Origin of the sequence: Streptomyces flavofungini (genome assembly GCF_030388665.1) — a bacterium.
In the GTDB taxonomy this organism is placed as follows: Bacteria; Actinomycetota; Actinomycetes; order Streptomycetales; family Streptomycetaceae; genus Streptomyces; species Streptomyces flavofungini_A.
On the sequence record NZ_CP128846.1, the window covers coordinates 4155597 to 4212452 of the forward strand.

General features: G+C 69.5%; 48 protein-coding genes and 3 pseudogenes (2 of these 51 running past the window's edge). 24 read left to right on the plus strand and 27 right to left on the minus strand.

Annotated features, from left to right (window positions below):
- The 3 genes from QUY26_RS17140 to QUY26_RS17150 form a co-directional block, all read right to left on the minus strand.
- Positions 1 to 1555, minus strand: the 5' end (the start) of a protein-coding gene (locus QUY26_RS17140; protein ID WP_289947556.1) for a BTAD domain-containing putative transcriptional regulator. 1901 nt of this gene lie to the left of the window's left edge; only the first 1555 of its 3456 coding nucleotides appear in the window; its start codon is at positions 1553 to 1555; its stop codon lies beyond the left edge, outside the window.
- 509 nt (positions 1556 to 2064) lie between these two features.
- Positions 2065 to 4254: a sensor histidine kinase gene (locus tag QUY26_RS17145; RefSeq protein ID WP_289947557.1), complete on the minus strand. Its 2190-nt coding sequence runs from the start codon at positions 4252 to 4254 to the stop codon at positions 2065 to 2067.
- Positions 4244 to 5017 carry a response regulator transcription factor gene (locus QUY26_RS17150; protein ID WP_289947558.1) on the minus strand — a complete coding sequence of 258 codons (774 nt, stop codon included), beginning with the start codon at positions 5015 to 5017 and terminating at the stop codon, positions 4244 to 4246. The genes QUY26_RS17145 and QUY26_RS17150 overlap by 11 nt, the downstream gene beginning before the upstream one ends.
- A gap of 190 nt (positions 5018 to 5207) precedes the next feature.
- On the opposite strand from QUY26_RS17150, the gene QUY26_RS17155 reads away from it, so the two are divergent.
- Both QUY26_RS17155 and QUY26_RS17160 read left to right on the plus strand, forming a co-directional pair.
- A complete protein-coding gene (locus QUY26_RS17155; protein ID WP_289947561.1) occupies positions 5208 to 8048 on the plus strand; it encodes an AfsR/SARP family transcriptional regulator in 2841 nt (946 codons plus the stop codon).
- 159 nt (positions 8049 to 8207) lie between these two features.
- Positions 8208 to 8972: a DUF4232 domain-containing protein gene (locus tag QUY26_RS17160; RefSeq protein WP_289947563.1), complete on the plus strand. Its 765-nt coding sequence runs from the start codon at positions 8208 to 8210 to the stop codon at positions 8970 to 8972.
- 117 nt (positions 8973 to 9089) lie between these two features.
- Here QUY26_RS17160 and QUY26_RS17165 read toward each other — a convergent pair whose 3' ends face one another.
- The 3 genes and pseudogenes from QUY26_RS17165 to QUY26_RS41180 all read right to left on the minus strand — a co-directional run.
- A complete protein-coding gene (locus tag QUY26_RS17165; RefSeq protein ID WP_289947565.1) occupies positions 9090 to 9503 on the minus strand; it encodes a hypothetical protein in 414 nt (137 codons plus the stop codon).
- Positions 9500 to 12484 carry an ATP-binding protein gene (locus QUY26_RS17170; RefSeq protein WP_436840513.1) on the minus strand — a complete coding sequence of 995 codons (2985 nt, stop codon included), beginning with the start codon at positions 12482 to 12484 and terminating at the stop codon, positions 9500 to 9502. The genes QUY26_RS17165 and QUY26_RS17170 overlap by 4 nt, the downstream gene beginning before the upstream one ends.
- Positions 12485 to 12550: 66 nt before the next feature.
- Positions 12551 to 13351: pseudogene (locus QUY26_RS41180) on the minus strand (AfsR/SARP family transcriptional regulator); the annotation flags it as partial.
- Between the two features lie 116 nt (positions 13352 to 13467).
- Here QUY26_RS41180 and QUY26_RS17175 point away from each other — a divergent pair.
- From QUY26_RS17175 to QUY26_RS17195, 5 genes are all read left to right on the plus strand, one after another.
- Positions 13468 to 14388 (plus strand): alpha/beta fold hydrolase, encoded by a 921-nt coding sequence (locus QUY26_RS17175; RefSeq protein ID WP_289947567.1) that lies wholly within the window; start codon positions 13468 to 13470, stop codon positions 14386 to 14388.
- 74 nt (positions 14389 to 14462) lie between these two features.
- Positions 14463 to 15287 (plus strand): alpha/beta fold hydrolase, encoded by an 825-nt coding sequence (locus QUY26_RS17180; RefSeq protein ID WP_289947569.1) that lies wholly within the window; start codon positions 14463 to 14465, stop codon positions 15285 to 15287.
- Positions 15288 to 15569: 282 nt separating this feature from the next.
- Entirely contained in the window at positions 15570 to 16886 is a 1317-nt protein-coding gene (locus QUY26_RS17185; protein ID WP_289947571.1) for a sensor histidine kinase, read from the plus strand.
- On the plus strand, positions 16850 to 17494 hold the full coding sequence (locus tag QUY26_RS17190) for a LuxR C-terminal-related transcriptional regulator (RefSeq protein WP_289947573.1): 645 nt from the start codon (positions 16850 to 16852) through the stop codon (positions 17492 to 17494). The genes QUY26_RS17185 and QUY26_RS17190 overlap by 37 nt, the downstream gene beginning before the upstream one ends.
- 360 nt (positions 17495 to 17854) lie before the next feature.
- Positions 17855 to 18736, plus strand: coding sequence for an IS5 family transposase (locus QUY26_RS17195; protein ID WP_289947575.1), 882 nt, complete (start codon positions 17855 to 17857; stop codon positions 18734 to 18736).
- Between the two features lie 65 nt (positions 18737 to 18801).
- Here the strand turns inward: QUY26_RS17195 and QUY26_RS17200 are convergent, their stop codons facing one another.
- Both QUY26_RS17200 and QUY26_RS17205 read right to left on the minus strand, forming a co-directional pair.
- Positions 18802 to 19047: a hypothetical protein gene (locus tag QUY26_RS17200; RefSeq protein WP_289947577.1), complete on the minus strand. Its 246-nt coding sequence runs from the start codon at positions 19045 to 19047 to the stop codon at positions 18802 to 18804.
- Positions 19048 to 19102: 55 nt separating this feature from the next.
- Positions 19103 to 19564, minus strand: coding sequence for a nuclear transport factor 2 family protein (locus QUY26_RS17205; RefSeq protein WP_289947579.1), 462 nt, complete (start codon positions 19562 to 19564; stop codon positions 19103 to 19105).
- Positions 19565 to 19897: 333 nt separating this feature from the next.
- Here QUY26_RS17205 and QUY26_RS17210 point away from each other — a divergent pair, with 333 nt between their 5' ends.
- From QUY26_RS17210 to QUY26_RS17225, 4 genes and pseudogenes are all read left to right on the plus strand, one after another.
- Positions 19898 to 20662, plus strand: coding sequence for an SDR family oxidoreductase (locus QUY26_RS17210; protein WP_289947582.1), 765 nt, complete (start codon positions 19898 to 19900; stop codon positions 20660 to 20662).
- 79 nt (positions 20663 to 20741) lie between these two features.
- The gene (locus tag QUY26_RS17215) at positions 20742 to 21056 is read left to right on the plus strand and encodes a nuclear transport factor 2 family protein (protein WP_289947584.1); all 315 of its coding nucleotides are present in this window, start codon (positions 20742 to 20744) and stop codon (positions 21054 to 21056) included.
- A gap of 157 nt (positions 21057 to 21213) precedes the next feature.
- Positions 21214 to 22116: an SDR family oxidoreductase gene (locus tag QUY26_RS17220; protein WP_289947587.1), complete on the plus strand. Its 903-nt coding sequence runs from the start codon at positions 21214 to 21216 to the stop codon at positions 22114 to 22116.
- Between the two features lie 216 nt (positions 22117 to 22332).
- Positions 22333 to 22575: pseudogene (locus QUY26_RS17225) on the plus strand (zinc-binding dehydrogenase); the annotation flags it as partial.
- Position 22576: 1 nt separating this feature from the next.
- On the opposite strand, the gene QUY26_RS17230 reads toward QUY26_RS17225, so the two are convergent.
- The gene (locus QUY26_RS17230) at positions 22577 to 22759 is read right to left on the minus strand and encodes a DUF397 domain-containing protein (RefSeq protein WP_289947588.1); all 183 of its coding nucleotides are present in this window, start codon (positions 22757 to 22759) and stop codon (positions 22577 to 22579) included.
- A complete protein-coding gene (locus QUY26_RS17235) occupies positions 22743 to 23570 on the minus strand; it encodes a helix-turn-helix domain-containing protein (protein WP_289947590.1) in 828 nt (275 codons plus the stop codon). Before QUY26_RS17235 ends, QUY26_RS17230 begins: the two co-directional genes overlap by 17 nt.
- A gap of 110 nt (positions 23571 to 23680) precedes the next feature.
- On the opposite strand from QUY26_RS17235, the gene QUY26_RS17240 reads away from it, so the two are divergent.
- The 4 genes from QUY26_RS17240 to QUY26_RS17255 all read left to right on the plus strand — a co-directional run bounded on the left by QUY26_RS17240 (position 23681) and on the right by QUY26_RS17255 (position 25841).
- Positions 23681 to 23914 (plus strand): hypothetical protein, encoded by a 234-nt coding sequence (locus tag QUY26_RS17240; protein WP_289947593.1) that lies wholly within the window; start codon positions 23681 to 23683, stop codon positions 23912 to 23914.
- Between the two features lie 113 nt (positions 23915 to 24027).
- A complete protein-coding gene (locus tag QUY26_RS17245; protein WP_289947594.1) occupies positions 24028 to 24300 on the plus strand; it encodes a hypothetical protein in 273 nt (90 codons plus the stop codon).
- A 38-nt stretch (positions 24301 to 24338) separates the two neighbouring features.
- On the plus strand, positions 24339 to 24503 hold the full coding sequence (locus QUY26_RS17250; protein ID WP_289947596.1) for a hypothetical protein: 165 nt from the start codon (positions 24339 to 24341) through the stop codon (positions 24501 to 24503).
- A gap of 111 nt (positions 24504 to 24614) precedes the next feature.
- Positions 24615 to 25841, plus strand: a complete 1227-nt coding sequence (locus tag QUY26_RS17255; protein WP_289947598.1) for an RICIN domain-containing protein — start codon at positions 24615 to 24617, stop codon at positions 25839 to 25841.
- Between the two features lie 12 nt (positions 25842 to 25853).
- Here the strand turns inward: QUY26_RS17255 and QUY26_RS17260 are convergent, their stop codons facing one another.
- From QUY26_RS17260 to QUY26_RS17270, 3 genes are all read right to left on the minus strand, one after another.
- Positions 25854 to 26843, minus strand: a complete 990-nt coding sequence (locus QUY26_RS17260) for an alpha/beta fold hydrolase (protein ID WP_436840348.1) — start codon at positions 26841 to 26843, stop codon at positions 25854 to 25856.
- A gap of 150 nt (positions 26844 to 26993) precedes the next feature.
- Positions 26994 to 27644 carry a class I SAM-dependent DNA methyltransferase gene (locus tag QUY26_RS17265; RefSeq protein WP_289947600.1) on the minus strand — a complete coding sequence of 217 codons (651 nt, stop codon included), beginning with the start codon at positions 27642 to 27644 and terminating at the stop codon, positions 26994 to 26996.
- A 45-nt stretch (positions 27645 to 27689) separates the two neighbouring features.
- Positions 27690 to 28472 (minus strand): hypothetical protein, encoded by a 783-nt coding sequence (locus QUY26_RS17270; RefSeq protein ID WP_289947602.1) that lies wholly within the window; start codon positions 28470 to 28472, stop codon positions 27690 to 27692.
- Between the two features lie 107 nt (positions 28473 to 28579).
- Between QUY26_RS17270 and QUY26_RS17275 the strand changes: the two genes are divergently transcribed.
- On the plus strand, positions 28580 to 29311 hold the full coding sequence (locus QUY26_RS17275) for a TetR/AcrR family transcriptional regulator (protein ID WP_289947604.1): 732 nt from the start codon (positions 28580 to 28582) through the stop codon (positions 29309 to 29311).
- Between the two features lie 50 nt (positions 29312 to 29361).
- Here QUY26_RS17275 and QUY26_RS17280 read toward each other — a convergent pair whose 3' ends face one another.
- The 5 genes from QUY26_RS17280 to QUY26_RS17305 form a co-directional block, all read right to left on the minus strand.
- On the minus strand, positions 29362 to 30582 hold the full coding sequence (locus QUY26_RS17280; protein ID WP_289947606.1) for a glycosyltransferase: 1221 nt from the start codon (positions 30580 to 30582) through the stop codon (positions 29362 to 29364).
- Positions 30583 to 30861: 279 nt separating this feature from the next.
- Positions 30862 to 32463: an AMP-binding protein gene (locus QUY26_RS17285; protein ID WP_289947610.1), complete on the minus strand. Its 1602-nt coding sequence runs from the start codon at positions 32461 to 32463 to the stop codon at positions 30862 to 30864.
- Between the two features lie 493 nt (positions 32464 to 32956).
- On the minus strand, positions 32957 to 34435 hold the full coding sequence (locus tag QUY26_RS17295) for an MFS transporter (protein ID WP_436840349.1): 1479 nt from the start codon (positions 34433 to 34435) through the stop codon (positions 32957 to 32959).
- A gap of 857 nt (positions 34436 to 35292) precedes the next feature.
- Positions 35293 to 35439 carry a hypothetical protein gene (locus QUY26_RS17300; protein ID WP_289947612.1) on the minus strand — a complete coding sequence of 49 codons (147 nt, stop codon included), beginning with the start codon at positions 35437 to 35439 and terminating at the stop codon, positions 35293 to 35295.
- A gap of 91 nt (positions 35440 to 35530) precedes the next feature.
- Positions 35531 to 35863 (minus strand): hypothetical protein, encoded by a 333-nt coding sequence (locus QUY26_RS17305; protein WP_289956427.1) that lies wholly within the window; start codon positions 35861 to 35863, stop codon positions 35531 to 35533.
- A gap of 105 nt (positions 35864 to 35968) precedes the next feature.
- Here QUY26_RS17305 and QUY26_RS17310 point away from each other — a divergent pair.
- A pseudogene (locus QUY26_RS17310) lies at positions 35969 to 36304 on the plus strand (transposase); the annotation flags it as partial.
- Between the two features lie 137 nt (positions 36305 to 36441).
- Here QUY26_RS17310 and QUY26_RS17315 read toward each other — a convergent pair.
- Positions 36442 to 38175, minus strand: coding sequence for an ATP-binding protein (locus tag QUY26_RS17315; protein ID WP_289947615.1), 1734 nt, complete (start codon positions 38173 to 38175; stop codon positions 36442 to 36444).
- A gap of 1322 nt (positions 38176 to 39497) precedes the next feature.
- Here QUY26_RS17315 and QUY26_RS17320 point away from each other — a divergent pair.
- Both QUY26_RS17320 and QUY26_RS40935 read left to right on the plus strand, forming a co-directional pair.
- Positions 39498 to 41207: a hypothetical protein gene (locus tag QUY26_RS17320; protein ID WP_289947618.1), complete on the plus strand. Its 1710-nt coding sequence runs from the start codon at positions 39498 to 39500 to the stop codon at positions 41205 to 41207.
- 335 nt (positions 41208 to 41542) lie between these two features.
- Complete coding sequence (locus tag QUY26_RS40935) at positions 41543 to 42163, plus strand: HNH endonuclease (RefSeq protein WP_354670761.1); 621 nt, start codon at positions 41543 to 41545, stop codon at positions 42161 to 42163.
- A gap of 54 nt (positions 42164 to 42217) precedes the next feature.
- Here QUY26_RS40935 and dndE read toward each other — a convergent pair whose 3' ends face one another.
- The 4 genes from dndE to dndB are packed head-to-tail and all read right to left on the minus strand — an operon-like array spanning position 42218 to position 47327.
- Positions 42218 to 42598 carry a DNA sulfur modification protein DndE gene (dndE, locus tag QUY26_RS17325; protein ID WP_289947621.1) on the minus strand — a complete coding sequence of 127 codons (381 nt, stop codon included), beginning with the start codon at positions 42596 to 42598 and terminating at the stop codon, positions 42218 to 42220.
- Positions 42585 to 44606 (minus strand): DNA sulfur modification protein DndD, encoded by a 2022-nt coding sequence (gene dndD / locus QUY26_RS17330; protein ID WP_289947625.1) that lies wholly within the window; start codon positions 44604 to 44606, stop codon positions 42585 to 42587. Before dndD ends, dndE begins: the two co-directional genes overlap by 14 nt.
- Positions 44593 to 46191, minus strand: coding sequence for a DNA phosphorothioation system sulfurtransferase DndC (gene dndC / locus QUY26_RS17335; RefSeq protein WP_289947627.1), 1599 nt, complete (start codon positions 46189 to 46191; stop codon positions 44593 to 44595). The genes dndD and dndC overlap by 14 nt, the downstream gene beginning before the upstream one ends.
- On the minus strand, positions 46188 to 47327 hold the full coding sequence (gene dndB, locus QUY26_RS17340; RefSeq protein WP_289947630.1) for a DNA sulfur modification protein DndB: 1140 nt from the start codon (positions 47325 to 47327) through the stop codon (positions 46188 to 46190). The genes dndC and dndB overlap by 4 nt, the downstream gene beginning before the upstream one ends.
- 263 nt (positions 47328 to 47590) lie before the next feature.
- Here dndB and dndA point away from each other — a divergent pair, with 263 nt between their 5' ends.
- Entirely contained in the window at positions 47591 to 48742 is a 1152-nt protein-coding gene (dndA, locus tag QUY26_RS17345) for a cysteine desulfurase DndA (protein ID WP_289947632.1), read from the plus strand.
- Positions 48743 to 48757: 15 nt separating this feature from the next.
- Here dndA and QUY26_RS17350 read toward each other — a convergent pair whose 3' ends face one another.
- From QUY26_RS17350 to QUY26_RS17365, 4 genes are all read right to left on the minus strand, one after another.
- Complete coding sequence (locus QUY26_RS17350; RefSeq protein WP_289947634.1) at positions 48758 to 50197, minus strand: DNA phosphorothioation-associated putative methyltransferase; 1440 nt, start codon at positions 50195 to 50197, stop codon at positions 48758 to 48760.
- A gap of 244 nt (positions 50198 to 50441) precedes the next feature.
- On the minus strand, positions 50442 to 51092 hold the full coding sequence (locus QUY26_RS17355; RefSeq protein ID WP_289947636.1) for a type I restriction-modification system subunit M N-terminal domain-containing protein: 651 nt from the start codon (positions 51090 to 51092) through the stop codon (positions 50442 to 50444).
- 111 nt (positions 51093 to 51203) lie between these two features.
- Positions 51204 to 51686 carry an NUDIX domain-containing protein gene (locus tag QUY26_RS17360; RefSeq protein WP_289947638.1) on the minus strand — a complete coding sequence of 161 codons (483 nt, stop codon included), beginning with the start codon at positions 51684 to 51686 and terminating at the stop codon, positions 51204 to 51206.
- Between the two features lie 10 nt (positions 51687 to 51696).
- Entirely contained in the window at positions 51697 to 52917 is a 1221-nt protein-coding gene (locus QUY26_RS17365; RefSeq protein ID WP_354670693.1) for a helix-turn-helix domain-containing protein, read from the minus strand.
- Between the two features lie 191 nt (positions 52918 to 53108).
- On the opposite strand from QUY26_RS17365, the gene QUY26_RS17370 reads away from it, so the two are divergent.
- The 4 genes from QUY26_RS17370 to QUY26_RS17385 form a co-directional block, all read left to right on the plus strand.
- Positions 53109 to 54002, plus strand: coding sequence for an aminoglycoside phosphotransferase family protein (locus QUY26_RS17370; protein WP_289947644.1), 894 nt, complete (start codon positions 53109 to 53111; stop codon positions 54000 to 54002).
- Positions 54003 to 54080: 78 nt separating this feature from the next.
- Entirely contained in the window at positions 54081 to 55331 is a 1251-nt protein-coding gene (locus tag QUY26_RS17375) for a methionine adenosyltransferase (RefSeq protein WP_289947647.1), read from the plus strand.
- On the plus strand, positions 55331 to 56263 hold the full coding sequence (locus QUY26_RS17380; RefSeq protein WP_289947648.1) for an aminoglycoside phosphotransferase family protein: 933 nt from the start codon (positions 55331 to 55333) through the stop codon (positions 56261 to 56263). Before QUY26_RS17375 ends, QUY26_RS17380 begins: the two co-directional genes overlap by 1 nt.
- A protein-coding gene (locus QUY26_RS17385; protein WP_289947650.1) for a histidine phosphatase family protein crosses the window boundary here: on the plus strand, positions 56260 to 56856 show its 5' portion. The gene runs 120 nt beyond the window's last position; 597 of the gene's 717 nt are visible here — the first part of the coding sequence; the start codon lies at positions 56260 to 56262; its stop codon lies beyond the right edge, outside the window. Before QUY26_RS17380 ends, QUY26_RS17385 begins: the two co-directional genes overlap by 4 nt.

Here is a 56856-nt window from a genome sequence, read left to right on the forward strand (position 1 = left end):
GGGTCATGCCGGGGGTGGCGCCGTGCAGGTTCAGGTAGAGCTGGCCGTCGGGGAAGGCGGCGCGCAGTTCGTGCGCGGTGTGGACGGCGAGCGCGCTCTTGCCCACGCCGGCCATCCCGGCGAGTACCGCCACCCGGGGGCGGCCTTCGCGCACCTCGGGCCGCGAGGGCGCCTCGGGTGCGCCCCCTCCTCCGGTGAGCAGCTCCCGAAGCCGTCGGGACTGGGCCGCGCGCCCGGTGAAGTGGGGTGGCTTGGGAGGGAGTTGGGCGGGGCGGGGCAGTCGGGTGGGCGCGGAGGCGGTCTGCCGGCCACCGGCCAGGAGGGCCCGGGGCGGACCGGGAAGCTGTTCTGCCCCTGGGGGCTGAGGCGCTGGCGGGGGCTGATGAGCCACCGAGGACTGATCCGCCGCCGAGAGCTGATGCGCCACCGAGGGCTGGTCCGCCACCGAGGACTGATCCGCCACCGAGGGCTGACGAGCTACCGAGGGCTGGTCCGCCACCGAGGACTGACGAGCCAGCGAGGGCTGGTCCGCCACCGAGGGCTGGTCCGCCGAGGAAAGCTGTTCCACAGCCGGGGACGGTTCCGCCGACGAGGGCTGTTTCGATGTCCGGGACGGCGAAGGCTCCTGGGGCGGCGTCCCCGGTCGGGACGGCGGCCGTCGCTCGGGGGCGTTCCGCTTCGGGGGCTCGGGGTGCGGGTGCGGGTGCGGTCGGACGGGAGGCGGAGCGGTGCCGGTACGCGGCGGGTCCGCGTCGGCCGCCGGAGCGCCCCGGCCCCCACCCGCGCCCCCGCGCAGAATCTCGCCGTGCGCCTCCCGCACCGCCTCCCCGGGCTCCACGCCCAGCTCGTCGACGAGGCGGCGGCGGAGCGCGCGGTGGACGGCGAGGGCCTCCGCCTGGCGCCCGGTGCGGTGCAGCAGGAGCATCAGCTGGCGGTGGAAGGTCTCGCGGAGCGGGTGCTCGGCGACGAGCGAGGACAGCTCCGGGGTGCGGAAGGCGAGTTCGGCGAGACGGCGGCCGGGCGCGATGGCGGCGGCTTCGAGGAGCGCGTCGTAACGGCACTCCAGGAGCAGGAGCCGGGACTCTTCGAGGCGTTGGACGAGGGCGTGGCCCGCGGTGGCCGTCGGCAGGCCGGACAGCGGCGTGCCGCGCCAGAGGGCGAGGGCCGCGCGGGCGGACTCCTCGACGGCGGCCCAGTCGCGGTCGGCGTGCGCGGCGCGGGCCTGCGCGAAGCGGCGTTCGAAGAGGCGTACGTCGAGTTCGCCGTCGTCGACGCGGAGGCGGTAGCCGGGCGGTACGGCCCGCAGCCGGTCGGGGTCGTCCAGGAGGCGGCGCAGCCGGGTCACGTGGTTCTGCAGGGAGGCGCGCGCGGACGCGGGCGGGCCCTCGGCCCACAGCGCCTCCTTCAGCGCGTCGGCGGAGACCACGCGGTCGGGTTCCAGGAGCAGCGCGGCGAGCAGGGCGCGGGCCTTGGGGCTGCGTACGGGATGCGGTTCGCCTGCGGCGTCGTACACGGCGGGCACGCCGAGGAGCCCGAACCGCAGCTCGTCCGCCATGCTCGCCCAACTCCCCGTCACCGCCGGTCCGGACGTCCGGCCGGGTTCGGCCGGCGCTCCTTCCGAACGGCCGTTGGGCACATGTTAGCGATCTGTTGGCGGGGCCTGATGGGATCACTACATCGGACCTGGCCCCGCCGGTGCGTGCGCTAAGCGCGTGGCTCGGGGGAGTGTCGCCGCCGCGGCCGGGTCCGCCCAAGCTGGCCTCTGGCCCTGAGCAGGTGCCCCGTTGCGGTGGGACGGGGGCGCCGTCGATCGGCCTGCGGCCTCGTCCTCAAACGCCGGACGGGCTGGGACCGGCTGGTCGTCGCCCTCGGGTGGCACAGCCTCCACCCAATCGCGCTCCGCGCCCGTCCTCAAACGCCGGACAGGCTGGGACCGGCTGGTCGTCGCCCTCGGGTGGCACAGCCTCCACCCAATCGCGCTCCGCGCCCGTCCTCAAACGCCGGACAGGCTGAATGTCTCCCGGGCGGCCGGGATGCCGCCGCCCGAGCGAGGCGGAAGCACGCTCACGTCACCGGCAGTCGCACCGTGAACACGGAGCCCTTGCCCCGCTCGCTCTCCACCCCCACCGTCCCCCCGTGCGCCTGCACGAGGTTGCGGACGATGGCCAGACCCAGGCCGCTGCCGCCGGTTGCCCGGGTGCGGGACTTGTCGGCTCGCCAGAAGCGGTCGAAGACGTGGGGGAGGTCGCCGGGGGCGATGCCGGTGCCGGTGTCGGAGACCTCGATCAGCACGCCCGCGTCCGCGCCGACGCCCGCGTTCCGGCAGCTCACCGTCACCTCTCCGCCCGCCGGGGTGTGGCGGATCGCGTTGGAGACGAGGTTGCCGATGGCCTGGCGCAGGCGCAGGGGGTCGGCGGTGAGCCAGGGGTCACCGGTGGCGCGGGCGGTGAGGCGGACGCCGGCCGCGTCCGCGCGGGCCTGGTGGGCGGCCACGACCTGGTCGGCGAGTTCCACGGCCCGGACGGGCTCGCGGTGCAGACGCAGGGTGCCCGCGTCGGCGGCGGCGAGGTCCTGGAGGTCGTTGACGATGTGCTGGAGGAGCAGGGCCTCCTCAAGGAGCGAGGTGACGAGTTCCGGGTCGGTCGCGACGACGCCGTCCTCCGCGGCCTCCAGCCAGCCGCGGATGTTGGACAGCGGTGTCCGCAGCTCGTGCGCGACGTCGCTGACCATCGCCTTGCGCTGCTCCTCCAGGGCCTTGCGGTGCGCGGCCATGTCGTTGAACGCGGCGGCGAGCTGGCTGATCTCCCCGGCCGAGCGGGCGGGCACGGGCTCGGTGGCCTCGCCGGTCTTCATGCGCTGCGTCGCCGTGGTGAGGGCGCGCAGCGGCCGGGTGAGACGGGTCGCGGCGAACGCGGTGGCGGCCACGGTCACGGCGAGGATCGCGGCGGCGAGCCCGACCAGGCGGGTGGTGTTGGCGCCGGACAGCTGGAAGCCGCTGTCGGAGGGGCGGGAGCCGTCCGGGCTGGTGATGAACAGGAGCGCGGGCGACGACACGTACGGGCCGAGCTGTTCGCGGCGGGCGCTGTCGATGCAGCTCGCGGCGAGCGCCTCCTCGGCCTGCTCGGCCTCGCTGCGGGCGGCCTTGGCCTTGCGCGCCGCGTCCGCCTCCTGGCGCGGGGTCTGAGCGGGCGCGTCCCTGGACGGGGGCGGTGTGCCGCCGGGGGTGGACGGCGTCGGCTCCGGGGCGACCTGCGGGATGCTCGCCAGGTAGAGGCGCGGGGTGCCGCCGCGGCCGATGGTGAGGCCGAACTTCACGGGCTCGGAGCCCTTGCGGCGCATGCAGGCCCAGGCCAGCTTGTTGACCTTGTCGAGGGCCTTGCGCTCGGTCGCGGTGATGTTGATCAGGTCGCCGGAGCCGCAGCTGTAGTCCGTCACGCGGCTGTCGGCGTCCTCGGGCACCTGGACGTGCGGGCGCCCGCTCGGGCCGACGACGAGCTTGGCGTCGACGCCCCGGTCCCGCAGGCAGGCCACGTTCCTCTCGGCGATCGCCCGCAGCGTGCGGCGCTCGCTCTCGGGCAGCCGGAAGGGGCCGACGGCCCGCGGGTCGATGCGGTCGACGGCGCCGGTCCCGGTGCCGAGGCCCGCGCCGGTGCCGAGGCCGGTGCCGCCGGGGTCGCCGCCGCTGCCGCCGGGATCACCGCCGACGCCGCCGAAGCCGCCGTCGGCTTCGGGCGCCCGCGACTCCTTCGTCGGCGCCTCGCCCGGGACGGGCGCGGGGTCGGGTCCGACGGTGGCGCCGGCCCCCGTGTCCGACAGCCCGTCCTTCCGGCCCGCCGCCAGCGTCGAGTCGACGGCGAGCGGGTCCACGACGGCGGACGCGCGCGCGGGCAGCCGCGCCCCGCGCTCCCCACCCGGCCCGGCGGAGTCGGCGATGACCTTGCGGTTCTCGGTGGTGAGCGCGATGCGGCGGCCGGTGTCGGCGGCGAGCCTGCGGACCGTGCGGTCGGCTTCGCGCCAGTTGGGGCGGGTGGCCGCGAGGCCGAGGAGCTTGTCGTAGATCCGGGCGTCGTCGGCGAGCACCTGCCCCTGCTCCTGCCGGATCGCGCCGGACGTGGTCTGCGCGGCGAGCCAGGCGGTGGCGGCGATCGACATGACGGAGACGAGCACGGAGACGGCGAGCAGCCGGGTCAGCAGGCTCTTGCGTACGGGGACGCGGGTGCGGGCGGCGCCGTCGGCCTCCCGCCTACGCCTCATGGGAAGCCGCCGCCCCGTAGTGCGCGACGAGTTTGTACCCGACGCCGAACACCGTCACGAGCCGCTGCGGCGACCGCGGGTTCGCCTCGATCTTCTTGCGCAGATTCAGTACGTGGACGTCGACGGTCCGCGCGGATATGTACCCCGACGAGCCGTGGATCCGATCCAGGAGCTGCGGCCGCGTGAACACCCGCTCCGGTTCGGCGGCGAGCGCGGCGAGCAGCTCGAACTCGCCGGGCGTGCACTCGACCCGGCGTTCGTCCACGGTCACCTCGTGCCGCCGCTCGTCCACGACGAGGCCCCCGGCCCGCAGCACCCGGGCGTCCGGGTCGGGCGGCGGCAGATGCGCGGTGCCTCCGGCGCGCCGCAGCAGGGTGCGGACGCGGGCCATCAGCTCGCGGGGGCTGTAGGGCTTGGTGAGGTAGTCGTCGGCGCCCAGGTCGAGGCCGAGGAGCAGGTCGTCCTCGGTGGAGCGGGCGGTCAGCATGAGGATCGGCAGCGTGCTGGCGCCGGGGGCCGCGCCGGGCCCCGGGTGCTCCCCGGGCCGGGGCCCCGCGCGCAGCACGCGGGTCACGCCGAGGCCGTCGACCTCCGGCATCATCACGTCGAGGATGAGCAGGTCGGGCGCGTGCCGCCGGACCTGTTCGAGCGCGGCCCGGCCGTCGTGGACGACGCCGACCGTGTGACCCTCGCGCTCCAGATAGCGGCGGATGAGGTCGGCCTGTTTCTCGTCGTCCTCCGCGACCAGGACAAAAGCGCACATGCGCCCGAGCATAAGTGGACCTCCGCGGTCCACGACCGTCCCGGGAACGCCCTGACAGGAATCAAACAACTCCCCGCACCGGCCGCGGGCCGAGGGCTCCCGGCCCGCCGATCCGTCGGCGAAAGGGCCCTCCGCCCGCTCCCCGCCCCCCGGTTATCCTGGGATCTTTCCGTCAGAAGAGGTCGTACCCGTGGAGTTCCGGCTGCTCGGAGCGGTGTCCGTCGCCACCGAGGCCGGTGAGGTGCCGCTGGGTCCCGCGAAGCGCCGCAGTCTGCTCGCGACCCTGCTCCTGCGCCCCAACTACCCCGTGTCCGTGCAGCGTCTGACCGAGGCCCTGTGGGACGACGAGCCACCGGCCCGCGCCCGCGGTGTCATCCAGGGCCATGTGTCGCGGCTGCGCACCCTGCTGGTCGCCGCCGACGCGCAGATGTACGGCGTGGAGCTGGTCACCCAGGGCACGGCGTACCTGCTGCGGATGCCGGAGACCCTGATCGACTCGCACCGCTTCGAGGAACTGGTGACGCTGGCCCGCGGCCAGCGCGCGGTGGCCGACGCGGTGACGATGTACGAGGAGGCGCTCGCGCTGTGGCAGGGCCCGGCGCTGACCGGGGTGCATCCGAGCCCGTCCCTGCAGGCGGCGGCGCAGGCCCTGGAGGAGACCCGGCTCGCGTCGGTGGAACAGCTCGCCGCCGGGTACGGGCAGGTGGGCGAGCACGCGCGCGCCGCCGCCCTGCTGCGCGCCGAGGCGACCGCCCACCCGCTGCGGGAGTCCCTGTCGGCGGCGCTGGTCACCGCGCTGCGGCGGGCGGGCCGCCGCTCGGAGGCCCTGGACTGGTTCCACCGCGCGCGACGGCTGCTCGCGGACGAGCTCGGCCTCGACCCGGGCCCGGAGCTGGCGGACGCGTACGCGCTCGCGCTGCGGGGCGAGAGCGAGGAGCCGACACCCCCGCGACCGCAGCCACACCCGCACCCGCACCCGCACCCGCACCCGCACCCAGTGCCACACCCGGCCCCGGCCTCCGCCGCACCCACCCCGGCTCCCGCTCCCCCCTCCACGCCCGCGCCCGCGCTCACCCCCACTAACGCGCCCACCCCCACCCCCACCCCCGCCCCCGCGGACCTCCTCCCCCGCGCCCCCCGCGGCTTCCACGGGCGCGCCGCCGAGTTCACGGCGCTGTCCCGCGCGGCCGCGGGCGAGGCCCCGGTGTGCCTGGTCACGGGCCCCGCGGGCGTCGGCAAGACCGCGATCGCGGTGCAGTGGGCGCACCGCAACCGCACGGCCTTCCCCGACGGCCGCCTCTACGCCGACCTGCGCGGCTTCGCCGACACCGGTGAACCGTCCGTCCTCGACGTGCTGCGGGAGTTCCTGCCGGCCCTCGGCGTGCCGCCGCGCCGGATACCGGAGTCGGCGAACGGCGCGGCCGCGCTGTTCCGCGCCCTCGCCGCCGAGCGTCAACTCCTCGTCGTACTCGACAACGTACGGGATTCCGAGCAGGTCAGACCGCTGCTGCCGGGTGGCGCCCGGTGCGTCACCGTCGTCACGAGCCGGAACCGGCTGCGCGGCCTGATCGCCAGTGACGCGGCCCGGCCGCTGCCCGTGGACGTCCTCGGACCGGAGGACGGCACGGCGCTGCTCGCCGGGGTGCTCGGTCCTGAGCGGGTGCTCGCGGAGCCGGTGGCCGCACGCCGGCTCGCGGAGCTGTGCGGCGGGCTGCCGCTGGCGCTGCGGGTGGTGGCCGCGCGGCTCGCCGACCGCCCGCAGGGGACGCTGGCCGCGATGGCCGCCGAACTGTCCGACGAGTCGCGGCGCTCGGTGCTCCTCGACGTGGAGGACACCGGTGTGCGGGCGGCGCTGCGGCTGACGCTGCGGCAGCTCCCGGAGTCCGTCGGGCACCACTTCGCGCAGCTGGGCCGCCATCCGGGCACGCACGTCGACCGGTACACGGCGGCGGCCCTCGCGGGCACCGACCCGGACACCGCCGAGGCCGCCCTGGAGCGGATGGCGGCCGCGCACCTCCTGACCCCGGTGGCGCCGGACCGCTGGGCCCCGCACGACCTGGTGCGGCTGTACGCCCGTGGCCTCCCCGGGGACCCCGAGGCGCTGCCGCGCGCCCTGGACCACTGTGTCGCCACGGCGCTCGCGGCGGCCCGGGCGGCCGAGCCCGGCGACGAGCCGTGCTTCACGCTGCCGGACGGCTTCCGGGAGCCGCGCGCGGTACGGGAGTTCGCGGACCGGGCCGCCGCCATGGACTGGTACGCCGCCGAACGCGAGGACCTGGCCCTCGCGGCGGGCGCGGCGGACGCGGCCGGACTGCACGACCGGACCTGGCGGATCGTGCTCGCGCTGTGGCCGCTCGTGGTGTGGCGGGTGCGGGACGGCTGGACGCCGCTCCTGGAGACGGCGCTGCGGGCGGCCCGCGCCGCCGACGACCCGTACGCGCAGGCGCGGGTCCTCGCGCTGCTCGGCTGGGTCATGACGGAGGAGGGCCGCACGGCCGAGGCGCTGCCCTTCCTGGAGGCGGCACCGCGGCTCGCGGCGCGGGCGGGCGACCCGGGGGGAGAGGCGACCGCGCTGATCAACCTGTCCCTCGCGCAGGCGGAGCTCGGCGGCACGGACGAGGCCGCGCACGGCTGCGTGCGGGCCGCGGAACTGGCCCGCTCGGCCGGTGACGGCAACACCGAACGCCTCGCCCTGCACCACCTGGCCCGCCACCGACTGGCCGCGCGCGACTGGCAGTCGGCCCTGGACACGGCGCACGCCGCGCTGGCCCTCACACCCCAGGAAGAAGCCGCGAGCGCGGGCCGGGTGCTCCTCGTCACGACCGTCGGCGAGGCGCTGCTCGGCCTCGGCGACGAGGCGGAGGGCATCCGCCGCCTGGACGCGGCGGCGCGCGAGGCGGAGTCGAGCGGCTTCGACGAGGGCGCGGTGCGGGCCCTGGAGGCGCTGCTGCGGGTGTCGGCGCAGGACGGCTTCCGGGAGCGGCACGCGGCGGCGGCGCGGCGGCTCGCGGCGGGCGCGGAAACAGGCTGACCTGCCGGGTCTCCCCCCGCCCGCCGGTTCTCCGTCCTCGCTCCCCGACGTGAGCGGGACGGCAGCGGCGCGTGAGCGGAACGACAGCGGGTGGGCCCAGTCTGGTGTCAACGGCGGGAACGACCGCCAGGACCGCACCACCCCAGGGGGAGCACCATCATGCGTACGTCTCGGATCCGCGCCGCCGCACTCGCCGCCACCACCGCCGCACTGGCCCTGGCCACGCTGACCGCCTGCGGCAGCTCGGACGGCGGCGACACGAAGGGCACCGGCAAGAGCGGGGGCGCCATCGTTTCGGAGACGACGGAGACTCCGGGGAAGACGGAGGAGACGGACAAGACGGAGAGGGCCGGGCAGGCGGAGAAGGCGAGCGGCGGGGCGTCCGGCGCGGCCGGGGGCGCGACCGTCGACGCGGCCAAGGGTCCGGGCGCCGGGTCGGCCTCGGGCGCGACGGTCAACGCGAGCAAGGGCTCCGGGGCGAAGGCCTCCGCCGGGATGCGGGCGTGCGACGGCCAGGAGATGTCGTACTCCGTGACGCACCGCTTCGCCGGACAGCGCGGCGAGCACCTGCTGATCACCGCCACGAACGCGGACTCCAAGCCGTGCTACGTCACGTCGTTCCCGTCGGTGATGCTCGGCGACGCGGTGAACGTGCTGCGCCACTCCGCCAAGGACACCCCCGGCGGCGGCAAGGCCCTCACGGTCAAGCCCGGCGGCAAGGTCTACGCGGCCGTGAACCTGTTCACCGACGGCGCGCGGACGCACACGTCGACCAGCCTCAGCATCGCCATGCAGGACCACACCGGCGACACCGGCCCCGGCGTCGGCCAGGAGGCCTTCGACGCCAAGGGCGTGCCGTCGAAGTTCACGTGGTCCACGGCCGACGTCACGAACTGGAACCCGGCGAAGCCCTACAACTTCTGATCCCGGTACTTCTGATCTGCCGACTCCCCCAGAAGGCGATCAGTTGCAGGAGCGCCCCCCTGCGCGCGCGTGCGCGGAGGGGGGCGCTCTGGTCTCCGGCGGCGCGGGCGACGGGGGCTACGCGTCCTCGTACGGTACGACGACGACCTGCACGTCGTCCTCGTACACGATGCGGCCGGGGTCGGCGGAGCGGACCGTGCGGCACGGGACGCCGTGGGCGGCGAGGATGTCCAGGTAGCCGGGTACGCGCTCGATGAGGTGGGTGGCGGTCGACTTGAACCAGGCGACGGCGCCGGGGTTCGCCTCGCGGTCGTAGGCGGCGGACGGCGTCGTGTACGCGGCGTCGTACCAGTCGTTGGTGGCACGCCAGAAGCCGTGCTGCTCGGGAGTGAGCTTCCCTTCCCGAGCGAGGGTGTTCACCAGGAAGAAGACGCCCGGGTGGACCCCGCGTTCGTGCGGGGTCGGGGACTCGAAGCGTATGTACGCCGTCTCTGGGGAGGCCGTCGCGGCCGTGCTCGTCTCGTCGGTCACCGGCGCATCCTCGCATCGGCGGCGGCCACCCAGTGCGGCGCCCCGGCGCGCTCGGCGACGGCACGCGCCTGCCGGTGGTGCCGGGCGGCGGCGCCCGGCCGGCCGAGGGCGGCGGCGAGGTCACCGACGTACAGGGCGACGGGCTCCAGGGTCAGGACGCCGCTCCCCGCTCCGGCCAACTCGTCGCAGGCGGGGAGCAGTTCGCGGTACAGCCCGTCGAGGACATCCTGCGGGGCGGTCGGGGAGCGGAGGGCGGCGCGGGCGCGGAGGCAGAGGTGGGCTTCGAGGAGTTGGTCGTGGGGGAGGGGGCGGGGGCTGGGGCCAGGACCAGGGCCGGGGCCGGGGCCGGGGTGGTTGGGGGCGGAGGCGGTGTCGGCACTTCCGTCCGCGTCCGCCCCCGCGTCCGCGTCGGCCCCTGCGTCCGCGTCTGCCCCTGCGTCTGCCCCTGCGTCCGCGTCGGCCTCAGCGCTCGCGCCTCCGCTCTGCACCCGCAGGCACAGCAACGCCAGCTCCAGCAGCCCCGCGGTGCCGGCTCCGCCCGTTCCTCCCTCCCCTTCTGCCCTGCCCGCCCTTCTCAGCTCCTCCAGCTCCTCCAGCTCTTCCAGTCCTTCCACCCCGTCCAGCCTCTCCATCCCGCTCAGCCCCTCCATCCCCTCCATCCCCCCGCCCCGCATCCGCGCCGCAGCCGCCCTGCACCCCGCCTCCGCCTCCCGCACCCGTCCGGCGACGGCGGCCCGCAGCGCCGCGTACCACCCGGTGAACACCCCGGCCAGCGGCAGCCCGTGCCGTTCGGCGAGCCGGTCGACGGCGGCGGCGTGGCCGTCGGCGCGGTCGAAGTCGGCGAGCGCGGAGTGGGCCTGGAGCAGCATGAGGTGGCCGAGGACTTCGAAGGCGACGAGCCCGTGGTGGGCGGCGAGTGCGGTCAGCTCCTCGCCGATGCGGGCGCGTTCGGGGGCGAGTCCGGGGCGGTGGAAGGTGTGGAGATAGCGGGCGTTCAGGGCGAAGGCCAGGAGTGCGGCGGAGTCGGCGGGGCCGCCGCCCGGGACCACCCCGACCTCCCCGCCCGCGCCAGCCTCCGCCTCCGCATCCGCAACCGCATCCGCAACCGCCCGCGCCAGCCTCTCCGCCTCCCGCGCCGCCTCCGCGCCGCGTTCCGTGCGGGCGCCCCGCGTCTCCATGCCGACGGTGCTGAGCAGGCGGCTCCGGGTGGCGCGGCGGCCCGGGCTGCCGTCGTCCGGCAGGGCGGCGAGGGCGCGCAGGGCGGCGGTGACGATGCGGCGGGAGAGGGCTTCGTCGTCGTTGCGGGCCCAGATGCCCGGGACGTCGAAGGCGCCGATGACGCGGGCGGTCAGCTCGGGGTCGCCGGTCGCCTCGGCGGCGGTGAGGGCGTCGGAGCGGTAGCGGCGGGCCTCGGCGAGGGCGCCGGTGACGGCGAGGTTCCGCACGAGCCCCATGACGATCCCCAGGCGCTCCCGCCCTCCGGGCACCCTCCGCCCCCCGGCGGACTCCTTGCCCCCGCCCCGGTCATACGCCTCCAGCGCCGCCCCCCACAGCCGTACCGCCTCGTGCGGCGCGAACGCGGCCTCGGCGCGCCGGGCCGCCCGGGCGGCGAAGTCGGCTGCGCGGGCGGCGACCGCGCCGGTGCCCGCGCTCAGGTAGTGGTGGGCGATGGCTTCGACGGAGTCGGGCCGCAGGCGTTCGAGGAGTTCCGCGACGGCGGTGTGCAGCCGGGCGCGGCGGGGCGCGGACAGGTCCCCGTACAGGGTCTCCCGCACCAGTGCGTGCGCGAACTCGACCCGCTCCCCCGCCCTTTGCCCTCCCGGCCCTCCCGGTCCTCCCAGCCCTCCCAGCCCTCCCAGCCCTCCCAGCCCTCCCGGTCCTCCCAGCCCTCCCGGACCTCCCGGTCCTCCCAGCCCTCCCGGACCTCCAGCGACGAGGAACCCCGCCGCCAGCCCGGCCTCGACCCCCTCCAGAACGGCGTCCTCGTCCCCGGTGAGCGCGCTCAGCACCTCCAGGTCGACGGTCGCTCCGACCAGTGCGGCGCGCAGCAGCACCGCGCGCGCCCCGGTCGGCAGCGTGCCGAGCCTGCGCCGCACGATGTCCCGTACGCCGTCGGGGACTTGGGAGAGCGCGGCGGCCCCTTCGGTGGCGTACAGGCGGACGATCTCCCGTACGAAGAAGGGGTTGCCGCCGCTGCGGCGGTGCACGGTACGGACGGCGGCGGGGTCGAGGGGGCGGGGCGAGACGGCCCGCGCGAGGGCGCCCACGGCGGTCTCGGTCAGCGCGCCGAGCCGCACCCGCACGGGCTCGGCGCGGGCCACTCGCCCCAGCAACTCCCGTACGTCGTCGGACACTTCACCGTCCCGGTACGTTCCCACGAGCAGCACGGCCCGTGCCATCGGCCGCTCCACCAGCGAGGCGAGCAGTTCCAGCGTGCCGCTGTCGGCCCAGTGCAGGTCGTCGAGCACGAGCAGCAGGGGGTGCCCCCGGTCGGCGACCCCCGAGATCAGCTCGCCCACCCGCCGGTACCACCAGAAGCGATCACCGCCCCCGCCTCCGCCCGCGACGTCCCCCTCCGCAACCCCCAGCTCCTCCAGCACCTCGGTCCAGGGCCACCCGGCAGGAACCCCGCCCTGCTCCGAGGCCCGCCCCCAAGCGGTGGCCCACCCCTCCCCCTTCAGCCGTCCCGCCAGCTCCCGCACCAGAGCGGTCTTCCCCGCCCCGGCGTCCCCGGAGATCAGGCCCAGGGCCAACTGCCCCTCCCGCACGACACCGTGAGCCGCGGCCGTCAGGTCGGCCAACTCCGACTCCCGCCCGACAAGCCCGCTCCCCCTCTCCCCAGGGGCTCCGTCGAACTCCCCCGGGGCTCCGTCGAACTCCCCAAGGGCTCCGTCGAACTCCTCCGGGGCTCCGGCGAACGGGGCAGTGCCCACCCTCCCCCGGACTCCCGGCTCCGCTCGGGCAGGGGACCAGTTGCCCACAGCAGGTGACGGCTCGGGCGGGCACGGCCTCGCGGCGGCTTCCGCCCCGAGAGCACCGCCACCCCGCTGAGCCAGGATCTCCCCTTCCAGCCTCCGCAGTCCCTCCCCCGGATCCACGCCCAGCTCCCCGGCCAACCGCTCCCGGGCCCGCCGCAGGACCCCGAGGGCGTCCCCTTGCCTCCCCGCCCGGTAAAGGGCGACAGCGAGCAGTTCCCAGGCCTCCTCCCGCCACGGGTGCCCCTCGACATGCGCCTCCAGGTCGAGCACCGCCTCCGCCGCCCGCCCGAGGGCAAGCGCGGCGGAAGCCCGGCGTTCCACGGCGAGCAACCGCAGCCCCTCCAGCCGAGCGGCCTCCCCGCGAGCCCACTCCGCGGCGGCCCACTCCGCGTACGCGGGCCCCCGCCAGCCCGAAAGCGCGTCATCGAGCACCCCCAAGGCCAGCCGGGCGTCTCCGCCAGAAACCGCGCCCCCGCCAGAACCGGCGCCCCCTCCGGCAACCGCGTCCCCGCCGGAGAGAAGCCGGCCCGCCTCCCCCACCGCCCCCTCGAACCGCCAGGCATCCACCGCCCCGCCCCCGGCGAGCAGCGCGTACCCGGGCCCGGACGTCACGAGCAGCCGCGCGGGCGCCCGCCGGGCCCGCCCCGGCTCAAGCACCTTCCGCAGGTCGCCGACGAACGTCCGGATCGCCCCGACGGCCCGTGGCGGCGGGTCCGCCCAGAAGTCGTCGACCATCCGGTCCACCGGAACGGTCCGGCGCCGGGCGACGAGGAGCCGGGCGAGGACGGCGCGGTGCCGGGGCCCCTTGAGGTCGAGGGAGCGCCCGTCCGCGTCCCGGGCGGCGAGGGGCCCGAGGACCTGGAACGTCACGTCACCGGCCCCCGGCCCGGCGTTCTCCTCCTGCGGCACCCTCTCAACGTACCGCTCGTCACCTGCGCGGACCCGCTGCTGATCGGTTGCTGATCCGGGCCGCGCACGCTGGATCCATGACACCCCGGACACCGCACCCGTCCCAGCCCGAGCCCCGCATCGAGGGCTTCACCCACCACCGGATCCGCGTCAGCGACGACGGCGTCCACCTGAACGCCGCCGTGGGCGGCGACCCCGGCAACACCCCTGTGGTCCTCCTGCACGGCTTCCCCCAGACCCACCTCATGTGGCGCCACGTGGCCGCGGACCTCGCGGCGGACCACCACGTGATCTGCCCGGACCTGCGCGGGTACGGCGCGAGCGACAAACCGGCGGAGGCGGCGGACGGCCGGACGTACGCCAAGCGGACGATGGCGGCGGACGTGGTGGCGCTGGCACGGGCCCTCGGGCACGAGCGGTTCGCGCTCGCGGGGCACGACCGGGGCGCGCTGGTGGCGATCCGCGCGGGGCTCGACCACCCGGACGCGGTCACGCACCTCGCGTCCCTCGACGTCCTGCCGACGCTGGACATGTGGGACGTCATGCGCGGCACGTCCGCCGCGATCGGCTTCCACCTGTACTTGATGGCGCAGCCGCCGGGGCTCCCGGAGCGGATGATCTCGGCGGACCCGGACGCGTTCTTCGGCCACTTCCTGGACGTGTGGTCGGCCTCGCCGGGCGCCGTGCCGCCGGACGTGCGGGCCGCGTATCTGCGGGCGTGCCGCGAGGCCGTCCCGTCGATCGTCGCGGACTACCGCGCGTCGGCGTTCGCGGACGTCGAGGACGACACGGCGGACCGGCTCGCGGGCAACGTGCTGCGGATGCCGGTCACGGTGCTCCAGCAGGACTGGGGCGCGGCGCTCGGCTTCGACGCGGCGGAGCTGTGGCGGGCGTGGGCCCCGGACCTCGCGCACCGGACGGTGTCGTGCGGCCACTTCATGGCGGAGGAGGCCCCGAAGGAGGTCACGGCGGCCCTCCGGGACCTCTTCGCCCGCTGAGGAGGCTCCCCTCTCCGCTGCGGCCGGGGGCTCCGTCCGCCCAGAAGTGGACCTGGTGGACCTAGCCTGGCCTCATGCCAACGACCCTGCTCAGCAACGGAATCCGCCTCTCCTACGACGATCACGGAGGCCACGAGGGCCACGAGGGCCGGGACAGCACCCCCTTGGTCCTGGTCCACGGCCACCCCTTCGACCGCTCCCTCTGGGACCCCCAGGTCAGGGCCCTCTCCGGCACGCACCGCGTGCTCACCTTCGACCTGCGCGGCTACGGCGCCTCCGTGGCACCGGAGGGCGAGGCCAACGCCCCCGTCACCGACTTCGGCGACTTCGCCCGCGACCTCCTGGCCCTCCTGGACCACCTGGGCGTGGCGCGCTGCGCCCTCGGCGGGGTGTCGATGGGCGGGCAGATCGTGATGGACGCGTACGACCGCTTCCCGGAGCGGATCGCGGGGGTGCTGCTCGCCGACACGTCCCCGGCGACGGACACGGAGGCCGCGAAGGCGTTCCGCCGCGAGACGGCGGAGCGGCTGCTGGCCGAGGGGATGAAGGGGTACGCGGAGGAGGTGCTGCACAAGATGGCGGCGCCGTACAACGAGGAGGCCGCCGCGCACGTGCTGCGCATGATGCTGGCGGCCTCGCCGGAGGGCGCGGCGGCGGCCCTGCGCGCCCGCGCCGAACGCCCCGACTACCGGCCGGTGCTGCCGCGCGTCACGGTCCCGGCCCTGGTGGTCGTGGGCCGGGACGACACGTACACGCCGGTCGCGGACGCGGAGGCGATGCACGCGGCGCTGCCCGACGCGCGGCTGTGCGTGATCGAGCGGGCGGCGCATCTGCCGAACCTGGAGCGGCCCGAGGAGTTCAACGCGGCGGTACGGGACTGGCTGGCGCGCCTCTCCTAGGCGGGCTTTGCCGAGGCGAGGGCGTCGGCAGCACCGGCGCCACCACGGGCCCCGTCGGCCCTGTCCGCCGCCCCGTCCGCAGCAGTAGTGGGTGAGGGTGCCCGTGACGACGGCGGTGTCGCGGCCGAGGTCGCGGAGCATCGGGCCGCGCGGGCCCGGCTGCGCGAGGTGCTCGGCGACTGACGCGCGGCGGCGCCCCCGGAGAACGGCGCACGACGTCGTGGCCGAAGAGGGGAGTTTTTACCACTGCCTTCCGGCCACGCCGCTTTCAATAATGCGTACATGAAGAGCACACGACAGCACATCGACGCGGCGGCCCCGGGCGGCTCCGGGGCCGCGGGCGGTCTCAAGGCCTTCCGCCGCTCCCTGACCCTGTGGTTCCTGGCCCACCGCGCGATGTGGCTTTCGCTGTGGCTCGGCATCGTGTGGTCGGCGCTGCGCGGCCCGGTGGGCCTGAAGCTCCTGCCGGGCACGGTGCGCATGGTGCGGGCGCTCGCGGACCGGGAGCGGGCGTACGCGGCGCGCTGGTCGGGCGTCGACATCCCCGCGGTCTACCCGGAGCTGCCCGCGTCCGGCGCGGAGCGGGCGAAGGCGCTGCGCTCCCAACTGCTCGACAGGGGCAACCAGGTGCGCAGGGACTGGCGCTGGGTGCATCTGCACGCGTTCGTGGGCGGCGCGATCGCCCTCGGTCCGCTGGCCCTCGCCCTCACCGGCGTGTGGGGCCTGTGGACGGCGGCGATGGGCACGGAGCTGCCCGCCGAGTGGGGCAGCCTGTGGTTCCTGTTCATCCCGGTCGGCGACCCGGCGACGGCGGCGCTCGCGGGCGTGCTCGGCGCCGCGTTCCTTCCCCTGTCGGTGTTCTGGGCGGCCCCGCTGTCCCTGCGCCTGCACGCCCGCTACCTGAACCTGCTGCTCGCGCCCAGCGAGTCCGAGCTCCTGGCCGCCCGGGTGGAGCACCTGAAGTCGACCCGGTCCGACGCCGTGGACAGCCAGATGTCCGAGATCCGCCGCATCGAGCGGGACCTGCACGACGGCGCGCAGGCACGCCTCGTCGCGATGGGCATGACCCTGAACGCCGCCGAGCACCTCCTGGAGACCAACCCGGACGCCGTCCGCGAACTCCTCGTCGAGGCCCGTCAGTCCTCCACGGCCGCCCTGAAGGAACTCCGCGACCTGGTCAAGGGCATCCACCCGCCGATCCTCGCGGACCGGGGTCTCGCCGATGCCGTACGCTCCCTCGCGATGATCTGCCCGCTGCGGACCGAGGTCGTGATCGACCTGCCGTCCCGTCCCGAACCGCCCGTCGAGTCGGCGATGTACTTCGCGATGTCGGAGATCCTCACCAACGCGGCCAAGCACTCCGGTGCCGAGCGCTGCTGGATCGACCTGCGGTACGAGGCCGGGGCGCTGCGGGCGTCGGTCGTGGACGACGGGCAGGGCGGCGCGGACGTGTCCGCGGGCACCGGACTGCGCGGCGTCGAGCGGCGCCTCGCCCACTTCGACGGCGTCCTCGCCGTGAGCAGCCCGCCGGGCGGCCCGACCCAGATGACGATGGAGCTGCCGTGCGAGTTGTCCTCGCCGAAGACCACTTCCTCCTGAGGGACGGCGTCACCCGTCTCCTCCAGGCCTTCGGCCACGAGGTCCTGGCCGCAGTCGACAACGGCCCCCTCCTCCACGAGGCCCTGACGTCGCTGCGCCCCGACGTGGCCGTGGTCGACGTCCGCCTGCCGCCGACGTTCAGCGACGAGGGGCTGCGCGCGGCGGTCTCGGCGCGGACGGAGGTGCCGGGACTTCCGGTCCTCCTCCTCTCCCAGTACGTCGAGCCGCTGTACGCCCACGAGTTGCTGGCCACGGGCTCCGAGGGCGTCGGCTACGTCCTCAAGGAGCGCGTCTCCAACGGCGCCGAGTTCATCGCGACGATCGAGCGGGTCGCGGGCGGCGGCACGGCGATGGACCCCGAGGTGGTGTCCAAGCTCGTCACCGGCAAGTCCCGGGACGAACCCCTGAACTCCCTCACGCCGCGCGAGCGCGAGGTCCTGGAGTGCCTGGCGCAGGGCCTGTCGAACGCGGGCATCGCGGAGGCCCTGTTCGTCACCGAGAAGGCGGTGGCCAAGCACGTCAGCAACATCTTCATGAAGCTGGAGCTGCCGCCGACGGAGTCGGCGAACCGGCGAGTGCTCGCGGTCCTCGCGTACTTGGACCGCTAGGACGTTTCCCTGGATCACCTCGGAGTCGCCTCTCGATCGCCTCTGGACCAGCTCAGGATCACCTTCGGGCGTCCCGGCCCAGCGTTCCATCCGTGCCCCGTTTCACCTGGTCAGCGGGGGACAACGCGTTCCAGCTTCCCGTCCTTCCGGCTCTTCGTAGCGGCGGGGACAGGTCGGCTCGCAGACTCAAGTCGTCCCACACACGAAGCCGTTGACCAGGGAGTCTTCCTATGACCCGTTCCACCTTCAGCTCGCGCCGCCGCATGGCCGGGGTGGTTACAGCCGCTCTCCTGTCCCTGGGGCTCTAGGACGTGTCTGATGGGTCGGTGACAAGCTGGGCCGTGGATCGTTGAGGACAGGGTGGGGCGGGGAGATCTCACTGACAGCGAATGGGCCCGGCTGGAGCCGCACTTGCCCAGGAACGTCGGGCGGGGCGGACGTTGGAAGGATCACCGGCTGGTCATCAACGGGATCTTGTTCCGGCAGCGGACCGGCACCCCCTGGCGGGACCTGCCGGCGCGGTTCGGTAGCTGGCAGACCTGTTACGACCGCCACCGTCGATGGTCAGCGGACGGCACATGGGAGAGGGTCTTGCGGGCTGTCCAGGCCGATGCCGACCATGAGGGGCGTATCGACTGGTCGCTGGTGAGCGTGGACTCCACTGTGTGCCGCGCCCATCAGAACGCCGCCGGTGCCCGCAGACGGCCACCCCGCACCTCAGGCAAGCGGACTCGTCCTGCTTGGCACCGGGATGATGAGGCCCTGGGGCGTTCGCGTGGTGGCTTCACTTCGAAGATCCACGTGGCGAGTGAGGGCGGACGGCGCCCCCTGGCGTTCGTCATCACACCAGGACAGTGGGGTGACGCGCCGCAGATGATCGAACTCCTGGGGCAGATTCGCGTTCCTCGACCGAGCGGCGGACACCCGCGAACCCGGCCGGACCACCTATGCGCCGACAGGGCCTACAGCTCCCGCCGCAACCGCCGCTATCTGCGCCGTCGGCAGATCAAGCACACCATCCCCGAGCCGGCCAACCAGCGGGCCAACCGCCAGCACCGGGGGAGCGCGGGCGGACGACCCACTGGCTTCGACCGGCAGATCTACCGGCGCAGGAACGAAGCCGAACGGACCATCAACGGGCTCAAGGGCTTCCGGGCCGTGGCCACACGATTCGAGAAGCGGGCATATGTTTTCCACGGCACGGTGACCGTGGCCGCTCTACGCCTCTGGTTGCGGTCGTGACACCTGACGAAGCGCGCCCAGACGATCAAGGTGGACCGCTCCCGCCCTCGGCCCTGGGACGGGCTCTAAGAAGGGGGTTCCCTGTCGGTGTTGCCGCTGCTGTTGTTGCCGTTGCCGATGTTGGTGTGGTCCTTGCCGCCGTTGTGGCTGTAGGCGTTGTTGCCGTTGCCGACGATGATGTGGTGTCCCACGAGGTTGCCGTCGCCGTAGATGTTGTAGACGACCGTGGTGGGACAGCAGTCGTGCCGGTTTTCGGGGGTGTCGGCCTGCGCGGCGGACGACAGGCCGCCCCAGAGGGCGGCAGCGGTCACGAGGGCCAGGACAGGGCGGCTCAGGGGCATCCGTAGGGTCTTCTCTCTGGTGGTGTCAGTCGGTGATCCGCATTTCGCGGACCTTGTCTCCGTCGAGGGTGAAGGCGAAGTCCGAGGGCCCGTTGAAGCCGCTGCTCTTCACCTGCGCCGTCACGGTGACGGTGTCGCCCTCTGGCTGGACACGGTCCACGGTGAGCCGCGCATCCGCGCCGATGAACTCCTTGTCGCTCCAGCCCTTGATGGCTTCACGCCCCCGGAACTCACGGCCCCAGTCATTGACCACGCCACTGTCGGTGAACGCGTCGAGGAAGCCTGACGTGTCGCCTCGGTTGACTGCGCTGATCGCACGCTCAACAGGCGCGGGGAGAGCAGGGCTGCTCATGGCCGAGGACTCCTTGACGGCGGAGCGGCTCGGCTCCGCGGTGGCGGACGTTGCCGGTGTGGATGACGCAGGGTCGGTGGGGTCGTCCGACGTGCCGCATCCGGCGGCCACACATCCCAGCAGCACCAGCCCCACAGCCGCATGCCCTCTACGTCGCATACGCCAACTTTCGACCACGTGAAACCGCCCTAGATCAGCAGAAGGGAACGTCCCGAACTCTCCCCCCGCCCCTGCCGGGGCGCAAACGCACACGGTGACGCGCATCCCGCACGGCGAGGCTGCCCCGGATCGGGTTCCGGCCCGGTCACCCGCCGCTCCAGGCTGTTTACGTACGGTCACGACTGGTCTGTTACGCGGATCACCCGAGATGCGCACATTTGGTTGTGGTGTTTTCGTGGTGGGTGGCATGGCTGCCGGTGTCTGCCGGGGCCGTGCAGTCCCCCGTTCGGCACACTCTAGGAGTCCGTCATGGTCAAGACCCCGGACAAGACGCTCAACGGCAAGGTCGCTTTCGTTGGTGGCGCGTCCCGCAACCTCGGTGGGCTGATCAGTACCACCCTCGGCGCCGAAGGCGCGAAGGTGGCGGTGCACTACAACAGCGACTCTTCCAAGGCCAAGGCCGAGGACGTCGTCGCGCAGATTAACGCCGGTCCGGGCGAGGCGTTCGCGATCCAGGGCGACCTGACGAAGGTCTCCGAGGTGGAGCGGGTCTTCGACGAGACCGTGAGCCGGTTCGGGAAGCTGGACTACAGCGTCAACACCGCCGGCATGGTGCTGAAGAAGCCGCTCACCGAGATCTCCGAGGAGGAGTACGACCGCATGTTCGCGGTCAACTCCAAGGCCGCGTTCTTCGTCATGCGCGAGGCCGCCCGCCGCATCGAGGACGGCGGGAAGATCATCACGATCGTCACCTCGCTCCTCGCCGCCTACACGGGCCTGTACTCCACCTACGCGGGCAGCAAGGCCCCGGTCGAGCACTTCACCCGCGCGCTGTCGAAGGAGCTGTTCGGCCGGAACATCGCGGTCAACAACATCGCCCCGGGGCCGATGGACACGGGGTTCTTCTACCCCGCGGAGGACGACGAGTCCATCGCCTACCACAAGTCCTCGGCGATGAACGGCGACCTCACCAAGATCGAGGACATCGTCCCCTGGGTCCGGCACCTGCTCACCGACGGCTGGTGGGCCAACGGCCAGACCCTCTTCCTCAACGGCGGCTACACCACCCGCTGACCACCATCGGCCCGGCGGATGTGCCATTCGCCGGGCCGCCCCAGGCCCTGTTCATGCCCGTCCCTCCGGAGGCAACCCTGTGAACGCCCAGCTCACCAACCCTGCCGTGGCCGCGTTCGTCACTGCCGTCAACGCCGGCGACCGCGATGCCTTCTTCGCCGCCCTCACCCCGGACGCGACCATGTCCGACGACGGCACCGACCGCGACCTGAACAACTGGGCCGAGAAGGAGATCTTCTCCTCGAACGGCCGCATGGACATCGAGAGCGCCTCTCCCGACGGACTCACCCTGACCGTGAACTACACCAACTCCACCTGGGGCAGCATGCGCACCCGGTGGGCCTTCACCGTCACCGACGGCAAGATCAGCCGCTTCGAGACCGGCCAAGCCTGAACCACGCCACTCGGCCCGGCCCGTGACGTCCCTCTACGCACCGCAGGGACCACCCGCCCAGGAGTCAGTCACCTCTCGCCGCAAGGCCCCGAGCCTGAAACGGCCCGGTCCGCGCGGGCCGACCGCTCCGAGCCTCGGCCCCGAAGGGACATGCCCCATGACCCGCCTCACCGTCCTGGTCACCGGAGCCGGAACCGGCATCGGGAACCAGACCGTCCGCGCCCTCGCCGAAGCCGGCCACACCGTCTACGCCAGCATGCGCGACACCACCGGCCGCAACGCCGAGCGCGCCCAGGACCTGCGCGCCTACGCCACCACCACAGGCGTCGACGTCCGTGTCGTCGAACTCGACGTCGGCTCGCAGCAGTCCGCCGACACCGCCGTCCGCACCGTCCTGTCCGAGCAGGACCACCTGGACGTCGTCGTCCACAACGCGGCCCACCTGGGCATCGGCATCAACGAAGCCTTCACCGACACACAGATCGCCGCCATCCTCGACACCAACACCATCGGCCCCCACCGCCTCAACCGGGCCGTTCTCCCCCACATGCGCGCCCGCGAACAGGGCCTGCTTCTCTACGTCGGCTCCACCACCAGCCGCATGGTCTACCCCTTCCAGGGCCCCTACGAAGCCAGCAAGGCCGCCATGGACTCGCTCGCCGAGGTGACCCGCTACGAAGTCGCCCGGTACGGCATCGACGTCGCCATCGTCACGCCCGGCGCCATCACCACCGGCACCGCCCACTTCAGCGAAGGGACCCGCCCCGCCGACCAGCACGTCGCCGACGCCTACGAGCGGCTCGCCGGTGTCGAGCAGCACATCATGGACCGCCTCGCCGAACTCAGCCCACCCGACGCCGACCCGCGGGCCGTGGGCGACGAGATCGCCCGCGTCGTCGCACTCCCACCCGGCCAGCGGCCGTTGCGGACCACCATCGACTTCCTGAGCGACGGCGCCGAACAGGTCAACAACACCGCCCAACAACTCCAAGCCGCCCTCATGGACCGCCTCGGCATCGCCGACCTCCTTCACCCCACCAACGCCACAACGAACCGATGACCACAAGCACCCGCCGCCCTACAACCTTGCCGGAATCCCGCATCCCGTTCACCAGCACAGCCCCCGTCCAGATCGGCCTCCTCGATCGAGCGCGTCCGGGGCCAACCGGGGACGCAGGCCCTGGCCCAGCCCGCTGGCCGCAAAGCTGAATCAGCAGCGCCCCACGAAGCCGAGTAAGGGGACTCTCGGGCGATTCATCAGACAGAACCTAGGGCGGTGCCGGGGCCCGCGCCACGGGTCGGGGTCCGCGAGCGCGTCCAGCTCGCGGCCCGGGGCGGCGCGGGCGCGGTGGCGGTCACCACGTCATCGCCGGAGCGGGGTGCGCGGCCCAGTTCACCGAAGGCGCGCGGCGAGCTGCGCGCGGTCGTGCACGAGGTGCTGCCCCTGGGCGAGGCGGCGGAGGCCCATCGGGGGATGGACAAGGGCCGGGTGTTCGGGAGGGTGGTGCTGGTGCCCTGAACTAGAGGGAGGCGATGAACGCCTTCCAGGCGGGGGCGCCGAAGAGGACGGCGGGGCCGTGGGGGTTCTTGCTGTCGCGGACGGGGACGCCCGCCTGGCGGTGGGCGTCGTTCACTTCGAGGCAGTCGGCGCTGTCGGCAGCGCTGTAGCTCGACTTACGCCACTGGTCATCGGTGCTGTTCATGCTCGAATTCCTCCGCTACGGACCTGATCAATGCCAGGGACTGAGAGGACGACATGGCGTCACCCACGCTCCGATCGTAGGCGACCTGGCAGTTGAGCACCGCTGACGGAAGTTCCAGCACCTTCCCCGTCTTCAAGGCTTCCACGTAGGCGATGGGCGGGAGGTCGTCGAACCACATCAGGGACACGAACCCCTCCAGCAACGGGTAATAACCCACAGAGAACGGCATCACATGCACGCGGATGCGGCGGCTGAGCGCCAACTGCTCGATGTGACGCAGCTGCTCGCACATCACGGCCGCGCCGCCCACCGGGCGTCGGATCACCGCCTCGTCGAACACGAACCAGACTTCGGGAGCATGGAAGTTCTCCAGAACTCGGGCACGCGCCAGCCGCGTCTCGACAACCTTGTCGACTTCCTCGTCCGTCCTGGGGATACATCCGTCCAGGAACACGCTCCGCGCGTAAGCCCTCGTCTGCAACATGCCGGGGATGAGCTGCGACGAAAACGTACGGATCATCGTCGCCCGCTTCTCCAACTCCAGTACTTCCGCGAAGTGTTCGGCGACACGCCCTTCCGCCTTGACCGGAAGGAACCGGACGAACACACCACCCGCCTCCAACACGTCATCCAGACGCTTCGCGTCGTCCAACGACGGCCGTCGCCGCCCCGCCTCGATGTGGGCGATGTGCGTCCGGGACATGATCGCCCGCACGCTCAACTCCTCCTGGGTCAGCCCCGCGCCCTCCCTCCGCGAACGCAGCTCCTCCCCGTACCGCAGCCGCGACTCCGGACTGTCCTCGATGGCCATCGCAACACCCTCCCGTGCCGGCACAGTTGTCAAGCCCGACCTACTGGCGAGGCTAGCCCCGCCGACCGCACTGTGTGACCGGAACAGCACACAGAGCGAGAGGCAGCCCGATGGAGACGGACCAGCAACAGCACACCGAGGGCGCGTACGTGGCGCACGCGAGCACGGACATCTACGGCCCGGGGCGGGTGCTCGCGGAGGACGGCGAGTTCCGCCGCGTCCGGTTTACCCACTTCGTGGCGACGATCCGCGTGAGCGACCTGCGGGCGGCGACGCCGGTGGAGGAGAGCGAGATGAAGGCGTGGTGGCAGCGGAAGGCGGAGCTTTACGGGAACGACTGGTAGGCGCCACGCCCGCCTCGTACGCTGCCGGTGTGACGACCGAGGGGGCAGACCGGAGCGCGCGGTGCTTCAAACCCGGGCCCCTACCCGGGCCCATCGCCATCATCCTGCACCCGATGTCGAACGGCTTCTGGTACCCCGTACTGAACGGTCAGCTCCGCGTCAGCGCCCTCATCGCCCCGATCCGCGAGGACTTGGCGAAGGCGCTCGGCCCGTGCGCCTACGAGTACGCGGACACCGTCCCGAGACACGACCGCTCACCCTGCGGCGTGGTCCGTCTGACCACGCCCACGATCCCCCGCGCGCCGGGACGGCCGAACTCCCCATCGACGACGACTCGATGGGGCGTCTCGGCCGCGCGCCCACAGGGAGAGGCACAAGCGGCGTAGCCGACACGCCCCCGGCTCCGGCTGGGAAGGCCCCGCGAATGTCTCTGCTCGATCTGCTTCAGGGCGCTCCATGGTGGGCGGTCTGGATCCTCATCTTCCTCGTGGTCGTCGCGTACTGCGTCGCCCGCGTCGCGAAGGCCGTCCTGCCGCCTCCGCCGGACCGGGGCCAGTGGTGGCGCGACTTCTGGAACCGGAGTCGTTGAGGGGTGAATAGCGGCTGAAACCGGGCCGTATCGGGATCACGGTCCGCGTCCTAGGCTGACCGCTGCGCACCGCCGGGTGCGCGCCCGACCCGACGTTCCGGGAGGTTGACCGTGGCAGCGCAGACAGGCCAGTCAGCAATGTCCGAGGGCATCTACCTCATCAAGAACGAGGCGAGCGGACTGTACGCGGGGGTGCAGCCGGGAGGAGGCGCCAAGCAGGGCGCGAAGGTCGTACTGGAGGCACTGCACGCCGAAGGGGTGGAGCGGCACCGGCAGTTCTGGCATCTGAGGCCGCACAGCGCGCGCGAGGGCGCGTGGACGCTGCAGAACATCCACAGCACGCTGCGCATGGACATCCTGGTGAACCGGGGCCGCGCGGGCGCGGCGGTGCAGCAGTGCCCGCCCGAGTCGCGGGAGGACCTGCTGCTCACGCAGTTGTGGCGGCCGGAGCGGATCAGCGAGGACGTCTACTCCTGGGTGAACGTGAACAGCCGCAAGCGTCTCGCGGTGCGCGGCGAGCGGCAGTACGCGGGCGCGGAGCTGGAGCAGGCGGAGCCGAGCACGGAGGAGGGGCGCGGCACGCAGGCGTGGCGCCTGGAGCGCGTGCCCGCGCTCGGCGAGGCGAAGGCGTTCGACGCGCTGACCGCGCGGATCGTCTCACCGGGCACCTTCACCACGCCCGCGAACGTCCTTGCCTCGGCGGTCAAGGGCATCCTGGACGCCGGCGGCGGCGTCTTCGAGACGATGGCGAAGACCGTCCCGGACCCGAGGGCGCCGTATCTACGCTTCGACGGCTTCCGCGGTGACGAGTTCATCCGCTTCTCGCCCCGGCTCGGCGTCGAATCCGGGCCGAAGAAGGCCAGCGAGCAGTTCCCGCGGCTCCCGCACGGCTTCCCGTCCGGGGACGCGGACGTCATCAACACCCGCAAGGGCAGCTCGTACACGCACGCCGCCGTGCTCGACCACGACATCCGGGAGTTCTCCGAGCGGACCGTGGACGACAAGGTCAGGCTGCTTCCGTCGCGACTGCAGGAGCAGCGGATCAAGGCCGCGACCGCCGCCGACCCCAAGGGCGACCGTGTCGTGTACTTCCTCCAGGACCGCACCGTGCTCAGCAGGCTCGACGACCCCGAGCACATCGAGGACTTCCCGCTGCCGCACGCGCCCGACGACTTCCTGCACGACCTCGACACCGCCACCTCCGCCCCCTTCGACGACGCCATGCACTTCTTCCTCCTCAAGGGCGACCAGTTCGTGATCGTGAGCCCGGGGAAGCTGGTGCAGGGGCCGACGAAGCTGACGGACGCCTACCCCTTCCTCACCGGCGTGTGGCTGTAGCGCGCGGCCGGGTCACACGACGGACCGCAGCCAGCTCACCAGGATCCCGTTGACCTCCTCGGCCCGCTCCTGCTGCACCCAGTGCCCGCAGCCCTTGAGTATGTGGGACGCGGCCAGGCCGGGGAGCGTCACGTCGTACGCGTCGAGGGCGGCGGACAGCCACTGGAGGGAGGGGTCGAGCTCGCCCGCGACGAACAGGGAGGGCTGCGTGAGGGCGGCCCCGTCCCATGCCGCCAGGTCCGCCCAGTCGCGGTCCATGTTGCGGTACCTGCCCAGTGGCCCGGTCATGCCTCCCCGCTCGAACTCGGCCGCGTACACGTCCAGTTCCTCCTCGGACAGCCACTCCGGGAGCCGGTCGCCCTTCGGGAAGCGGTCGGACATCCGGCCGCCCTTCGGCACGAAGTGCAGGCTCGGCGCGTCCGGCGGCGGCATCGTGTCGCCGGACAGGGCGGTGCAGAAGCCCGCGATCCAGCCGCGCACGTCCGGCTCCATCTCGGCCTCGGCGCGTCCCGGCTCCTGGAAGTAGCTGACGTAGAAGTCCTCGTCGCCGGGGATCGCGGCGAACGCCTCGGTGGGCCGGGGGCCGCCCCGGGGCGCGTACGGCACGCTCATCAGGGCGGCGGCCCGGAAGACGTCCGGGCGCAGAAGTGCGGAGTTCGCGGCGATGGGCGAGCCCCAGTCGTGGCCGACGATCACCGCGATCTCCTCGCCGAGGGCGCGGACGACGCCCACGTTGTCGGCGACGTGCGCGAGCATCCCGTACGCCGCCGTCTCCCGCGGCTTCGACGAGCGGCCGTACCCGCGCACGTCGATGGCCACCGCCCGGTACCCGGCCGCCGCGAGCGCCGGGAGCTGGCGCCGCCACGAGTACCAGGTCTCGGGGAAGCCGTGCACCAGCAGGACCAGCGGGCCGCTGCCCTGCTCCACGGCGTGCATGCGGATGCCGGGGCTCCCGGGCAGCTCCAGCAGGTGGTGCTTCACGTCCAGTGCGGTCACGGTCATGGCTCCTCCGGATGTGCGGGACGGCTCGTCACGAGTCTGTACGGGGGTGGGGGCGGGGGCCGAGAGATGTTGCCGGATCGGCAAAAGGGCCACGGGCTGGGTCCTCCCGGGCCGGGTGGCCCCGGGCGGGGCGGCCCCCGGCGGGACGGCCTACTCGCGCGGCTTCGACGCCAGGAGGTGCGCGTGCTGGGTGCGCTCCTTCTCGTACGGCTCCCGGAGCACGTATCCGTGCGGGGCGAACCCGGCCTCGCGCAGCTGCTCCGTGACCTCCTCGGGCCGCCGACGCTGGAAGTCCAGGTCCACCGCGTGCCCGAAGGCCTCGTCGAAGTGGCGGATGTCGTCGCCGACCTGGAAGCCGAGCAGGAGCTGGCCGCCGGGGGCGAGGACGCGGTGGAACTCGGCGAAGACCTTCGGCAGGTCGGCCGGCGGGATGTGGATCGTCGAGTACCACGCGACCACCCCGCCGAGCTCTCCGTCCGGCAGGTCGAGCGCGGTCATCGAGCCGACCTCGAACGGCAGGTGCGGATACTTGGCGCGGGCCAGCCGAAGCATGCCCGGCGACAGGTCGATGCCCCGCATCCGCAGGCCCAGGGAGCTGAGGATGGCGCTCACCTCGCCGGTGCCGCAGCCGACGTCGGCCACCGTGCCGCCGCCCGCGTCCCGCACCAGCTCCGCGAACGCCGCGAACATCGCCCGGGCCAGCGGCCAGGAGTCCAACTCGCCGCGCCACTCCTTCTCGACGGCCTCGGCGATGGCGTCGTAGGAGGTCCGGGTCTTGGTCAGGTACGCGTCTTCAGCCATGTGTCGACGCTACTGGGACCCACTGACAACGCCCCCGCGCCGCGGTCAGACCTCCTGCGCCGCCACCGACGGCAGCGGGAGCAGCGGCGCCGACGGGTACGCCGAGGGCGCGCCGCCCGCGAGGCGGGACTTCGGCAGCCAGAGGGAGAGGATCCGGCTCGACCGGTCGAAGTACCGCTCGGGAGCGAGGGACCCGGGGAGCAGCGCGCCGAGGGACGGCGCGGCCTCCAGGTCGGCCGGGGTGGTGCGGGACGCCACCGTGTGCAGGCCGATCAGCCGCTGCTCGGGCTGGTGCAGCAGCCACACGGCCGCGAGGCCGCGCGCCTCGGCCTCGTCCCGGAGCGACCCCCACACCCGCTCCAGAGCCGCGCTCCCGTCGCCCTCCTCGTACCGGAACCGTTCGAACCGGCTGACGTGATGCGCCTCCAGGCCACGGAAGTTGTGCGCCCCCGCGACCCGCCACACGAACCGCTCCACGTCCAGGAAGAACGGGCGGCTCCAGAACGTCACGCCCGGCTCGAACTCCAGCTCCTGGCTGGTGAACCGCTCGTAGTCGACGACGTCGGCCCACGTCTCGAACAGATACCGGCCGCCCGTGTAGTGCCGCCCCGCCGCCTCGTCGATCCGGCTCGGCATGTACTTCGCGTACATGCCGGGCCGTACGTCCATGACGCGCCGCTCCACCTCCTGCTTGTCCACGATGTCCTGCACGTCCGCCGCGCCGATGCCCGCCGCCAGCGGGAAGTCCGACGTGAACGCGGCCTCCATCGGGATCGGGCCGATGTCGTAGCCCTTGATCGGGCCGGGTCCGTACGTGTGCGTGGTCATGGCGCACCCCTTCGCTGCCGCTGGTTTCCGGATGTGCCAGGACCATAACTCGAACAGCGGCCAATTCCCAAACACTGTTCAACCTTTGCTCGCCGTACCATGGAGCCATGCCTGCTGCGAGCCGCCGCGAACGCCATCGCGCCCAGACCACCGCCGAGATCAAGGCGACCGCCCTGAAACACCTGGTGGAGGAGGGCGCGGAGGCCGTGGCCCTGCGGGGCATCGCCCGCGACATGGGCATGGCGCCCGGCACCTTCTACAGCTACTTCGACACCCGCGAGGCGCTCCTCGCCGCCCTCGCCGCCGACGCCTACCGCGACCTCGCCGCCCACCTCCGCGCCGCCCGCGACACCCACCCCGCGACGGACCCCGCCGCCCGCGCCCTGGCCCACGGCCTCGCCTACCGCGCGTGGGCGCTCGCGCACCCGCAGGAGTTCCGGCTCCTGTTCAGCGGGCGGGCCCGGGCGCCGCGCGCGGACACGGCCGAGAGCGCCGAGGCGGAGTACGAGCTGTGCCTCGGCATCGTGGAGATCGCGACGACGGCTCGGGCCGCCGGGGGCGAGGACGGGGACGGGGACGGTGGCGCGGTCGATGGCGGCGGCAGTGGCGGAGGCAGCGCCTACGCCTGGGGCGACTTCGACCCGGCGTTCACCGCCGTCGCCCGCGCCGCCTTCCCCGACCTCACCCCCGCCGCGCTCGCCCTGTCGCTGCGGGTGTGGGGGCGGATGCACGGGCTCGTGACGCTGGAGATCGACGGTCTCCTGCGGCCGCAGATCGCCGATCCGGCGGTGCTGTACGGCGACGAACTGCGGGATCTCGTACGAGGGTTGGGGCTCTGACGCACGGGCAGGTCAGGTGGGCCGCATGAGGCCGGGCGGGCCCGTGCGCGTCACCTGAGTCCGAGGACCAGCTTGGCCGCCACCGCCGCCCCGTCGTCGATGATCGCCGCCGCCACGGCCGCCGCCCGCTCCCCGGTCCCGGGCGCGAGCGCCGTCCCGAGCGCCGCCGACAGGGACGCGACGGTCGGCGTCGGCCCGTCGTGCGCCGCGCCGATGCCCAACTCGGCGACCCGGCCCGCCCAGTACGGCTGGTCCGTCGCCTGCGCCACGACCACCTGCGGCGCACCGGCCCGGGACGCCGTCGTCGTCGTACCCGCGCCGCCGTGGTGCACGACGGCCGCCACCCGGCGGAACAGCGCCTGGTGATTGACCTCGTCGACGACGAAGCAGTCGTCCTGGTCGTCGATCAGGTCCAGGTCGGCCCACCCGCTGCGGACGAGGACCCGGCGGCCCTGTGCACGCACCGCCTCGATGGCCACCCGGGCGACGTCGTCCGAACCGTGCATCGGCATGCTGCCGAAACCCACGTACACCGGGGGCGCGCCCGCCTCCAGGAACTCCACCAGGCCCGCCGGGAGCGGGCGTTCGTCCGGCAGGGTCCAGGCGCCGGTCTGCACGACGTCGAAGCCGAAGCCCGCGCCGTCGGCCGGCCGCCAGGGGTCGAGGACCGGGTCCGTCGCGAGCCACGGCCGGTCGCCGATGACGTAGTCGCGCACGTCGGCCACCGGGGGCAGGCCGATCGACGCCCGGTTGGTGTTGAGCGCGTCCCCGAACAGGACGTTGATGCTCCGCGCGTCCAGGTCCCACAGCTCCCGGTTGCCGGTCACCTCCGGCGGGAACGGACGGCCCGGGTACGCCAGCGGGGCGTGGTGCGGCGACGGCAGCGTGAGCTGCTGGAACGTCACCGACACCGACGGCACGCCCAGCTTCTCCGCCACCGACCGCGCACCCGCCACGGCGGGCACCATGCCGGTCGCCACCAGCGCGTCGCACCCCTCGGCCGCCGCCGTGACCGCGTCGAGCTGGCTCGCGATCAGCTCGGCCGCGCGCTCCGGCAGGGACTTCGGCTGCGGCGCCCCGGTCGTCAGCTCCCGCGCCGACCGCCCGACCGGCACCATCTCCACCCCGACCCCGGCCAGGCGCTGCGCGAACTCCTCGTCCGGCGGCGCGCACACCCGCACCTCCGCGCCCTGCTCCCGCAGCCGCACCGCGAGCCCCACCAGCGGCTCGACGTCCCCACGCGATCCGTACGTCGAAAGAACCACACGCATGTCGCCACTCCCCATGTCCGCGCCCCGAGCCCGCGCCCCGGGGTTCTCTCCCCGAGTCCGCTGTTCCCGGCCTCGGCGGGCGATTCTGCGGCACCACGGGGGCCTTGCCGCAAGCCCCCCGGTGAGCTATACGTTGAGAGTGGCGGGGAGAGAGTGCCCGCCTTTTTCTGTGCGCGGGTCGGTGCGGGGGCGCCGGGCGGGGACTCGGACGCCGACCACATGACCGGACTCGAACGCCAGCCACATGACCGGACTCGAACGCCAGCCACGTGACCGGACTCAGGCGCCGGGTGTCGGCCCCGCCGCCGCGTCGAGGCGGATCTCGCGCCGCAGCACCTTCCCCGCCTCCGACCTCGGCACCCGCTCCCGGAACTCGATCACGCGCGGCACCTTGAACCCGGCGAGCGCTCCCCGGCAGTGCGCGGCGAGCCGGTCGGCGAACGCGTCGTCGCCCCGTATGCCCGGCTCGGGCTGCACGACCGCGGCGACGCGCTGCCCCCACTCCGGGTCCGGCAGCCCGACCACGGCCACGTCCGCGACGTCCGGGTGCGCGATCAGGACGGCCTCGACCTCCGCCGGGTACACGTTCACGCCCCCGGAGATGATCAGGTCGGTGCGCCGGTCCCGCAGGTACAGCCAGCCGTCCTCGTCGACGTACCCCTCGTCACCGGCCGTGAAGTACCCGTCCCGCATGGACCGTTCGGTCTTCTGGGCGTCCTTGTGGTACGCGAACGGAACGGCGGGCCTGAAGTACACCCCGCCGGTCTCCCCGGCCGCGACCGGACGCCCGTCCCCGTCCAGGATCCGCACCTCGGTGCTCGCGAGGGGCAGCCCCACGGTGCCGGGCCTGGCCAGCCAGTCCGCGCTGTCCGCGGCGGACACCCCGCCCTCGGTGGCGGCGTAGAACTCGTACAGGACGGGACCGAGCCAGTCGATGGCGCGCCGCTTCACCTCGGGCGGGCAGGGCGCGGCACCGTGCACGACGGCGCTCAGGCTCGACACGTCGTACCGCCCGCGCACCTCGGCGGGCAGCCGCAGCGCCCGGTGCAGGACCGTCGGCACCGCGAACAGCACGTCGACCCGATGCCGGTCGATCAGCTCCAACCACTCTTCCGTACGCGGCCGTTCGGCGATGACGACCGTGTGCCCGAGCTGCATCGCCATGTTCGCGAACAGGCCCGGCGCGGCGTGGTACAGCGGCGCGGCACACAACTGCGTGTACGCCCCCGCGCGCACGCCGACGCGCGCCATGAAGTCCAGCTCGTACGGACTCGGCCCCGGCGGCGCGTCGGACAGCGCGCGCCGGACGGCCTTGGGGCGGCCGGTGGTGCCGGAGGTGTAGAGCATGACGCCGCCGGCGCGGGGGTGCGGGAGCGGGGTGGTGGTCGGGAGGGTGGTGAGGAGAGCTTCGTAGTCGGTCCAGCCGGGGGGTGGCGGCCGGGTCCCCCACACGAGCCGCCGCTCCGCCGGGATCCCCGCCGCGTCCAGCGCGGGCCCCGCCACCTCCACCAGCGACGCGTCCACGACCACCACGCGGGCCTCGCTGTCGGTGACGACATGCGTCACCTCGGCGGTGGTGAAGTGGTGGCTGAACGGCGTGAAGTACAGGCCCGAGCGGCCGGTGGCGAGCCGCAGTTCGAAGAAGGCGCGGCTGTTGGGGAGCATCGCGGCGACACAGTCCCCCGGCCGGAGGCCGAGCCCGGCGAGGGCGTGCGCGAGCCGGCCGGCCCGGGCGTCGAGCTCCCCGTACGAGAGGGTGGTGCCGTCGGGCTCGACCAGGGCGATCCGGCCGGGGTGCGCGGCGGCGACCGCGCCGAAGCCGATCTCCGCGCCCGCTCCTGTATCCATGCCCGCCCCCTCGCCCTGTCGTCCTGCGTCCATGGCGCATCGTAGGCATCGGGGGGTCGCCTTGGCATCAGGGCGTTGACGTGGCCTGACCTGGGCGGGGCGGGCATGGGCACGGGAGCGGGCATGGCGGACGGCGGCGCCCCGAGGCGGCGAGGACGGCATCGGCCGCGCTGTCGGGCGGGAGGGTCCGGCCGGGCGTCCTGCCCCGGTCGACGGGCTTCGTCCGGTCTTGGCCCGCCCTTCGACGCGGGGCGAGAGAGCTGTCGATCACGGCCGGGGCGAGTCCGCGGCGCTCGCGCTTCGGAGCTCGGCGAGGAGGCCCTCGTGCGGCCGGGGCCACCTTCCCGCGTCGGACCACTCGGTCCACCCGGACCACCCGGCCAAGCGGCGTCAGCAGGGCATGCCGGAGCCGACACCGCGTTCCCGCGGCAGGTGCTCCCAGGCGATCCCGGAGTGGAGCGCGAACGGGATGCCGTGGAACACCATCCGATCCGGAGTGGTCCAACGGACCTCGGAGATCAGTTCGTCAGGGTTTCTCAGGCGTCTTGGCCATGGCCGCGACCAGCGCTGCAAGGAGCAGGGCGCCCGCCGACCACCAGGCCGCGACGGTGAAGCCGTGCACCATCCCCACCCCCGGGCCCCGGCTCCGGGACGGGTGGGCGTCGATGTAGCGGGTGGCGGCGGACGACGCGATCGTGTTCAACAGGACGGTGCCCAGGGAGCCGCCGATCTGCTGGAAGGTGGAGACGGTCGCGGACGTCACTCCGGCGTCCTTCGGGGCGACCCCGGCGGTCGCCGTCGCGTAGACCGGCATGAACGTCAGGCCCATGCCCAGGCCGAGCAGCACCAGCGCGGGCAGCACCCCGGTGGTGTAGGTGGAGTTCGTACTCAGGCGGGTCAGGAGCAGCATGCCGACGGCCGCGAGGAGCATGCCGGGGGCCATCAGGTTGCGGGGGGCGGTGTGGGGCAGGAGCCGGGCGGCGATCTGCGTCGAGCCGATGACGATCGTGACGGACATCGGCAGGAACGCCAGTCCGGTCTGTACGGGTGAGTAGTCGAGGATGGCCTGGAGGAAGTAGGTCAGGAACAGGAAGGCGCCGAACATGGCGACGGTGGCCAGGCCCATCGTCGCAAGCGCCGCCGCACGGGTTCTGTCCCTGACGATGTGCAGCGGCAGCATCGGATGCTTGGCGTGCGACTGCCACCACACGAAGACGGCGAGCAGGACCACACCGGCCGCGACCAGGGTCAGGACCAACGGGTCGGCCCAGCCGACGGATTCGGCGTTGCTGGAGCCGTACACGATCGCCACGAGCCCGCCGGAGGCGAGCAGCGCGCCGGGGACGTCGAGGCGCGCCCCGCGCTGGCCGGGGCTGTCCTTGAGGAGGGCCAGCGCGCCGCCGAGGGCGGCCAGCGCGATGGGGACGTTGACGTACAGGCACCAGCGCCAGGTCGCGTACTCGGTGAGCAGGCCGCCCACCAGCAGCCCGATGGCGCTGCCGCCTCCGGCGAGCGCGCCGTAGAACCCGAACGCTCTGCCGCGCTCGGCGGGGTCGGTGAACGTCGTGGTCAGCAGTGACAGTGCGGAGGGGGTCAGGACGGCCGCGCAGGCCCCTTGCAGGGCCCGCGCCGCGAACAGCGTCCCGGGGCCGTCGGCCGCACCGCCGAGCGCGGAGGCGGCGGCAAATCCGACCAGGCCGATCATGAAGGTGCGTTTGCGGCCGACCAGATCGGCGATCCGGCCGCCGAGGAGGAGCAGGCCGCCGAAGGCCAGGGAGTACGCGGTGATCACCCACTGCCGGTTCGCGTCCGACATGCCCAGCCCGTTCTGGACGGAGGGCAGGGCGATGTTCACGATCGTGCCGTCGAGAATCACCATGAGCTGGGCGCCCGCGATGACGGCGAGGGCCCACCACCGCTTCGGATCGGGCAACTCGGCCGCGTCCGCGGTGGTGTGGAGGACCGGCGTGGTCACGGTGCCCCCGGGGGAGGACTTCTTGGTCAAGGCGATCACATTCTGTGTCGGAGGTGTAGGAGCAGACGCGCGGTCCTACACCCCGGGACGCGACACAAGGGATCGCGAGAGCAGCAGACACCACCAAGAGGTGCCGCAAGGGGGAGAGTCCTACCGCGCGCCGGACGGGGGCACACGGCCGGGGGCAACTATGGCCGCAACACGCGTTGTGCAGTTCCAGTCCATGTTTCCCACCTCCTCCCGGCCGGGCACGCGGTACGCATCGACGCCGAACGCGCCGAGTGGTGCGGCGGGCCCCGCCGCACATGACCTCAGCCAGAGTAGATCAGCCAGCCGGGCACGCAAACGGATTTACCCAGCGCGGTACGGGCTCCCTCACGCTTCGACGAGCAAGACCCCCGACCCTCCTTGCCGACACGACCGACTCCCGAGCCGGAGCCGACGGCGCTCGCCGTCGAAAGCGTCAAGCAGACGGCAGTAGACCGCCTTGTCGCTCAGATCACGGCGGCGGCCGAGCAGGACGGACGGCCGGTCGAGGAAGTCGCCCGTACGGCTCTTGCTCATGTGTCCGGGCAGGCAGTCGAGCAAGTCCCCGACACCGATGGGCACGCAACGGGCACGCAGAAGACTGCGAAGATCATCGCGTTTCGCCCCCGCCGCGTCCCGACATGAAAAAACCCCAGGTCACGGCGAGTGAGTCCTGGGGTTAATCCGAGCCGCCTTCGGGATTCGAACCCGAGACCTACGCATTACGAGGGCCTGCAAGATCGTGACGGGTGGTGCCGGACGGTGCCGCAGAATCCCGTTTCCCCAGGCCAGAGACCTAGGCCCCACAACCCACGTGCTGCTCAATCCACCCTGTCCCACCCAGTCCGCTCACGCACCGCTCACGCAATTCCGTCGTCCCGGGCAGTCGGGGTGAGCTGCTTCTGGAGCTCCTCGATCCGGCTGCTCGTAGCAGCAGTACGCTGCTGCTGGCGGCAGAGCTGCTCCTTCGCCTTGGTCAGCTCGGCAGCGACACATGCCTGCTCCACCTCACTCCGGGCTGCCTCCACGCCATCGTCGCTATATGCGGGTCCGAGCCGCTTGCTCTCGCCGCGTCTGACACTCCGGGCAGTCGACCACTCACCGGACGTAGGTGTTCTCCCGGTGCTGGATGAAGGTGGTCACGTGATCGCAGGTGAGGATCAGCTCCCAGGCGTCCAGGTCCTTCTTGCGTTCCTCGGCAGAGGGGAAGGTCTGAAAGAGTCGAGTGAGCTTCTCGATCTGCGCCGGCCCCATCGGTGGCAGCGGACAGCATAGACAGCAGTGCCTCATGCGCGACCCGCCTGTGCCCCAGCGGCCGCTCTTGCAATCTGGGTGCAGTTCCCGGAACCGCTCTTCCATGACCTCGTAGTCGCGCTTCTCCTCTTCGGTGAGGTACATGAGCCCCGGCCAGTTCCCCAGGCCGTCGTACATGGGTTCGCCACATCCCCGACATGGCACCCCGGCCTTGTACTCGTCCCAGATGAGCCGTATACCTTCACGCTCCCATGCTTCCCGCCGCTCCGTGTCCCGGCGATCCTCGCCGACGCCTGGGGCCGAAAGTATCCGGCGATCGTCAGGCTCTGGGAGAACGAGTGGGCGGAGTTCACCCCATTCCTGCGGTTCGACACCGAGATCCGCCGCATCGTCTGCACCACCAACGCGATCGAGTCCGTGAACGCCAGGATCCGGCGGGCGGTCAAGACCCGCGGACACTTCCAGAACGAGACCGCCGCCCTGAAGTGCGTCTACATGGCGATCATGTCGCTCGACCCCACGGGCAAGGCTCAGGCCCGCTGGATCATGCGCTGGAAGACCGCGCTGAACGCCTTCGACATCACCTTCGACGGCCGGCTCTCCGCGGCACGTCAGTAACCTCAACCACCCGCGTTACACCGTTTGATTGACAGAACCCCGAGCAGCTCTTCAAAAGCACGGGCATACAGAACCGTGCCCTGGCACAAGCGATGACTTCTTGCACCAGGGCACGGACTAGCGGGTGATCTCGGCTGTCAGAGAACATCCTTGATCTTGTTGAGGTATAGCTCAGCGAAGCCGCCCCATTGCTTCCTCAACTGTCCGTACTGCTCGTTCGGGGTGTCGTGCATCGACTCAGCCTTCGCGTAGGCGACGAGCAGCAAAGTTATGGCTTCGATCGCTCGACGTGCCGTCGTCTGCAGCGACGGAGCATTCGCCATGGTGACGTCCTTGGAGAGAGCATTAAGCGGCTCGTACATCTCCCGGTAGAAGGCGTGTCGCTGATTGAGCCGGATGATCGTCTGGTCCCCAAGGTGGGTCAGCTCGATGAGTTGGTCGCCAGGGAAGCTGACCGTCTCGATTACGAAGGGCATGTCCTTGATCTCTTGGACGTATGCTGCCTGCTCTTCCTCGGTCGAGCTGCGCCCCGCATCCTGAGCAAGGTCGACGTACTCCCTGTCCCGTTCGTCCGGAGTGGGTACGTCCTTGACTCGCGACTTGGGCATCGTGCGATCGGCTTCCTTCACCGCCTTGGCCAGAGAGGCGTGCTCCCCTGACTTCACCGCTTCGGTCCGATCGTCATCGCCCCAGTGGCGCTGGAGTTCTTCGCGCGCCCGCGGGATGATCCGGCGAGCCAAATCACGGAGAGTCTTGCGGAGTTCATCTGCCGGCACTGCTCCGCGCTTGACGTTGCGAACGCCCATGAGGCGGTCGAGCTCAGGGGTGAAGTAGACCTCGAAGCCGATGAACCTGTCCGGCGTAAGGATCCCGTCGGGGAAGAGACGGGCCACCGGCGTGTAACTGATCTCGCGATCGAGCCGCATGAAGCTGATTGCGCCCTCGTTCTCGGGCAACCGCAGCTTGCGTGCCAGGGCGTCTCCACCCTTGCCCTTGGCCCGCAGCACTTCGCGGGGTGCGAGCGTAATGACCACTCGAATCTTGTGATCGGTTCCCTGGACGTCCACTTCTTCGTTGAAGAAGACCTGCCCCTCGAAGTGGGTGTCCTTGTCGTCCCGCGGCGCGTTCTCGCGGCGAGCGATTTCATCCGTCAGGACCTTGTCCACCCAAGTTCCCTTGCGCAGAAACGTCGGGTCGTGGGGCACAAGATCGGTGTGGTCGACCGTGATCCTGATGCCGCCGCAGAGGAAGTCCCGGAAGATCCTGGAGAGTTCCTTGGTGATTTCTGTGCGGACGTGGTCCGGGGTGCTGCGGCCGTGTCCGTCGGACACCCGGTCGATCTTGGACCAAAGGACTAGCGTCCCGGTGCCTTCCGGGAAGTAGGGCACGAGATGGGCGGGCAGCGGCTCATCGTCGGGCGGGTTAATGCCGATCTTCTCCCCCCGCTTCTCTGCTTCGACGGCATCGTCCAGGTCGAACATCACATGCCTGATCGCCTCGCTACCCGCCACACGAGACCATGCTTCGATGCACGTGCCCACGCTGAGGCCGGCCAGCTTGGCGCCGACACCAAACTTGCCGATGGTCTTGTCGGACATGAACCGCGTGGAGAAGCCAAGTTGCAGGTAGTGGTGCAGGGTCTTGTCATCCATGCCCTCCCCGTCGTCGAAAAAGGCGATCTGGCTGATCACCTTCTTGCGCCCCTTCATGACCTCTTCAGTCATGATCTGGACGTGGTTGGCGCGTGCCTCGACGCTGTTGTCGATCACTTCCCCGACTGCGGACGGGAAGTTATGGCCCGACTCACGGAGGCTGAGGAGTGCCTGGCCGGACAGGACGACGGGAATGGCGCCCTCGGCGATGTCGTTCATACTGGTCTCCTGATCTACAGAGTGTGCGGCGGAGGGAGAGCGCGGCGCAGCGCGCGCTCAATTTCGGTCTCGTGGCAGTACGGGCAGCGTCGGCCTGTTCCTGCGGGGCTGGCGGGATGGATCAAGTTGGCGATCGTGGCGCTCGTCGAGAGGTAGCGGTGGTACCAGTACGACTCGATGGCGTAGGCGTGGTGGCTGTCGCGTGTTGGCGCAGCTACGAAGTGAGTGGCGCGGCTACGGAGGGGGTGACGGATCAGACGTTGACGGAGACAGGTGTCGGAGCGGCCGACGTACAAGGGCGTGGCCTGTTGCTGTTCGTATTGCAGAAGTAGGTAAGCGCCGATGGTTCCCACGGGAATCTGCAGGTTGACGACGGCCCGCGTGAAACGGAGAGCCAAGCTTCCCTTGCTCTCGTACGGCTCACCAAGACGAACACCTGATCCTTGGAGCCCCGTCACGGCGGGATACTGATGAGCGTTTTCGCGTGCTGGCGAAGTGCGTGTCGGGTCCGCTCCACGGTCGCCACAGACCGCTGCGTCTGCTACTGCGGAGTCGGCGACAGTCATCATGTCGAGCCTTCCTTGGAGGCACGCGGGCCCATGAGATCCGAGTGTCCTCGCAAAGACTCTCAGCTCCTGCAGAGTCTCCGCTGCGACGGCACAAGCCTCGGGGGTGATATGAGTGATCACCTCGGCCACCGTCGCTCCGTCTGCGGACGTGGAGCACACACGGCGGCGAGCTGCGTCAGCGAGCGGGCGGCAGGCGGCCTGCTCGCGAGCGTTGGCATGCGCGCGACGAATGGTCCGGCGTGCGTCCCTGATGACGTTCCGGCACGGATGGTCTGGGTCCTCCGCGGCGCGCTTCTCGCCGAGCGTGAGGTTGAGTGTCGAGCACATCGAGGTACTCGCCATCCCATGGACGCTTGCTGTACTTCGCGTAGAGACGGCACATCGTTTCGATACGGACTTCGTTGAGCTGGAGCATGGAGCCCCTCCCCGGTGCCCGGCTGCTGTAAGCCGGACCCACTCAGTCTTGACCCACTCTCCCTTTGGCCGTCGTCGCCAGGTGGTCGACTTCGGCATGAGCAGGTTCTTGAACTGTAGAGCGCGCCACTGACAGTCATCTGCGGAACGCCCACATCTCCTATGGGACAGCTTTGAGGTCCTTCCCCTCACCGTCGTCCCTGCGGATTCCCATCTGTCCGCGCTGGTGCAGGTCACATGGCACGGAGGCGCGAGGAATGCTGGAAGAACGCCCTGTCGGTTTCTGTCACCAGGTAGCGTTGGGGGCGGCTTGGATCATGTCGCTCTGGAGGGCCCTGCGTGAACGCGAAGACGATCACATACACGTACCCAGCACACGTCACGCAGCAGACGGCATCTGGCAAGCCGCTGGTCTTCTTCGCGGCGCCGGCGACCGAGATCGACCGGTGGGTCGGCGTCCCGCAGCGCAGCCGACTCGATGACGAGGAAACGATCGGCTTCCAGCGGCAAGAGAACAAGACTCGCATCCGCGAGCTCTCGAGCTTCTACCATGACGAGCGCAACATCGTGCAGAACCCGCTCCTTGCGGCGCCGCAGACCAAGACGTTGGTGGAGTTCGAAGAGCTCGATGGGCATCCCCAGTTCGGCACGATCAAGATCGTGAGCCCTGACTTCAGCGACACCTCTCTGCTGGACCTCATGACTCAGGTTGTCGAGCAACTGGAGTCACGTGTTCCGGAACTCAAGGAAACGGACCTGGACCCAGATCGCTTGTCTTCGATCATGGACAGAGGGCGCAAAGAGCATGGGCTCGAAGTCCTCACGGAAGAGGACGAAGACGAAGAGGGAGCAGAGGAAAACGGGGGCAACGGCGATGACACGGACGCTGCCAGCGTGCTCCTCACAGACGAGACGCATCTGATCGACTTTTACACCGAGCTCAAAGGACGCATCAAGGTCCTTGGAGCCTTGGACCCAGATGCGAACCCCGACAGGATCCTCGGGTTCGACCGCAATGCCATGATCAGCTACCTCAAGCCGATCATGCTTGTGGACGGCCAGCACCGCCTGAAGGGTGCCGTACTTGCAGCCGAGAGTCTCGCCGAAGGAAGCGAAGGGGAAGACTTCCTGCTGGACGCGGCCGAGGCTGGCAAAGACCCCGGGCAGGCGAAGGCCGAGTTCATCGGCCAGCACTCCCGACAGCTCCCGGTCTCGCTCCTCATGGACGACAGCCCGAGCGAGCACGTCTTTCAGTTCGTGGTGGTCAACCAGAAGGCGACCCCCATGGGCAAGGCGCTCCTGGGCACGATCGTTTCAACCAGCCTGAGCAAGGAAGAGCTCGACCCTGTTGCCCAGCGTCTCAAGGACGCCGGCATCAAGCTCGATGACTCGCAGGCCATTGCCTACCTCACCCGCGCTGATGAAAGTCCTTTCAAGAACTTCGTACAGACAGGCATCACGGGTGCCACCGGGGATCAGAACACCCATCTCCAGTGGTCCGTACTCAAGGGACTCGTCAGTATCTTCCGTGAGCTGTCAGGTGGCAAGCTCTTCGCACAGAAGAATGACTGGGCAAAAGCCTGGGCAAAGTTCCACCTGGACGACAGTTCCTACGTGGCTGCCTTTGACACCCACAAGGAGAAGCTTGCCGAATGGGGTCGCCCCGACGGCCCCTGGCGCGAAGTCTTCATCAGGTTCTACTCAAACATCAGGGAGAAATTTGGCTCCGATGATCCCGAGGCGCTCAACGCATGGGGGACGACGCGAAGCAACCTGTTCAATAAGGTATCCCTGACGATCCTGGCCGCCGACTACTTCGAGTATCTTCGCACCCAGAAGAGGACGCTCAATAATCTGGCTGATGTCGACGCCACCATGAGTGAGTGGCTTGACGGAGTCAATCTCGCCTACTTCAACCGGAACTGGAAAGTCGAGAAGAAGGACACCCCTCTGATTCGTCGCACTTGGGCCCGCCTGTGGAATGACTACCGCAGGAACCCTGACTACCTGCCCAAGGAAGGCGAGTTCAACCCCACTGCAGGGGCGTGATGCAGCCGCAGGAAGTCGGCGATTTCTTCGCCGAGATTAAGAAGGCGCTGGATAGTAACTGGTCAGATGAGGCTTTGAAGTCACTCTCGAAGTACACAGTTCCAGAGGTTATCCCTGGAAACCATGGCTGGCTACTGCGCGGAGATCTCTCCACTGTATGGGCGCGGTGGTTCATCGAGAGTTTGGTGGACCTTGCTCCGTACGAACTGGACACGGAACTCAATATCGGACACCTTCATCGACCGATACTTTCCTTCTTCAATGCGACCAGCCCGCAGGTTCCCCTTGATGAGCGTACGAAGTACGCCAAGGTCCTCACGAAATTTGCCTGGCAAATGATCCTTGCCCGAAGGGCACGGAAGCGAGTGGAAATCGGCATTTCGCTACGTGAAGACCTCTGGGCCTTGGGGCAACCGCAACCGCGCTGCTATCTATGCGGATTCCTTTTCGGGCCCCAGGCTCGGGATAAGTTTCTCCGCGAATCTAAAGCGGGGCCACCAGTATCGAAACTCGTTGACTTCACGCGCCCTCGCGGCCAACTTCCCGCACAGCTATGTATTGAAGTCGACCACGTAATCCCCGTCGCCGAGGGTGGGCAAACGATAGTCGACAACTTGCGCCTAGCCTGCGGCTGGTGCAATTCGACAAAAAATCGATACACGAACATCTACGATGCCACCCCGTGGTCAGGTGGAATATTTCAGCACCCCGCGCTTGGACCCGTGACGCGACCCCAGCCACTCTGGGTATTGCGCACGGTCGCTACTCGCAGAAGGTGCGAGCACCCCGACGGGTGCTCGTCAAAAATTGAAGACAGCGAGCTGTTCGCGGGGCCTAGAAATCCTAAAGGAGCCCTGACGCCTGTGAATCTCGCCGTGTACTGTGAGACTCACGACCCCTGGCATCTAGATAGATGGATTGGACCGAAGCGCCTTGCCGCGTCTTCCACGGCGTAAGTGGGATGCGCTGGCGGGTTTCCAGAATTCGGGCGAAACCCGCCAGCGCATCCATTACGAAGGATTGACTGTTCCGACCAGTCCTTCCAGAGATTGAAACTCCTTTTGACCGCCCAGGTGGCCAATTCCTCGGTGTAGATGAATCGTCAAAGTCTTGGCGACGTTTTCATCCGTCGGCTCTTCCCCGTCGGCAATACAGCGTTGCTTAAGGAGTGCAAGATAGACGTCGCCGTACTGGCCGGCGAAGGTCTTCCATGACATCTCCACAGTCGAATCGGTGACGATGTCCTTAACCAACGGGGTCGACGGGTCCTTGAGTGACATGACGAGGGCCCACCGACACAGAACATTCCAGTTGGGGATCCCGGTCGTGCGCTTCAGCCACGACAAACGATCTTTGGCTGGCTGCGAGAGACGGACGCTATCGAGCGACATGCAGGGCTCCTTCGTTCCACCAGTACCCCTCGACGACGTTGGTGGTGAAGGTCGTATCGTCGTGGACCAGCGTGTAGGTATGGGCTACCGACTTCTTCAGGCGGCCCAGCAGGTATTCGTCGATCTCCTCGTCAGTGGAGAGGAGAAGTACCTGGTCGCTCGCCTGCGGGAAGTATCGGTCCACAAGGTGCTCGCGATGGCGGCTGTCGAGGCGTCCGAGCGGCGTGTCGATCACGCTGGGAAGACGGTTTCCGGCGACTTTCATCAGCCCCCACAGAAGTGAGACGGCTAGGATCTGCCGCTCGCCAGCGCTGAGGCGCCCAGGGTCGATCGTGTCGCCTTGAGAGTCGGTCAGCGTGAGCCTGAAGTCGCCGGCGATGCGGAGGTCTTGGACGAGTCCCCGCTTTCGCATGAGGTCCTTGAAGCTCTGCAGTACAGCCACCTCAAGCCGACTGATATGCCGCTGCAGGAGTGCTTCACCAAAGCGCTCAAGAGTCCCGCGGGCCTTCTCCGAATACTTGATGATCCGCTCGACTTCTTCGGCCTTCACCTTCGTCCGGACGAACTCCTTGTGAGCACGTTCAAGGGCGGCTTCCACGTTGGCCCGACGCCGCTTGAGTTCGGTGGCCCGTTCCCTGCCACGGGCGACCGTGGCCTCCATGCGGGCAAGCTCTTTGAGCTGTGCTGCGCGCTTCTTCTGGAGGTCTTCCACCTTGCTCTGCTCCGGGACACCGGCCAGCTGGCGATCCAGTTGATCGAGTTCCTCAGCAGCAGCGGCAACAAGTGCCAGAAGCTCGCTGGCCCGAGCCTCGTCTCGTACGAGAACCTCGTCAAGCACCGTCAGCTGCGCCAGAGCATCGTGGGGAAGCGCGAAGTCCACCTTCAAGACAGAAGACTTGGAGCGCTTGACTCGGTCTTCCTCCAGCCTCTTCGTGATCGTGTCCCTTGCATCCTCGGGCAAGAGATCGAGCAGCCACTGATCTCGCTTCTCCAAGACGTCAAGGACCTGGCCGGCTTCAGCCGCCGACTGCTCACGCCGGGCCTGCTTGCGGACGTCCTTCAGGTGCGTACGCATCATGAGCAGTGGTAGCGGGCCTGCTGCGACCTGGGCTAGGGACAAACGAAGCTCGGCAAGGCGCTCGTCAGCCCGCTTACGCTCTTGCTCGATCTCGAGACGGCGCTCGAAGAGGCCGCCTCCTTCGTTCTGGAACTCGCGCTCCAAGCTCTCAAGTTTGTGGCGAGCATTCTTCAGCAGAGCATCTTGGTGCTTCGAATCCTGCTCCGCCACGTCCAGCTGTTCCTGAACAGACTCGCGTTCATGCTCCTGTGCACGAATGTTGTCCATCAGGTGCTGTTCCCCATCGGACAGCTTCTGGCGACGTTGGAGTGCGAGCAGGTCAGTGCGGAGCTGTTGCACGGTGCTTACTCCGAGCAAGGAATGCACCGCTGACTCGATGACCGAGGCTGCACGCTCAGGGTCGGCGAGGGACTCGATCTTCTCGCCGTCGAAGAAGGACAGCGATGCCACTTCAAGCGGAAGCAGGTCTTCGACGTAGTCTGCCCAGCCTTCGCTGAGTAGCCTGCTGTACTTCAGTTCTGGCTGAGTACGGCGCCCAGGCTTGGTGACGTAGTTCTCATCAACGGAGACGTTGAGGAATTCCTTCAGGGTCTTGCCGTTGACGTGCCAGCTTCGGGCGACTCTGTAGTAGTGCTCTTTACCGTCGACAGTGACGGTAAACTCCAAAGTGACTGAGGAACCACGTGCCGGGTCGTGCTGTCGGTTGATGCTCTCGCGAAGGTAGGTCTCGTATGCCTTGCTGCCTCGTCCACTGCATCGGGCACGCGGACCGTACAGGGCGAGCTGGATGGCATCGAGCAGAGTCGTCTTGCCGCAACCGTTGAGTCCACCGATCAGGATGATCGGCTTGCTCTTCTTCACGGTGAGGTCGAGTGACTGCTTACCTCGATAAGCGCCGAACTCTTCAAGGGTGATGTTACGCAGGAGCATCAGTGTCGGTCACTTCGTCGAAGGTCGGGTTGGTCTCTACCTCTTCGCGCCACTTCTTCTTGCGCTGCGCGAACGCGACGGCATCGTCACGATCCTCATAGAAGCCCTTCTGCACCGCGCCTTCGAGTGCCTGGAAGAGTCCTGAGCGTCGCGTCATGGTGCGGTACTTGCGCTCGACGGAGAGCAACTCGCGCACCATGTCGTAATGCAACTCGTCGCCGTCACAGACCTCTTTGAGGAGCTCCATCTCATCGGCACCCATGACGAGCTGCTCATCGAGCGGACCACCGGGGAACTCCTCGCCAGTAGCCTTCTTATAGATCGTCGGTACAGAGTCCTCAACCTCGTGCTTGTCGAAGACCCAGATGCGCCGGATCTCCGTGAGCTCTTCGATGCTGATGAGCTCAATGTTGCGGACGTGCTCGGGCGCGTGGGCCCTGATCCAGGTTTGGGCAGTCAGGAGCTCCCTGAGCCACTCCTCCCGGTACTTCTGAAGGTAGGGGCCATGGACGACGCTGAATTCCCCATCGCTGCCACGAGTGAACAGGTTGACTTGTCCGTTCATCCGGCGGAAGTCACGAGCTTGCTTGTCTGGCCGAGGGTGCGGGATCTTCTTGCCGGGCTGGTAGTCGGGGTCCAGCTTGTCCTCAACGAAACCAAAGGGCGAATCGAGTTTGTCCCTCAAGTTCAGCAGAGGGATCATCCACTCCTTCTCTTCGTCATTTTGGATCATTGCCGTCATTGACTTGTCCTGCTCGACCAGCGTGCACGTCCAGCAGCCGAAGCGGCTTGAACCACAAGACGGAGTAGTGGAGTCGACCACCAGCGGGCATTCCCCGTCTTCAGAGGCACCCTGATACATGCTGAGGAGGTCCTGATTGTTGTAGCCCCATGGGTTGGGCTTCTGCATCAGGTACTCCCACACGTCATCGTTGGTCCAGTCCTCAACGGGGCTGTAGACGAGTGAGTTAGGGAGGTTTGCGTTCGGCGAGAGTCGGTCGCGGACACGGCGCTTCTCGTGCTTCTCCATCGCGCGGGCACGGGCCTGGCTCTCAGTCTTGCGAATACCGAGGACCATGATGGCTTCGCCGTGAGCGGCTACGACACTTCGGATGAACGAGTTGGAAGGTTTGATCTTCAACCGCTCGGTGCACCAACGGAACTTGGGACGCGGTGCAGGGTATCCGCGGCCGATGAGGTTGACCCAGAAGGTGTCCTTGATCTCTGGAGTCAGGCGATGCGGCTCGACAGGCAACCCCTGCTCGGCAGCAGCCTTCTCCATGGTTTCGAGCGACGCAGTAACCCAAGCCGCCACTACCGGGTTCTCAACCAGGGTGTCTGTGCTGATGACATGAACCGGCTTGATGAGTTTGTCGGCTGGCAGTTCTTTCAGCGCCGTCCAGACCAGCTGAAGGACTGCGGTGGAGTCCTTGCCACCGCTGTACCCGATCACCCAAGGAACTTCATCCGCGGTGTAGAGCTCGCGCACCTCGTCAGTCAGTTCGGCGACGACGTCGTCGAGCAGCCGACCGTCAAACGGCAGCCGTCGGACGGAGGGCAGGCCAAGGGGAAGGGGGGTATTCATGCATCGCCTCGCAGGTATGCGTCTTCCACGCGCTGCTCCTCGGGGCTAAGCCCGAGACCGAGGTGGTTGCGCAGGTAGTTCACGGTCAGGGTCACGTTCTGGTGGCTCTTGGACACACGGCCGCCGACGATGGCACGTCCCTCCCAGTCGGTATTCGCCCGCGCCCAGTCCACCTGCTCAAGTGGGGCGAGCCGCTTCTGCCACTTGGCCGGCGAGGTGGATTCACGCAGGAGGGAGTTTCCGATTCGCCCGAGGGCATGAAGGGCGATGCCGTGACTATGGATGAAGTCGCGCCGCATCTCGGCGGAGGTGAGAGCACGGGTGCGGACCATCTCCCACTCAGGGAGGGCCTTGTCGATCGTCTCCCAGTACAGCTGAGCCAGCTCCGTAGCAGCGTCTTGCTTGAGGTCAAGTCCTTGGAGGAGCGCCTGCGTTCCGTAGTACAGGGCGCTCAAGGTGAACATCATCCGGGAACGGGCCGAGAGATTGCTTTTCTCCATCTCGACGTAGCCCTTGAAGATCTTCGCCCTTCCCGTCATCTCCCGCACCACCTGGGAGGAAGGGTCCCGGTGGTCGTAGAGAACACCGATGGAGCGCGCCGGACGGACAGCATGCCGGTTGAGGTCGGCGAACATCTGCTGGGATCGATCCAACCCGGCGTCGTGGAAGAAGACGACAGCAATCGTCTCCTCGCCCAGGTCTGGGTTCTCCTTGAGGGCGAGCTCGATGGCTGCCCGTCGGTGCTGCCCATCATTGATCAAGAACCTGGCGTCCATGGGGATGCGGAGCTGCCCTGTGCGGAAGCCTGTGCCATCCGCGCTGTGGCTGTCGAAGTCCATTTCGCCATCGACCGAAGCAGTCAGAGCACTGAAGACGTAATCAGCCGGATTGTCCAGAATATACTTAGTAAGGGCGGGGAGTCTCCCCTTGTTGAGGATGCGTTGCGCCCGCAGCTCCGGAGACAGCTCATCTTCGTCAAAGATAAAGATCTTGGGGATCAGCCGCAGCGGGCACATAGAGACGTAGAACTCTCGACCTGCCTGAATGCCGCGGATCGCAGGGAAGGTGTACTCGAACCCCGTCGAAGTGCGGGGGGCGACGACTCGGGTCGCAGGTGCCACAGCTTCGCTCTCCACTTCGCAACTTTAACGTACTGGCGTCAGCTGGCAGCCATCATTTGACGTACCAACGCTCCCCCTCAGCGCCCAGGTCACGATGGAGCTAGCGCAGGGGCGAAGCGTGAATCGGTGGGCGCCTCGCCGTGACGCCACCCGGCGGGATGACGTGCGGCACCTCTTGTGTTGACAGAGACGGCGGTGCCCTGCAGCGCGTTAACGCGTCGCACGTGTACGTTAACCGATTGACGTACACGATGGCACGAGAAACGTCCTAGAAGTGGGTGGCGGTTGTGGTGGCGTATCTGGATGTGGCAGCAACGACTCGGGTGGACCCCCGCGTGGCGGATGTCGTGCGCCACTGGATGACTGAAGAGTTCGGCAACGCCGGCAGCCGCACCCATGAGTACGGAGCGCGCGCCAAGAAGGCGGTGCAAGAAGCTCGGGCATACCTAGCGGGCTCGGTAGGCGCCAAGACGGAGGAGGTCATCTTCACCTCCGGGGCAACCGAGTCGAACAACATCGCCCTTCTGGGCATGGCTCCCTACGGCGAGAAGAGTGAGCGACGCCACATCATCACGTCCGCAATCGAGCACAAGGCAGTGCTTGAGCCCCTTCAGCACCTGCAGAGCCGGGGCTTCGAGGTCGACTTCTTGGAGCCGGGAGCATCTGGCCGAATCGAGACAGAGGCGGTACTGGCGAGGTTGCGCCCAGACACGCTCTTGGTCTCCCTCATGCACGTGAACAACGAGACTGGCGTCATCCAGCCCGTCGCGGAGCTCGCCGAGAAGCTCTGCGAGACGCCGACATTCCTGCATGTCGACGCCGCACAGGGCTACGGCAAGGTCCCGCAGGACCTCAAGGCCCCCATCGACATGATCAGCATCAGCGGCCACAAGATCGGCGCCCCGAAGGGCGTGGGGGCGCTGGTGACGCGACGACGCGGGTGGGACAAGGTTCCACTGGAGCCGATCATGTTCGGAGGCGGCCAGGAGCGGAAGCTCCGTCCGGGGACGCTGCCTGTGCCGCTGATCATGGGTCTTTATGAAGCAGCAAGGATTTTCAACGAGGGGCAGGCTCGTTGGAAGCGGGACGCCCTTGCGATCCGAGAGCGAATGCTCACCGCCCTTGGCAAGACGCGCTTCCGGATTAATGGGGACGCTGATCGCACCGTGCCCCACATTCTGAACGTGACGTTCGATGGCCTCAATGCGGAGGCGCTGATCGTGCGCCTTAAGAGTCAGGTAGCTGTGGCGACCGGCTCGGCGTGCACCAGCGCGGCGTACACGCCCAGTCACGTTCTGACAGCGATGGGATTGCCGGAGGAAGTTGCAACCAATGGGCTGCGATTTTCGTGGTTCCCGAGTCAGATTGCAGACTTCGACCCGGAGGACGTGGCAGCGACGATCGCTCGGATGCAGCCTGACGCAGTCTGATCTTCGAGGGCTGGGTCAGCCTTCCGGACGCCGGACGAGCCGGTGGCCGCGCAGTTCGCGGCCACAGCGGATGAGCTCGGCTTCCCAGCCCTTCTCGGTGCCGATGAGGTGTGGGTGCTCGTACAGCCCCGCCTTCACCTCGGAGCTGGTGAGCCGGTGGTAACGGTCCACATCGGGGTCGTCCGGTGCCAGGAACTCATGCTTGCGGTGGAGAAGCGGGCGGTTCTCCGAGTTCGCGTAGGACAGGTGTGACGTCTCGAGGGACTTCAGATCCACTAGGTAGGAGGACAAGATCCGCGGGTGTGGGTCCTTGTCGAACTCGGGATAGTCGAGCCAACTGACGGCCCGGCCTTGATGCTTCAGCTTCGCCAGGGTCCATTCCTGTGGGCGGCCGGCGGCGATGGACGCGCAGTGCTCGTACAGGCGCAGGATCGTGGGCATACGGTCCAGGGCGCGCCGATGGACGTACAGCGCGGTCGGTGTCATCTTGCCGATGGCTGAGGCGTTCATGGCGCCGCGCACGTAGGCGTCGTCGCGGAGCTTGAGGAGGAGCCGGTCGGATCGCTGGCAGGCTTCCTTGTACGACGTGAAGAAGGATCGGACGTCGAGCTGCACGCCGAGGGGCAAGCTGGCGAAGGGGCCTCGGCCGTTGAACAGCTCCACCGCCAGGTAGAGCAGAGTGTTCAAGGTGGAGCGCTTTCCGCCCTCAGCAACCTTGCCGGGATCTGCGGTGTCGTTCACCAGTCGCTTCACCTCACCGGGCTTGAGATGCGCGAGGAGTTCGGCCGTCGCCCGGGGCATCTCGTCAATGCGGGGCGGACGTCCCCGCCGCTCCACGTAGTCGACGAGAGCCGTGATCGCGGACGCGGTGTCCTCGGAGGTCAGCCACTCGGCATCTGGGGTGATCCGATGGGCGAGATAGCCGAGTCGGGCTGTGTCGTCCTTGAAGACGTAGACGATGCCGGGGGCCGCCGAGACAACCCGGGCACCGGTGACTTCCTCGACGTAGGAGCGCAACTCACTGGCACCGAAGAGATGTTGGAAGGTCCGGCGGCTGGTGAGCAGGCCGTCACCGAATGCCTCGCCGCGGACTTTGGACTTCTCCCAGGTGAGACGTGCGGAGACGATCAAAACGGTGCTGGCGAGTTCCCAGGCGCGCTTCAGGGTTTCACAGCGTTCAGCCGAGTCCTCGATCACGTTCAAGACGTAAGTGAGGAGGACAACCGAGGAGGGCTCAGCGCGCGTCTCCGAGCGGTAGTAGGGGTCCCAGCCGACGACCTTGCAGTCCAGTCTTTCCAAGGCCCGTACGTCGTCGCCGCGTCCACAGCCGTAGTCGAGGATCGTTCTGTCAGGCGTGAGCTGTCTGTCGGCGAGAGCTTGGCGGGCGGGGACGGAGAGGGCGACACGGCCGATGGCAGTGCGGCGGCGATCACTGTTCCAGGTCTGTTGCTGCATTGAGCCTCGCTGCATCTCACGAACCTGGAGGCAGCGTAGTTGCGGGCAGCACTGGGCGGGACCTCTTCGAGGAATTGCTTGATCCCAAGGTGCTCGGGGCCGAGGCTTGGGCTTCGTAGCACTCAGCCCCGAGCAGCGTTCCGTGGACGAGGGTGATCAATCCCTGCTCGTGGGCGTGGAGAGCGAGGCGGTGGCTTCGTTGCCCTGCGCAGGGACTGAGGGTGATCCGTCGAGTCGGTACTGCTCAGACTGCACCAGGTACATGCGGCAGAAGTCCCCAGGGCCCTTGGCGTCGAGGTGCATCAGGTCGTCGAAGGATCCGTGCTCCGTCACGCGGCCTTGGTCGAGGACGTAGATCTCGTCGGCATGCCGGACGCTGTGGAGGCGGCTGGATGATGTGCCGAGGCGTACGGAACTGGCCGTTCTGCCCTGCCGTAGCGATCTTGCCGAGCCTGTACTCGTACAGGTCGCCCTTGATGTCCTTGTCGCCCATGTCGATGCCGTTGATCATGTCAACAGCCTTGGCAAGCAGGTTCGACGTAGTAATGGTGAAGCGAGCGTCCTTCATGTGGTGCGCGTAGGTGGACTCCTCACCACCCAGCGCGCGAAGCCAGGGAAAGACGCCGTCACGCACCTGTGTGAGCATGTTCTCGGGAGACTCGTTGATGAACACCGACCAGCGCAGAACCTGGGTGACGTCCGCGTAAGTCGGGTTCTCGACGGGACGCCCGGTGCGGTTGGCCTTGTTCTCTTTGGCCTGTTCCAAGATGTCCAGGCGCCGAATGAACATCAGGTAGGTGATCTGCTCGATGACCTCCAATGGGTTGGAGATCCGGCCAGACCAGAAGGCGTCCCAGAGTCGGTCGATCTTGCTCTTCAGCTCACCTGTAATCACGCAAGCAGGCCAGCGTGTCGCACTGACACACGCGGCCGTGTCGGCCGGGGAACAGCGGGCGCTGTTGGGCGAGCGGCGTGTCACGCGGAGCCTCTGACCAGGCACCCCACGCTACATGGCGGCCTCTGGCGCCACTCCACGCTCCAGGTATGCAGTCACCCCGTCGGCACGGGCTTCAATGCCAGCAGCGATACGGCGCACGAGGCGAGGGATTGTGAGGGCTGACAGTTCCCGGGTGTCGTGGAAGGCGTAGCCGCGGAGCTCGTCGGCTTGAAGCTCGATGTGCTGGCACTCATCCGCGGTGAGGCTGCCCCCGTCGAAGAGGTAGAGCACCTTGTCGCCCTCCCCCGGATTCGGCGCCCAGTCCACGACGAGCAGGCGGCCGATCGCGGGCTTGATGCCGAGCTCCTCCTGGACCTCGCGCACGCAGGCTTGCAGGGGCGACTCCCCCGTCTCGACATACCCGCCGGGGATATCCCGATAGTCCTTGTACGAGGGCTCGACGAGCAGGACCCGGTCGGCATCGTCGAAGAACAGCGCGCCGGCGGCCATGCGCGGGTGGGCCATTTTCGCTTCGTGCTCGTTCTCGCTCACGAGTCGGACTCTAACCGCCGACCACGCCGAGCCTGCGGGCCAGGTCGGCCACCGGCTGGGACGGGCGGCCTCGGGTGCCGCGGATCCAGCCGATGACCAGTTCGCGACTCAGGTAGTGGTGGCGCACCTGCTCGGGTGCGGCTCGCTCGGCTTCCAGCAGCGCGGCCAGGGCTTCGTCGGTCCGGTTCCAGGCGCTGAGGGCTCGGGCGACTTCCAGGCTGTGCCTCACGCGCCGTTCTACAGGCAAGCCGCTGGTGTCGATGCGCTGCCCGAGGTCGGCGGCGATCTGGATATCGCCGAGTTCTCCGGCGGTGGCGACGCAGTGGATGGCCACGTTGGTCGGGCCGAAGGCCGTCCAGAGGTGGTTCGCGTCGGCGCCCAGTCGTTGTGCGACCTCATCCGCTTCGCGGAGGAAAGTCTGGGTGGTCGCACGGTCCTCCGCTCGGGCGGCCGCCATGGCGCCGGTGAGGAAGAGCGTGCCGTAGACCGAGAGGTACTCGTCGTTCGCGGTGCCCAGGCCGGGCTGCATGACGGCCGCCGCGTCGTTCACCAACTGGATCGCCGCAGTGAACCGGCCGGTGGCCATCAGACAGTGCGTGACCGCCCGGAAGAGCGAGCCCGTCACCGTGTTCTGGCCGCTCCGTTGCGCTGCCGCCAGGCCGCGGTCGGCCGCGATCCACGCCAGTTCCGACTCCCCGACCTTGCCCAGCACCATGGCCGCACCGTGGTAGGCCAAGGCGAGTTCGGCATGGGCCTCCTCCCCTTCACGCCCTGAATACGAGCGGGAGGCCGCGAGGGCATCAGCGAGGACGAGGGGAAGCCGTCGGGTCGCGAAGCCGTACTGAGACACCTGGTAGGCGTCGAGGACTTCCTTCACTGCTGCCCGCAAGCCCGCCAGGGTCGGCGGTTCGTCGTCGGGTGGGAGCCCCAGCAAGGGCGTGAGCTGCTTGTAGTCCATGAGCGCGTCACGCAGAGCGGGCACCGTACGGCGGCCGCTGTCACTCGACCACTCCAGGAGCGTCGGCTCGGCGAGGAGATCCCCGAGCGAGACGTCGAGAGCCTCGGCGAGTGAAGTGATCACCGAGAGGCGGTCGAGCTCGATCCGGTTGTTCTCCGCTTTGCTCAGCCAGTCCGTGGTGCGGCCGACGAGACCGGCCAGGACCTCTTGGGAAAGTCCGCGTCGGCGCCGGTACCAGGCAACGCGTTCGCCGATGGTCAAGTTCTCTGTCATCCCTCGCATGTCCTGAGCATCACCTCGTGGCCGGAATCGACCCCGGAAGGTTTTTCCGGGGTGCTGCGGGGCGCCGCGCCTACTGTCGCAGCAGACCGAGAAAGCCGCAGGGCGATGGGGGTAACTCCCGTCAACCCAGTGGACTTTGGCGATCGGCTCTGCTTCTCGAACGGGACGGAGGTGTGTGGAGGATGCGCAGTACGAAGACCGTGGATCCATGGGTCGGACAAGGGCTCGGGCCGTTCGGCGTGGCAGTCCTCAAGCCGTACTCCAGAACGCGGTTCGCCACGGACGGCAGTGCCGTGCTGAAGGTCTACGTCGGCATCGACCCCGAGGGTCGACGTCGACGGGAGGCCACCACGGTCCAGCGTGCTGCCCTGCGCGGCATCTCGGTTCCGACCGTCCTGGCGACGGGGTGCGACGAGGCCGGGTCCTGGACAGTGTTCCGGGCGGTGCACGGGACGCCATGCTCAGTGGATACCCGCAAGGCGACGGAGGACTACATCGGTCACGTCGTGGCGGTGAGCGGCATGCTTCACCGGCCCACTGCCGGCGCTACTCCTGGCCCCGGCTGGGCGGCACGGACTGACAGCACTGTTTCCGCAAGCCAGTTCCTACTGGATCAGTTCTCGGCACGCTGCCGGTGGATGCCCTGGTGGGCTGCGTTGCGGGAGGCCCTCCAAACGATCGACACCCACCCGTCCGTTCACCTACATGGCGATCTGAAGCCCGAGCACATCCTCGTCGCCGGAGGGCGTCTGCACGTCGTCGACTGGGAGGCGAGTGCCTGCGGCCCAGCCGTTCTCGACTACACCGACGTCGTCTTCCACCTCGTACGTGACCTGCTGTACGAGGACGTAGCGCCGGCGCACATTCCAGTCGATCTCGCGGACCGCTTGCCGTTCTGCGGGGCGGTACTCGCCTGGCGTCTGCTCCTCTGGCTCGATCGCCGACGCACCCAGGACATCGACCTCGTCACGACCCACGACGTCGTCCGACTCGCTGCTGAAGAACAGGCCGTCGCTGCGTACAGGTCACTCGCAGCGATCGTGGCGCATCTCCGCGCCTCCGGCGTTCCCTGCTGAATCTCGACCGCACCGCTCGTCCAGGCGTACTGACGCCTGCGCTCATCCCCTTCTTCCCACCCCGAACGGGAGTTCGTGATGCCTCGTACGAGCACGATCATCGGCAACAGCCACCTCGTCATCGACACGGCCATGGCCAGACCGGACGCGACGACCATCGTGGAGCGGAAGGGTCTCGGTCACCCGGACACCCTCGCCGATCACCTCGCCGAGGGGCTGTCCCGTGCCTACAGCCACCACACCGTCGCGCGCTTCGGCGCCGTGCTGCACCACAACTTCGACAAGGTCGCTCTCCTGGGCGGCGCCAGCGAAGTCCGTTACGGGGCAGGCGAGATGACCGCCCCGGTCCGTGTCCTGGTCAATGGGCGCGCGGCACCGATGTGCGGGGGCGAGACGATCCCGGTCAAGGAGATCGTCGAGGCCGAGGTGCGGGAGTTCTTCGCCGAGCGGCTTCCCGAGGTCTCGGACCACCTCGACATCGTCTTCAACATCACCAGCAACTCCAGCCCTGGGGCGGTTCTCACCGGCGACGGGACTCCCGACCGCACGCGCTGGTTCAATCCTCGCTCCGTCGACGACCTTCGTGAGCGCCGGGTGCGGCTTTCGAACGACACGTCGCTGGGGACTGGCTGGGCCCCCGAGAACGCCTTCGAGACCTTCGTCCGCGACCTGGTGAACCACTTCTCCGGCGAGAGCGAGTTCACCCTCTCCCACGCGTGGTGCGGATCCGACGTCAAGGTCATGGGCTTCTGGGATGGCGACGAGGCCGACATCGTCCTGTGCGTGCCGCAGAAGTCGCGGCACGTCGCCAGCCGGGCCGAGTACATCCGCAACAAGGAGACCGTCCTCGCCGAGTGCCACCGGCTGGCCGGCCTCCGGCTGCCGGGCGCCCAGGCGCGTTTCCGGCTCAACGCCCGCGATGTCCCCGAGAAGGACGAGCTGTACCTGACCTACACCGGAAGCTCGATCGAGTCAGGGGACGAGGGCGTCGTCGGGCGCGGCAACCGGGTCAACGGGCTGATCACGCCGCTGCGGCCGATGAACCTGGAGGGCGCCAACGGCAAGAATCCCGTCTACCACGTCGGCAAGCTCTACAACATCGCCGCGCAGCGCCTGGCCCACCGCCTGCACGAGACCACCGACGGGCACGCGGAAGTACACCTGGTCAGCACCACCGGCCAGCGCCTGGACGAACCCTGGCGCATCCTCGTCCGCCTTTCCGCCCCGGACACCGAGGTAGACAAGGTGCAGGCCCTCGTCACGGAGGTACTGGGTGAGTTCCCGGCTCTGACGGACGAGCTGGTCTCGGACGGGATCGAGCTGAGCTGATGACGAAACGGACGCTCGGAGAGATCCCCGCGGGGTGCAGGCAACGGCTGCTCGCGCACTATGGGCCTTCGGTCAAGCCGTGGCTCGATGCCGTCCCAGGTCTGCTGGCACGTGCGGCAGGGAGGTGGAAGCTGACGCTCGTGGCGTACCACGACGCCGGCCACGCCTCGGTGATCGCGACCGCGGCCCGTCCCGACGGGCGTCCGCTGCTCCTCAAAGCATGGGTTGATCCATCTCGCTTTCGCCACGAGGTGGAAGCGTTACGGCTCTGGGCCCGTGGCCCGACGGCAGAGGTCGTGGAGGCCGCAGACGACCTGGCCGTGGCCGCGCTCGAACTCATCGGAGGGCAACCCGGTGGCGCGGTTCGGCCGCGGCGGGAGCTGCAAATGGTGGCGGCGGCCGTCCACGGGCTCCACACCTTGGGGCGCCACAGACTCCGGTCGGAGCAGCTTCCGCTCCTCACCGACTACCTCGCCCACGATGTCCGTCCGCAGATCGAGCGGCGGGTGCGCGATCTCGACCTTGGTGGCTGGCGTCCCCTCGTCGAAGCAGGGTTCGCTGCTGTCGCCGATCTGGAGGAGGGCTCCCGCCGGGCGACGGTGCTGCACGCCGACCTGTACCGGGAGAACGTCTTGTTCGACTGGCGGGGGCACCCCCGGCTGATCGATCCACTCCCCATGGTGGGCGACCCCGCGTTCGACTGGGCGTTCTGGTCCGTCTACTACGAGCTCGGTCGCGGGACGTCCGTACGGCTGGCCGTCGCCTCACGTGCGTCCCGGATCCCCGTCCCCGTGCTCGCACCCTGGTGCCGACTCCTGGCGGTCCACGGCCTCCTCTTCTACGTGGAGTCCGGCGACCCACGCGCGACCTTCATGGCCACCGTGCTCAGCGATCTTCTGGCGACAGAGACAACCCCTCGGAGCGGATCGTGACGACGTACATCCTTCGCCATGGACAGACCGACTACAGCAAGGGGTACCTCGTCAACGGCGACCCGACCAAGCAGATTCTTCTGACCGACGAAGGCCGACAGTCGCTCGGCCGTGCGTGGAACGTCCTCCCTCTCCATTCCGTGGCTACCTGGCTGACCAGCGAATTTCCCCGAGCTCGACAGACTGCCTCGCTACTCATGGGCGTCCCCTCGCCCGAGCTGGTTGTCGACGCCCGGCTGAACGAACTCGACTACGGGGAGTTCGAGGGAAAACCCTTCCTCAAATACGCGGCCTGGCTCGACGAGCACGGCCCGCGTCGGCGCCCGCCGGGTGCCGCGGAGTCGCAGCACGAGGGCATACGCAGGCTGCTCACCGGCGTCCTCACCGCTCTGGAGCACCCGGGGCCCCGCGTCCTGGTCGGGCACGGCCTGCTGGTTTCCGTCCTCCACTGGCATGGAGATCGCGCGGCCGGCGAGCCCATGCCGCTGTTCTTCCCCGAGGCTCCCTATATCGAGCCGCTCACCATCGGCGACGACGATCTTTCCCTCTTGGCCACGGAGCTCTTGGATGATCTTGAATCGACCGCTCTGCGC

What these genes read in the sequence shown, in the direction of transcription:
- QUY26_RS17260 (WP_436840348.1), bottom strand. Translation starts at nt 26,843, where the DNA reads ATGACCGTGACCGCACTGGACGTGAAGCACCACCTGCTGGAGCTGCCC.
- QUY26_RS17150 (WP_289947558.1), bottom strand. Translation starts at nt 5,017, where the DNA reads ATGTGCGCTTTTGTCCTGGTCGCGGAGGACGACGAGAAACAGGCCGAC.
- QUY26_RS17270 (WP_289947602.1), bottom strand. Translation starts at nt 28,472, where the DNA reads ATGACCACGCACACGTACGGACCCGGCCCGATCAAGGGCTACGACATC.
- QUY26_RS17275 (WP_289947604.1), top strand. Translation starts at nt 28,580, where the DNA reads ATGCCTGCTGCGAGCCGCCGCGAACGCCATCGCGCCCAGACCACCGCC.
- QUY26_RS17245 (WP_289947594.1), top strand. Translation starts at nt 24,028, where the DNA reads ATGTCGAACGGCTTCTGGTACCCCGTACTGAACGGTCAGCTCCGCGTC.
- QUY26_RS17240 (WP_289947593.1), top strand. Translation starts at nt 23,681, where the DNA reads ATGGAGACGGACCAGCAACAGCACACCGAGGGCGCGTACGTGGCGCAC.
- QUY26_RS17305 (WP_289956427.1), bottom strand. Translation starts at nt 35,863, where the DNA reads ATGTACGACGGCCTGGGGAACTGGCCGGGGCTCATGTACCTCACCGAA.
- QUY26_RS17370 (WP_289947644.1), top strand. Translation starts at nt 53,109, where the DNA reads ATGCGCAGTACGAAGACCGTGGATCCATGGGTCGGACAAGGGCTCGGG.
- QUY26_RS17180 (WP_289947569.1), top strand. Translation starts at nt 14,463, where the DNA reads ATGCCAACGACCCTGCTCAGCAACGGAATCCGCCTCTCCTACGACGAT.
- QUY26_RS17265 (WP_289947600.1), bottom strand. Translation starts at nt 27,644, where the DNA reads ATGGCTGAAGACGCGTACCTGACCAAGACCCGGACCTCCTACGACGCC.
- QUY26_RS17365 (WP_354670693.1), bottom strand. Translation starts at nt 52,917, where the DNA reads ATGACAGAGAACTTGACCATCGGCGAACGCGTTGCCTGGTACCGGCGC.
- QUY26_RS17280 (WP_289947606.1), bottom strand. Translation starts at nt 30,582, where the DNA reads ATGCGTGTGGTTCTTTCGACGTACGGATCGCGTGGGGACGTCGAGCCG.
- QUY26_RS17250 (WP_289947596.1), top strand. Translation starts at nt 24,339, where the DNA reads ATGTCTCTGCTCGATCTGCTTCAGGGCGCTCCATGGTGGGCGGTCTGG.
- QUY26_RS17175 (WP_289947567.1), top strand. Translation starts at nt 13,468, where the DNA reads ATGACACCCCGGACACCGCACCCGTCCCAGCCCGAGCCCCGCATCGAG.
- QUY26_RS17380 (WP_289947648.1), top strand. Translation starts at nt 55,331, where the DNA reads ATGACGAAACGGACGCTCGGAGAGATCCCCGCGGGGTGCAGGCAACGG.
- QUY26_RS17285 (WP_289947610.1), bottom strand. Translation starts at nt 32,463, where the DNA reads ATGGACGCAGGACGACAGGGCGAGGGGGCGGGCATGGATACAGGAGCG.
- QUY26_RS17375 (WP_289947647.1), top strand. Translation starts at nt 54,081, where the DNA reads ATGCCTCGTACGAGCACGATCATCGGCAACAGCCACCTCGTCATCGAC.
- QUY26_RS17230 (WP_289947588.1), bottom strand. Translation starts at nt 22,759, where the DNA reads ATGAACAGCACCGATGACCAGTGGCGTAAGTCGAGCTACAGCGCTGCC.
- QUY26_RS17185 (WP_289947571.1), top strand. Translation starts at nt 15,570, where the DNA reads ATGAAGAGCACACGACAGCACATCGACGCGGCGGCCCCGGGCGGCTCC.
- QUY26_RS17235 (WP_289947590.1), bottom strand. Translation starts at nt 23,570, where the DNA reads ATGGCCATCGAGGACAGTCCGGAGTCGCGGCTGCGGTACGGGGAGGAG.
- QUY26_RS17160 (WP_289947563.1), top strand. Translation starts at nt 8,208, where the DNA reads ATGCGTACGTCTCGGATCCGCGCCGCCGCACTCGCCGCCACCACCGCC.
- QUY26_RS17350 (WP_289947634.1), bottom strand. Translation starts at nt 50,197, where the DNA reads ATGCAGCAACAGACCTGGAACAGTGATCGCCGCCGCACTGCCATCGGC.
- dndD (WP_289947625.1), bottom strand. Translation starts at nt 44,606, where the DNA reads ATGCTCCTGCGTAACATCACCCTTGAAGAGTTCGGCGCTTATCGAGGT.
- QUY26_RS17145 (WP_289947557.1), bottom strand. Translation starts at nt 4,254, where the DNA reads ATGAGGCGTAGGCGGGAGGCCGACGGCGCCGCCCGCACCCGCGTCCCC.
- dndE (WP_289947621.1), bottom strand. Translation starts at nt 42,598, where the DNA reads ATGTCGCTCGATAGCGTCCGTCTCTCGCAGCCAGCCAAAGATCGTTTG.
- dndC (WP_289947627.1), bottom strand. Translation starts at nt 46,191, where the DNA reads ATGAATACCCCCCTTCCCCTTGGCCTGCCCTCCGTCCGACGGCTGCCG.
- QUY26_RS17220 (WP_289947587.1), top strand. Translation starts at nt 21,214, where the DNA reads ATGACCCGCCTCACCGTCCTGGTCACCGGAGCCGGAACCGGCATCGGG.
- QUY26_RS40935 (WP_354670761.1), top strand. Translation starts at nt 41,543, where the DNA reads ATGATCCTTGCCCGAAGGGCACGGAAGCGAGTGGAAATCGGCATTTCG.
- QUY26_RS17315 (WP_289947615.1), bottom strand. Translation starts at nt 38,175, where the DNA reads ATGAACGACATCGCCGAGGGCGCCATTCCCGTCGTCCTGTCCGGCCAG.
- QUY26_RS17210 (WP_289947582.1), top strand. Translation starts at nt 19,898, where the DNA reads ATGGTCAAGACCCCGGACAAGACGCTCAACGGCAAGGTCGCTTTCGTT.